This is a genomic window from Streptodolium elevatio (assembly GCF_040649515.1).
In the GTDB taxonomy this organism is placed as follows: Bacteria; Actinomycetota; Actinomycetes; order Streptomycetales; family Streptomycetaceae; genus Yinghuangia; species Yinghuangia elevatio.
Window position 1 is genome coordinate 1 of sequence record NZ_JBEZFP010000086.1, and the last position, 40,385, is coordinate 40,385.

General features: G+C 71.1%; 39 protein-coding genes and 2 pseudogenes. 18 read left to right on the forward strand and 23 right to left on the reverse strand.

Going from position 1 to position 40,385, the window contains the following annotated elements; genetic code table 11:
* Positions 1-180: pseudogene (locus AB0C36_RS27965) on the forward strand (acyl-CoA synthetase); the annotation flags it as partial.
* A 30-nt stretch (positions 181-210) separates the two neighbouring features.
* Here the strand turns inward: AB0C36_RS27965 and AB0C36_RS27970 are convergent.
* The 3 genes from AB0C36_RS27970 to AB0C36_RS27980 all read right to left on the reverse strand — a co-directional run bounded on the left by AB0C36_RS27970 (position 211) and on the right by AB0C36_RS27980 (position 1,792).
* On the reverse strand, positions 211-651 hold the full coding sequence (locus tag AB0C36_RS27970; protein WP_358359091.1) for a VOC family protein: 441 nt from the start codon (positions 649-651) through the stop codon (positions 211-213).
* 317 nt (positions 652-968) lie between these two features.
* The gene (locus tag AB0C36_RS27975; RefSeq protein WP_358359094.1) at positions 969-1,277 is read right to left on the reverse strand and encodes a hypothetical protein; all 309 of its coding nucleotides are present in this window, start codon (positions 1,275-1,277) and stop codon (positions 969-971) included.
* Positions 1,274-1,792: a carboxymuconolactone decarboxylase family protein gene (locus tag AB0C36_RS27980; RefSeq protein ID WP_358359097.1), complete on the reverse strand. Its 519-nt coding sequence runs from the start codon at positions 1,790-1,792 to the stop codon at positions 1,274-1,276. Before AB0C36_RS27980 ends, AB0C36_RS27975 begins: the two co-directional genes overlap by 4 nt.
* Positions 1,793-1,889: 97 nt before the next feature.
* Here AB0C36_RS27980 and AB0C36_RS27985 point away from each other — a divergent pair, with 97 nt between their 5' ends.
* The 3 genes from AB0C36_RS27985 to AB0C36_RS27995 all read left to right on the forward strand — a co-directional run bounded on the left by AB0C36_RS27985 (position 1,890) and on the right by AB0C36_RS27995 (position 3,160).
* A complete protein-coding gene (locus AB0C36_RS27985) occupies positions 1,890-2,489 on the forward strand; it encodes a TetR/AcrR family transcriptional regulator (protein WP_358359099.1) in 600 nt (199 codons plus the stop codon).
* A gap of 125 nt (positions 2,490-2,614) precedes the next feature.
* Positions 2,615-2,959, forward strand: a complete 345-nt coding sequence (locus AB0C36_RS27990) for a hypothetical protein (RefSeq protein WP_358359101.1) — start codon at positions 2,615-2,617, stop codon at positions 2,957-2,959.
* 48 nt (positions 2,960-3,007) lie between these two features.
* On the forward strand, positions 3,008-3,160 hold the full coding sequence (locus tag AB0C36_RS27995) for a hypothetical protein (protein ID WP_358359104.1): 153 nt from the start codon (positions 3,008-3,010) through the stop codon (positions 3,158-3,160).
* 46 nt (positions 3,161-3,206) lie between these two features.
* On the opposite strand, the gene xdhC is transcribed toward AB0C36_RS27995, so the two are convergent.
* The 3 genes from xdhC to AB0C36_RS28010 are packed head-to-tail and all read right to left on the reverse strand — an operon-like array spanning position 3,207 to position 7,898.
* Positions 3,207-4,025 carry a xanthine dehydrogenase accessory protein XdhC gene (xdhC, locus tag AB0C36_RS28000; RefSeq protein WP_358359105.1) on the reverse strand — a complete coding sequence of 273 codons (819 nt, stop codon included), beginning with the start codon at positions 4,023-4,025 and terminating at the stop codon, positions 3,207-3,209.
* Positions 4,018-6,438: a xanthine dehydrogenase molybdopterin binding subunit gene (gene xdhB, locus AB0C36_RS28005; protein ID WP_358359107.1), complete on the reverse strand. Its 2,421-nt coding sequence runs from the start codon at positions 6,436-6,438 to the stop codon at positions 4,018-4,020. Before xdhB ends, xdhC begins: the two co-directional genes overlap by 8 nt.
* Entirely contained in the window at positions 6,435-7,898 is a 1,464-nt protein-coding gene (locus AB0C36_RS28010) for a xanthine dehydrogenase small subunit (RefSeq protein WP_358359110.1), read from the reverse strand. Before AB0C36_RS28010 ends, xdhB begins: the two co-directional genes overlap by 4 nt.
* Before the next feature lie 404 nt (positions 7,899-8,302).
* On the opposite strand from AB0C36_RS28010, the gene AB0C36_RS28015 reads away from it, so the two are divergent.
* Positions 8,303-8,809, forward strand: a complete 507-nt coding sequence (locus tag AB0C36_RS28015; protein ID WP_358359176.1) for a DMT family transporter — start codon at positions 8,303-8,305, stop codon at positions 8,807-8,809.
* 85 nt (positions 8,810-8,894) lie between these two features.
* Here AB0C36_RS28015 and AB0C36_RS28020 read toward each other — a convergent pair whose 3' ends face one another.
* The 3 genes from AB0C36_RS28020 to AB0C36_RS28030 form a co-directional block, all read right to left on the reverse strand.
* Positions 8,895-9,764: a geranyl diphosphate 2-C-methyltransferase gene (locus tag AB0C36_RS28020; protein WP_358359178.1), complete on the reverse strand. Its 870-nt coding sequence runs from the start codon at positions 9,762-9,764 to the stop codon at positions 8,895-8,897.
* Positions 9,765-9,841: 77 nt separating this feature from the next.
* On the reverse strand, positions 9,842-11,113 hold the full coding sequence (locus AB0C36_RS28025) for a family 2 encapsulin nanocompartment cargo protein terpene cyclase (protein WP_435839129.1): 1,272 nt from the start codon (positions 11,111-11,113) through the stop codon (positions 9,842-9,844).
* A 120-nt stretch (positions 11,114-11,233) separates the two neighbouring features.
* Complete coding sequence (locus AB0C36_RS28030) at positions 11,234-12,643, reverse strand: family 2B encapsulin nanocompartment shell protein (RefSeq protein ID WP_358359113.1); 1,410 nt, start codon at positions 12,641-12,643, stop codon at positions 11,234-11,236.
* A 496-nt stretch (positions 12,644-13,139) separates the two neighbouring features.
* On the opposite strand from AB0C36_RS28030, the gene AB0C36_RS28035 reads away from it, so the two are divergent.
* Together AB0C36_RS28035 and AB0C36_RS28040 are read left to right on the forward strand one after the other, a co-directional pair.
* On the forward strand, positions 13,140-14,147 hold the full coding sequence (locus AB0C36_RS28035; protein ID WP_358359116.1) for an RNA polymerase sigma-70 factor: 1,008 nt from the start codon (positions 13,140-13,142) through the stop codon (positions 14,145-14,147).
* A 79-nt stretch (positions 14,148-14,226) separates the two neighbouring features.
* Positions 14,227-14,922: an NAD(P)-dependent oxidoreductase gene (locus AB0C36_RS28040; protein ID WP_358359118.1), complete on the forward strand. Its 696-nt coding sequence runs from the start codon at positions 14,227-14,229 to the stop codon at positions 14,920-14,922.
* Between the two features lie 452 nt (positions 14,923-15,374).
* Here the strand turns inward: AB0C36_RS28040 and AB0C36_RS28045 are convergent, their stop codons facing one another.
* Positions 15,375-15,740 (reverse strand): hypothetical protein, encoded by a 366-nt coding sequence (locus AB0C36_RS28045; RefSeq protein ID WP_358359121.1) that lies wholly within the window; start codon positions 15,738-15,740, stop codon positions 15,375-15,377.
* Positions 15,741-16,517: 777 nt separating this feature from the next.
* Between AB0C36_RS28045 and AB0C36_RS28050 the strand changes: the two genes are divergently transcribed.
* From AB0C36_RS28050 to AB0C36_RS28065, 4 genes are all read left to right on the forward strand, one after another.
* Positions 16,518-16,967 carry an effector-associated constant component EACC1 gene (locus AB0C36_RS28050; protein WP_358359123.1) on the forward strand — a complete coding sequence of 150 codons (450 nt, stop codon included), beginning with the start codon at positions 16,518-16,520 and terminating at the stop codon, positions 16,965-16,967.
* Between the two features lie 2 nt (positions 16,968-16,969).
* Positions 16,970-18,886: a caspase, EACC1-associated type gene (locus AB0C36_RS28055; RefSeq protein ID WP_358359126.1), complete on the forward strand. Its 1,917-nt coding sequence runs from the start codon at positions 16,970-16,972 to the stop codon at positions 18,884-18,886.
* On the forward strand, positions 18,883-20,211 hold the full coding sequence (locus tag AB0C36_RS28060; RefSeq protein WP_358359128.1) for a serine/threonine-protein kinase: 1,329 nt from the start codon (positions 18,883-18,885) through the stop codon (positions 20,209-20,211). The genes AB0C36_RS28055 and AB0C36_RS28060 overlap by 4 nt, the downstream gene beginning before the upstream one ends.
* 247 nt (positions 20,212-20,458) lie before the next feature.
* Entirely contained in the window at positions 20,459-21,034 is a 576-nt protein-coding gene (locus tag AB0C36_RS28065) for a hemerythrin domain-containing protein (protein WP_358359131.1), read from the forward strand.
* Positions 21,035-21,100: 66 nt separating this feature from the next.
* On the opposite strand, the gene AB0C36_RS28070 is transcribed toward AB0C36_RS28065, so the two are convergent.
* From AB0C36_RS28070 to AB0C36_RS28080, 3 genes are all read right to left on the reverse strand, one after another.
* Complete coding sequence (locus AB0C36_RS28070) at positions 21,101-21,451, reverse strand: hypothetical protein (protein ID WP_358359134.1); 351 nt, start codon at positions 21,449-21,451, stop codon at positions 21,101-21,103.
* Positions 21,452-21,699: 248 nt separating this feature from the next.
* Positions 21,700-22,704, reverse strand: a complete 1,005-nt coding sequence (dmpG, locus tag AB0C36_RS28075) for a 4-hydroxy-2-oxovalerate aldolase (RefSeq protein ID WP_358359136.1) — start codon at positions 22,702-22,704, stop codon at positions 21,700-21,702.
* Positions 22,701-23,693 (reverse strand): acetaldehyde dehydrogenase (acetylating), encoded by a 993-nt coding sequence (locus AB0C36_RS28080; protein WP_358359138.1) that lies wholly within the window; start codon positions 23,691-23,693, stop codon positions 22,701-22,703. Before AB0C36_RS28080 ends, dmpG begins: the two co-directional genes overlap by 4 nt.
* A gap of 192 nt (positions 23,694-23,885) precedes the next feature.
* Between AB0C36_RS28080 and AB0C36_RS28085 the strand changes: the two genes are divergently transcribed.
* Positions 23,886-24,620, forward strand: coding sequence for an IclR family transcriptional regulator (locus AB0C36_RS28085; protein WP_435839130.1), 735 nt, complete (start codon positions 23,886-23,888; stop codon positions 24,618-24,620).
* A gap of 273 nt (positions 24,621-24,893) precedes the next feature.
* Positions 24,894-25,298: a hypothetical protein gene (locus AB0C36_RS28090; RefSeq protein WP_358359143.1), complete on the forward strand. Its 405-nt coding sequence runs from the start codon at positions 24,894-24,896 to the stop codon at positions 25,296-25,298.
* A gap of 67 nt (positions 25,299-25,365) precedes the next feature.
* Here the strand turns inward: AB0C36_RS28090 and AB0C36_RS28095 are convergent, their stop codons facing one another.
* A complete protein-coding gene (locus AB0C36_RS28095; RefSeq protein ID WP_358359145.1) occupies positions 25,366-26,838 on the reverse strand; it encodes an MDR family MFS transporter in 1,473 nt (490 codons plus the stop codon).
* Positions 26,839-27,159: 321 nt separating this feature from the next.
* On the opposite strand from AB0C36_RS28095, the gene AB0C36_RS28100 reads away from it, so the two are divergent.
* Positions 27,160-27,804 (forward strand): TetR/AcrR family transcriptional regulator, encoded by a 645-nt coding sequence (locus AB0C36_RS28100; protein WP_358359148.1) that lies wholly within the window; start codon positions 27,160-27,162, stop codon positions 27,802-27,804.
* A gap of 141 nt (positions 27,805-27,945) precedes the next feature.
* On the opposite strand, the gene AB0C36_RS28105 is transcribed toward AB0C36_RS28100, so the two are convergent.
* Positions 27,946-28,809, reverse strand: a complete 864-nt coding sequence (locus AB0C36_RS28105; RefSeq protein ID WP_358359151.1) for a lipase family protein — start codon at positions 28,807-28,809, stop codon at positions 27,946-27,948.
* 329 nt (positions 28,810-29,138) lie between these two features.
* Between AB0C36_RS28105 and AB0C36_RS28110 the strand changes: the two genes are divergently transcribed.
* Positions 29,139-29,939 carry an enoyl-CoA hydratase/isomerase family protein gene (locus AB0C36_RS28110; protein ID WP_358359153.1) on the forward strand — a complete coding sequence of 267 codons (801 nt, stop codon included), beginning with the start codon at positions 29,139-29,141 and terminating at the stop codon, positions 29,937-29,939.
* A 24-nt stretch (positions 29,940-29,963) separates the two neighbouring features.
* Here AB0C36_RS28110 and AB0C36_RS28115 read toward each other — a convergent pair whose 3' ends face one another.
* The 5 genes from AB0C36_RS28115 to AB0C36_RS28135 all read right to left on the reverse strand — a co-directional run bounded on the left by AB0C36_RS28115 (position 29,964) and on the right by AB0C36_RS28135 (position 35,231).
* Entirely contained in the window at positions 29,964-30,731 is a 768-nt protein-coding gene (locus AB0C36_RS28115; protein ID WP_358359155.1) for a dienelactone hydrolase family protein, read from the reverse strand.
* 184 nt (positions 30,732-30,915) lie between these two features.
* The gene (locus AB0C36_RS28120) at positions 30,916-31,836 is read right to left on the reverse strand and encodes an SDR family NAD(P)-dependent oxidoreductase (RefSeq protein ID WP_358359157.1); all 921 of its coding nucleotides are present in this window, start codon (positions 31,834-31,836) and stop codon (positions 30,916-30,918) included.
* A gap of 179 nt (positions 31,837-32,015) precedes the next feature.
* Positions 32,016-33,341, reverse strand: coding sequence for a DUF2254 family protein (locus AB0C36_RS28125; protein WP_358359160.1), 1,326 nt, complete (start codon positions 33,339-33,341; stop codon positions 32,016-32,018).
* A 45-nt stretch (positions 33,342-33,386) separates the two neighbouring features.
* Positions 33,387-33,662 (reverse strand): hypothetical protein, encoded by a 276-nt coding sequence (locus AB0C36_RS28130; RefSeq protein ID WP_358359162.1) that lies wholly within the window; start codon positions 33,660-33,662, stop codon positions 33,387-33,389.
* A gap of 300 nt (positions 33,663-33,962) precedes the next feature.
* Positions 33,963-35,231 carry a competence protein CoiA family protein gene (locus AB0C36_RS28135; RefSeq protein WP_358359164.1) on the reverse strand — a complete coding sequence of 423 codons (1,269 nt, stop codon included), beginning with the start codon at positions 35,229-35,231 and terminating at the stop codon, positions 33,963-33,965.
* Positions 35,232-35,500: 269 nt separating this feature from the next.
* Here AB0C36_RS28135 and AB0C36_RS28140 point away from each other — a divergent pair, with 269 nt between their 5' ends.
* Positions 35,501-36,343, forward strand: a complete 843-nt coding sequence (locus AB0C36_RS28140) for a hypothetical protein (RefSeq protein ID WP_358359167.1) — start codon at positions 35,501-35,503, stop codon at positions 36,341-36,343.
* Positions 36,344-36,489: 146 nt separating this feature from the next.
* On the opposite strand, the gene AB0C36_RS28145 is transcribed toward AB0C36_RS28140, so the two are convergent.
* Both AB0C36_RS28145 and AB0C36_RS28150 read right to left on the reverse strand, forming a co-directional pair.
* Positions 36,490-37,347, reverse strand: a complete 858-nt coding sequence (locus AB0C36_RS28145; protein WP_358359168.1) for a DUF899 family protein — start codon at positions 37,345-37,347, stop codon at positions 36,490-36,492.
* 148 nt (positions 37,348-37,495) lie between these two features.
* Positions 37,496-39,010: an FAD-binding oxidoreductase gene (locus tag AB0C36_RS28150; RefSeq protein ID WP_358359170.1), complete on the reverse strand. Its 1,515-nt coding sequence runs from the start codon at positions 39,008-39,010 to the stop codon at positions 37,496-37,498.
* A gap of 110 nt (positions 39,011-39,120) precedes the next feature.
* On the opposite strand from AB0C36_RS28150, the pseudogene AB0C36_RS43380 reads away from it, so the two are divergent.
* Together AB0C36_RS43380 and AB0C36_RS28155 are read left to right on the forward strand one after the other, a co-directional pair.
* Positions 39,121-39,459 (forward strand): annotated as a pseudogene (locus AB0C36_RS43380) (GlnX family signal transduction membrane protein); the annotation flags it as partial.
* A 133-nt stretch (positions 39,460-39,592) separates the two neighbouring features.
* Positions 39,593-39,763, forward strand: a complete 171-nt coding sequence (locus tag AB0C36_RS28155; RefSeq protein ID WP_358359171.1) for a hypothetical protein — start codon at positions 39,593-39,595, stop codon at positions 39,761-39,763.
* 1 nt (position 39,764) lies between these two features.
* Here the strand turns inward: AB0C36_RS28155 and AB0C36_RS28160 are convergent, their stop codons facing one another.
* The gene (locus tag AB0C36_RS28160) at positions 39,765-40,193 is read right to left on the reverse strand and encodes an SgcJ/EcaC family oxidoreductase (RefSeq protein WP_358359174.1); all 429 of its coding nucleotides are present in this window, start codon (positions 40,191-40,193) and stop codon (positions 39,765-39,767) included.
* Positions 40,194-40,385 lie beyond the last annotated feature (192 nt).

A 40,385-nucleotide genomic window follows, 5' to 3' on the forward strand; every position in this document is an offset into this window, starting at 1 on the left:
GTCACCGCGACCAACAAGGTCAACAAAGTCGAACTCCGGCGCGCCGGCTTCCGCACCGACGAACCCGTGTGGTGGACCCCCGAACGCGGCACGGCATACCGCCCATTCACCACCGAAGACCGGACCACCCTCCTGAACGCCTACACGGCACACGGCCGCGAGAACGCGCTGGACCTGTAACCGGGCGCGACGACGAGGCAACGAGGCACCTCAGTTCAGTTGCTCGGCAAGGCCGACGATGACTCCCTCCGGGCCACGCAGGTAGCAGAGCAGATAGGTGTCCTCGAACCGGGCGATCTCGCCGACGAGTTCCGCGCCGTGCGGGCGCAGGCGGGCGACGGTGCCCTCAAGGTCGTCGACCGCGAACATGACGCGGTGCGTGCCGAGAATGTTGTGCGGGCGGTTGCGCGGCCCGTCGCTGATCGCCGCAGGGCGGCGGTACTTCGCCAGTTCGAGTCGGCTGTGACCGTCCGGGGTCCGGAGCATCGCGATGTCACAGTGGACGCCGTCGAGTCCGGTGCACTGGTCGGCGACGAGGCCCGAGATCTCCGCCCTGCCCTCCAGTTCCATGCCGAGTTCCACGAAGAACGCGATGGCGACCTCCAAGTCCTCGACCACGATGCCGACGTTGTCCATCCGCTGAATCGCCATGCCGGTTTCTCCTTCTCCTCGTGTGGCCGGTGGTGGCCGCTGATGCCCCTGGGACGGAGCCGGTGACACGTTCTCGACATCCTCGGACCACCGAACTCGGAAAACTTCGCCGGCCGGGCTCCAGCAACAAGCTTCGGCATGTCGCAGCCCCGCCGCACCTCGTACGTCCACCTCGGCGTGTCGTCGGCGAGGTGGGCGTACGGCAGCAGGCCGCGCCAAGCGATGGAGACCCCGATGGTGCTGCCCGATCACCGGGGCCGTGGGTGGACGCGTCGGGGCCCGCACACCGCCATGTGTGCGGGCCCCGACACCCAAACTCAGCTTCCGGCCCTTCCGGCCCTTCCGACCTCTCCGACGTGGCCGTCTTGACTGTCTCGGCCCTCTCGGCCCTCTCGGCCGTCTTGGCCGGCGCGGCCGGCGTTGCTGTCGTCCGCGTATGTGACGCGGCGTACCGCCGGGGCCGACACGACCTGGACCGTGCCGGTGCCGGGGACCCGGAGGTGGAGGAAGCCGCCGGCGATGGCAAACGCCGCCTCGACATCGGCGGTCGAGGCGCCGTCCGGCCCGAGGACCGAGTAGCCGGGCACCAGTTCGACGCGGGCCGTACGCCAGCCCTCGGGCGTCACGCGGGCACCTCCGGGAAGTCGAGCTCCGGCTCGGCCAGGTGGTTGAAGTAGTTGCTGAGTGTGTTGAGCGCGATGTGCGCGACCACCTCGGCCAGTTCGGCGTCGCTCACGCCGGCTTCGCGGGCCGCCGCGATCACGTCGTCACCGACACGGCCGCGAGTGCGCACGATCTCGCGGGCGATGCGGAGGACGGCGTCGACGTGCGGGTCCTCGTCGGCCGCGTCGCGCGTCTTGGCCAATTCCTCCTCGCTGAGCCCCATCTTCGCGCCGCGCAGGGTATGTGCGCTGACGCAGTAGGTGCAGGAGTTCTCCTGCGCGACGAGCAGGGCGAGTTGCTCGCGTACGCGGGCGCGCAGCACGCCCTTGGTGAGCGCCTCGCGCATGGCGAGGTAGCCGGCCAGGGCTTGTGGGCCGTTGGCGAGCGCCCCGTAGAGGTTCGGGACGCGGCCCAGTTGGCGCCGGGTCGCCTCAAGGAGGCCCTCGGGGTCGTCGGCGACGACCTGGATGCGTGGCATGGATGCGCTCCAAACGGTACTGATCGGTTCCGTTCCTGACGCCGAAGACGGTACCGATCGGTTCCGTTTGTGGTCAAGACCGACTACTCTTACGCGCATGCCGGTTCAAGCTCGCGAACGACTGCTCCGCACCGCCGAGGACCTCTTCTACGCCGATGGGATCCGGGCGGTCGGCGTCGAACGCATCCTCAGCGAGTCGGGGGTCGGACGCGCGTCCTTCTACCGCCACTTCCCCGCCAAGGACGACCTCGTGGTCGCGGTCCTCGAAGCCCGCGACGTGCGGTGGCGCTCGTGGCTCGTGGAACGGGTCGCCGCGCACGGCGGCGGGCCGCTCGCGGTGTTCGACGCGCTGGCGGAACGCTTCGCCACGGCCGACTTCCGCGGCTGCGCGTTCATCAACACGATGGTCGAGTCCGCGGACCCGCAGAGCGCGGCGCACGCCGTCGCCGCCCGGCACAAGGCGGCAGTCCGCGCGTACGTGCGCGAGTTGCTGACCGCCGACAACGTCGCCGAACCCGACGCACTGGCCGGGCGCTTCCTCCTGCTGATGGACGGCGCGATCGTCACCGCACTGCGCGAACGCACCTCCGACGCCGCCCACCAGGCGCGCGACGTCGCCGAGGCGCTGCTCGCCGCGGCGCGGCGCGAGCCCGCCCAGCCGAGTGACGCCAGGCCAAGCTCCCCGACCGAACCCTGAACGGCATCCGCTCGCCCGAGCACCGCATCCGTCGCCCCATCGCCGGGACCGCCCCCCGCTCCACCGCGACGCTCCCCGCGGGCGGAGCGCCGACTACCGTGGGCACGACACGATCGGGAGTGGCGATGACGGACGATCCGCACGAGACGCAGGCCGAGGCGGCCGTACGCAAGAGTGTCCGCCAGGAGTTGCGGCCGCTTGCGGACACGATGCGCGCTCTGGGCCTCGACGTCCGTACGTCCGCCCGGAAGGTTGCCGAGCAGACGCCGACTTTTCTGACCGAGGAGGACCGGGCCGCACTCGCCGACCGCGTGAACGCCGAGACGGTCCGCCACGTCCTGACCGCCGCCGAAGCGGTCAGCGAGGTGCTCGCCGCACACCAGCGGCGGACGTACCGCATCTTCGCGATCGCCTTCGCGGCTCTCTTGGCAACGGTCATGACACTGGCGGCACTTCTCGTAGCGCGGTAGGACAGCAAGCGGGGCGGGTGCCAGAAACCGCGCGCACGGGAGCGCACGATGCACACGTTGGACACCACCGCCCCGATCACCGCCGGCCCGGCCATCGCCGTGCAAGATCCGCGCGAGTCCTACGGCGACACGGCCGTGCTCGACGGCATCGACATCGCCGTCCCCGAAGGGACGGTCTTGATCGTGCTGCTCCTGAACTGATCCCCGACGGTTACTGGAGTGATCCCGGACCGGTCCCGAAGTGCCTTCAGTTCCCCGGGGCTTCGAAGGTGCGGAGCAGGTCCGCGGCGACGCTGACGGCGATGGTGGCGGGTTCCTTGCCGGTGATGTCGGCCAGCCCGATCGGGGTCTTGATCCGGCCGATGGCGCCCTCGTCGTGGCCGCCCTCCATGGCGAGGCGTTGCCGGAAGCGCGCCCACTTGGCCGACGACCCGATCAGCCCGATGGAACCGAGGTGGCTCGTACGCAGGGCCGCGTCGCACAGAGCGGCATCCTCGGCATGGTCGTGCGTCATGATCAGAATGTGGGTGCCGTGCGGCAGGCCCGCGAGCACCTCCTCGGGCAGCAGCGGCGTGTGGTGCACCTCGACTTGGGCCACCGCATCAGCCAACACGTCGAGCCGTTCCTCGGTGAGCATGTCGGCACGGCTGTCGATCAGATGGAGGTCGAGGTCCTGGCGCGCCAGGATGCGCGCCAGTTCCAGCCCGACGTGCCCGACGCCGAAGATCGCCACCGCCCGTGTCACGGGCAGTGGTTCGAGCAGCACGGCGACCGTGCCGCCGCAGCACTGCACGCCGTGCCGGTTGGTCACCTTGTCGTTCAGGGCGAAGTCCATCAGCTCCGGCTTCGACTCGGACGCGGCGAGCATCTCCCGGGCGCGGTCGATCGCAACGGCCTCGACGTTGCCCCCGCCGATCGAGCCCCACGTCCGCGTCCGCCCCACCACGAGTTTCGCGCCGGCGTCGCGCGGGGCATGGCCGCGCACGGCCGCGACGGTCACCAGAACGCCGGCCTCCCGGCGTTCCCGCAACCCCGCGACCGCGGCGATCCACGTGCTGTCAGACACCGCTCAACGCTCTTGCGTGGGTGGGGACTTGGCCGTTGGCGGCGGGCCCGTCGACGGCGGCCGAGCCGTTGGCGGCGATGCCGCCCCGGCGAGCCGCCTCGATCGCCCAGTACACCGCTTCCGGTGTCGCGGGCGCTGCGAGGTCGACACCGACCCCGCTCGGGCCGAACGCGGCGGCGGCCTGGCGCAGGGCCTCGCGTACACAGAACGCCAGCATCAGCGGGGGCTCACCCACCGCCTTGGACCCGTACACCGCGCCTTCTTCGGTGGCGTTCGCCATCAGCGTGACGTTGAACTCCTCGGGCATCTCGGAGAAGCTCGGCAGCTTGTACGTGCTCGCGGCCTGGGTCAGCAGCCGGCCGCGGTGCGGCCCCTCGCCGGCGTCCCAGCGCATGTCCTCGAGGGTCAGCCAGCCAGCGCCCTGCACGAATCCGCCTTCGACCTGCCCGATGTCGATCAGCGGGGACAGGCTGTCGCCGACGTCGTGCACGATGTCCACGCGCCGGATGCGGTACGCGCCGGTGAAGCCGTCCACCTCCACTTCGGCCGCGGCGGCGCCGTAGCTGAAGTACTTGAACGGCGAGCCCCGGAACGTCTTCGCGTCCCAGTGCAGGCCCTCGGTGCGGTAGAAGCCGGCCGCCGACAGCTGCACGCGCTGGAAGTACGCGGTGCGTACCAGGTCGTCCCAGGCAAGTTCCTTGTCGCTGCCCAGAGTACGGGCGACGCCCTCGACGATGCGGACGTCCGAGGCGCTCGAACCCAGCTGACTCGCCGCCACCTGGGCCAGCCGCGCGCGCAGTTGCTCGCACGCGTTCTTCACCGCCGCGCCGTTCAGGTCCGCGCCGGAACTGGCGGCGGTGGCCGAGGTGTTGGGTACCTTGTCGGTCCGCGTCGGAGCCAACCGCACCTTGTGCAGCGGGATGCCGAGCGTCGTCGCGGCCACCTGCAGCATCTTGGTGTGCAGGCCCTGGCCCATCTCGGTGCCGCCGTGGTTGATCAGGACGGAGCCGTCCTTGTAGATCAGCACCAGCGCGCCGGCCTGGTTGAACGCGGTAAGGTTGAAGGAGATCCCGAACTTGATGCCGGTCATCGCGAGCGCCCGCTTGGTGTTCGGGTGCGCGGCGTTGAAGGCGGCGATCTCGCGCTCGCGGTCGGCGACGGAGCCGACGTCCCGTACCTGCTGCCAGACCGCGGAGATCCGCTCCGGCTGGGTGACCAGTTGCCCGTACGGCGTCGACTGCCCCAGGCCCGGGCGGTAGAAGTTGCGTTCGCGCAGCTCCGCCGGATCCAGGCCGAGCAGCGGCGCGCACCGGCCCAAAATGTCCTCGATCACCAGCATGCCCTGCGGGCCGCCGAAGCCGCGGAAGGCGGTGTTGGAGACCTTGTTGGTCTTGGCGATGCGCCCGGCGACGCGCGCGTTGGGAATCCAGTACGTGTTGTCGATGTGGCACAGCGCCCGGGCCGTCACCGGCTCGGACAGGTCCAGGCTCCAGCCGCCGTCCGCGGTCAGGGTGGTGTCCAATGCCTGGATGCGGCCGTCGGCGTCGAAGCCGATCCGCCACTGGGCATGGAAGCCGTGCCGCTTGCCGGACATGGTCAGGTCCTGGGTCCGGTTGAGCCGTACCCGGACCGGTCGGCCGGTCAGCTTGGCGCCGAGCGCGGCAACGGCCGCGAAGCCGTGCGGCTGCATCTCCTTGCCCCCGAAGCCGCCGCCCATCCGCAGGCACTGCACGGTCACCTCGTGGCTGTGCAGACCGAGGACGTGCGCGACGATCTCCTGGGTCTCCGAGGGGTGTTGGGTGCTGCTCTGGACGAACACCTGCTCCGCCTCGTCGATGTACGCCAGCGCGGCGTGCGTCTCGAGGTAGAAGTGCTCCTGGTCGGAGAACTGGAACTCGCCGGTGAACACGTGTGCGGAGTCGGCGAAGCCGGCGTCGACGTCGCCGGTCGTCATCACGGGCCGGGCGCCGTGGAAGCTCTCGGCCGCGATCGCCTCGCGAAGCGTGATCAGGGAGGGCAGTTCGTCGAGTTCCACCTCGACGGCCTCCGCACCGAGCCGGGCCGCCTCCAAGGTCTCACCGAGCACCCAGGCGACCGCGTGGCCGTGGAACATGACCTCGTCGGGGAACAGCGGCTCGTCGTGCTTCATCCCGGCGTCGTTGACCCCGGGCACGTCGGCACCGGTCAACACGCGGACCACGCCGGGCACGGCGAGCGCGGGCCCGGTACGCAGCCCGGTGATCCTGCCGCGGGGCTTCATGACCTGCACCGGATAGGCGTGCAGCACGTCCTTGGTGCGGTGGACCAGGTCGTCGGTGTACAGCGCGTTGCCGGTGACGTGCAGGACGGCACTCTCGTGCGGCATCGGGACGCCGACGACCGGCTTCTCGGGACGCTCGGACAGATGGCTCATGCCGACACCGCCTCACTGGTCTGCGCGTACAACTTCAGCATGCTCTGGCCGAGCATCGCGGCGCGGTAGCCGGCACTGGCGCGGTGGTCGCTCATCGGCGTGCCCTCGGCCCGCAGCAGCGCGGCCGCGGCCGCGCAGGTCTCCGCCGACCATGCCCGGCCCTCGAGGGCCGCCTCCGCGGAGCGGGCACGGATCGGGGTGGCGGCCACGCCGCCCAGGCCGATGCGCGCCTTGCGGACGACGCCGTCCTCGATGTCGAGCGCGAACGCGACCGCCACGCTGGAGATGTCGTCGAAGCGCCGCTTGGCGATCTTGTGGAATGCCGTGACGCGCGACAGCGGCAGCGGGATGCGCACCGCGCGGATCAGCTCACCGGGACGGCGTACGCTCTGCCGGTAGCCGGTGAAGTACTCCGTCAGCGGGACTTCGCGCTCGCCGTCGGCGTGCGCGAGTACCACCGAGGCCTCCAGCGCGAGCAGCACCGGCGGGCTGTCCCCGATGGGCGAGCCGGTACCCAGGTTGCCGCCGAGGGTCGCGCCGTTGCGGATCAGCCGGGACGCGAACTGTGGGAACAGCTCCGCCAGCAGCGGGACCCCGCCGTCCAGCCGGCGTTCGATCTCGGTGAGCGTCAGCGCCGCGCCGATCTCGATGTGGTCCGACTCGACGCGCAGTTCCCGCAGTTCGGGCAGCCGGTCGAGGGCGACCACGCAATCCGCCCGGCGGGAGCGGATGTTCACCTCCACGCCCCAGTCGGTGGACCCGGCGACCGGTACCGCATCGGGTCGTTCGCTCAGCACCCGCAGCGTTTCGGCCAGCGTTTCCTTCCGCACGAACGTACGGCCGTCCTGGGTGTACTCGGTGGCGACCGGTGCGGGCGGTGCCTCCTCGCGACGCCGGGCGAGCGGGTCGTCGTCGGCGGGGGTTCCGACCGCGAACGCGGCGTCGCGGATCGGACGGTATCCCGTGCAGCGACACAGGTTCCCGCTCAGCGCGTGCAGGTCGAAGCCGTTCGGACCGTGCTCGGCGTCGGCGCCGTCGGACGGCTCCGCGTGCGCGCAGCGGCCGGGACGGTAGTACTCGGCGGCCATGCTGCAGACGAATCCCGGTGTGCAGTAACCGCATTGGGAACCGCCGCGGACCGCCATCTCCTGTTGCACCGGGTGCAGCGTGGACGGCGTGCCGGGCTCGCCGGCGGTGGCGAGGCCTTCGGAAGTGGTGATCTCCTGGCCGTCCAGCGCCGCGACCGGCACCAGGCAGGCGTTGACCGCCACCCAGTCGGTGGGCTTGTGCACGCCGGGACGCGCCACGAGGACCGAACAGGCGCCGCATTCACCCTCGGCGCAGCCTTCCTTGGTGCCGGTGAGACCACGGTCGCGCAGGAAATCCAACGTCGTGGTGTGGGGCGCGGCCGGTGAGATCGCCGTTTCTTTCCCGTTGACGGTAATGCGCGCCGCTACCATGACGGGTCCTCAATTCGGCACGTAGTCGATCGATTCATCATGTTCGCCAATTCAGGCAGCCTTCTGTGATCCGACGCGCCGCAGGACCGGAGTCGGGCGCAGATGCGGCACGACGCGACAGGGACGTGCCAGGAGGGGACGGCGGGCAAACCCGGGACCTGCCCGTGGACGGGCACGTCAGATCGGCGTTCTCAGCAGCCGTGTGCGATGCGACCGGAGACCCAGACCGTGCTGCGGGCGAGGCGACCGAGGTCGGAGCTGGTGTTCATCCGCGGGTCGCCTCCTTCCGGGTGGTCGTGGGTTGACGTTCCCCGGAAATTAGTGGGCTCGCGCCATCGGGGTCAAGGGATTGCCGCCGGTCTCTGGCGAACCGACAGGAGCCGAGGCCGTGCCGCCACCGCCGTCTGGCCGATCGCACAGTCCCCGGTTCCGCGGCACCGAAGGTATCCGGCGTCGCCCGACTCGGCTGGCTCGCCCTCGGCATCGTCGCCGGTGCGGTGCTGCCCGTCCAAGGCGCGATCAACGCCGAACTCAAGGCGGAACTCGACGCGCCGATCGCCGTCGCGGTGGTCAGCTTCGCCGTTGCCACGTTCGCCATCGCCGTGGTCCTCTTGGTGCTCTACGCCACGCACCGCACCCCCCGGCCCTGGGTCGTCACGCTCACCAAGATGCCCTGGTGGGGCTGGCTCGGCGGGGCCTGCGCAGCCGCGTACGTCACCGGGACCTTCCTGCTCATCCCGGAGATCGGCGCCGCGGTCACCATCGCCCTGACCGTCGCCGGCCAGCAGGTGACCTCCGCGCTGATCGACCACCGCGGCCTGTTCCGGTTGCCCCGGCGGAAGCTGACCGCGCCGCGGTTGGCGGGGCTCGCCCTGCTCGTCGCGGGCTCGCTCACCATCCAACTCGTCTGAGAGATCCCGGTTCCCGGTGCGCTGTCGGAGGGCCGACACCGTCTGGTGTGACGGGGTCGGCCCTCCGGGATGACGCGGGTGTGCGTCAGATGCGGTCGGCAGCGATCAGGACGTACTGGAACGATCCGTCCTCGTACGAGTTGACGAAGGCGTCCTCGATGCCGGTGACCAGGGATGTGGTGGCCCTGAGCTTCCAGTACGGGAGGGTCTGCGGAGTCAGGTCGACGACCGCCTGCGGGACGAGACGGTTGTCGATCATGGCGCGCAGGTACTCCCGCCGGGAGTGGATGTTGCATTCGAAGTGGGCGTTGATCTGCGAGACCCACTTCGAGGGCTGGCCGTAGCGCGGGTTCCAGCAGCCGGTGATGGTGACGTACCGGCCGCCCACGGCCAGGACGCGGGAGTGCTCGGCCATGAGGTCGTGCAGGTCGACGTACATGCTCGACTCGTTGTTCCAGGAGGCCGCGGCCTGCCCGGTCTCGAACGGTGTGTTGAGCATGTTGCAGACGCGGGCGCGGACGTAGCTCCCGATGCCGAGGTCGCGGGCACGCTGGTTGGCGAAGTCGGCCTGCTTGGCCGACAGCGTGACGCCTTCGACCTTGCAGCCGAAGCGCTGGTGCGCCATGACCATGGAGCCGCCGCGACCGCAGCCGGCGTCGACGAGGGTGTCGTCGCGGCCGATGGCGCCGAGGTGGTCCAGGAGGACGTCGGTCTGCGCCGACTCCAGGCGGTGGAGCTCGGCGATCACCCTGTCCTCGTAGGCGACGTCGCCGGTGTCGCCCAGCGCGGCATGGTCGACATCGCCGATGCCGTAGTGGTGGTGGTAGAGGCCGTCGACGTCGCCGAGGCGCAGGTTCACCGGCCTGGCCTCGTTGTTCCAGTACCGGGCGATGTCGCCCTGGTACGGCGTCGCCGGACGTGGGACGACCGCAGAGGAGCCGGTGCAGCCCGGCATGGCCGGCGTGCCGGAGGTGCCGGTGGTGGCGGAGTCGGCCGCGGTGAGGTCAGCGTTGCTCACAGATGAGTCCGTCCTTACCAGAAGTCGGGCAGGCTGTAGCGGTACGTGTTGGTCTGGTGCCAGTAGTGGTTGCCGTCCACCCACACCGCGACGCCGCGCAGGAAGCGCAGCACGCGGGGGTCGGGGCACGAGGCGGCCAGTTCGGCGGCGGCCGCCTCGAACTCGTGCATGAGGTCGTTGTGGACCTCGACCGCCTTGAGGTACCCCTCCTTCGGGGAGAGGTTCTCCTTCTCGGCGATCACCACCGGCAGGTTCAGGTGCAGGCCGGGGCTTTCGAGTTCCTTGGTGTACGAGTACAGGTCGTTGGCCACGGTGGTGGCGTTGCCGGCGAGCGCGATCACCCGCTGCATGGCGGGCAGGGCGTGCAGGTCCGCCGGGAGTTCGTAACCGCCGACCGTGTCGGTGATGGTCGGACAGGGCCGGAAGTTGTTGAACTGACGCATCGCCAGGTACTCGAACACCTCGGGGACGTACTCCGTCTCGGCCCAGGCGGCCTCGGCGAGGTAGCCCATGTGCAGCCGGGCCATGTCGTGCCGGAACCGGTCCGCCTGGGACGGGGTCGCGGCCCGGACGAAGTACTCCATGGCGGAGCGGTAGGAGCGCCGCGGGGCGTCCGACAGCAGCGACTCCCCCCAAGCCGGCTGGTACTCCTTGGTCGTGTGCACCGGGTCGAGGGCGGTGTGTGCCAGCAGGAGCCTTCCGCCCAGACCGACAGGCGAGCCGCCGTGGTCCTCGCAGTAGCAGTCGTCGACCACGTTCTCGGCGACCATCAGCCGCGTGGCGATCATCAGGTGGTCGACGGTGGGGGCGTCCGGGTGGCAGGCGACCATGTAGCGGCCGACCGAGAAGCCGTCGAACTGGTCCTCCCACTCCGGGGGGTACGCCTGGACCTCGTCCACCGCCCACCGCTTGATCCGGCGGCCGACTTCCGCCACGCGTACCGGGTCAGGTTCCGGCACGGGGTGGTGGTAGAGCCCGGGGATGGGGCTGCCCGGCGCCGGGCGCCCCGAGGTCTCCGGCGGGTCGGGCGCGGGCGCGGGCGCCGGAGGCGGCGTACGGGGGGTGAAGCGAAGCCCCGTGGTGCCCAGGCCGCTTGGGCCCTGGCGGAGCCGTGCCACGAAGGCGGACGCGTCCGGCGGCGCGGTGGTGGGCACCGACGCGGGGGGCGAGGACGTGGACGTGGGCGGTGGCGGTGGGGCAGGCCGGGGGCCGGCGCCCGGGGCCGAGAGGCGGCCCAGGACCTCGGCCAGACTCGGCGGCGGGCAGCAGGGACCGGGGTCGGGCATCGGTGGCTCCTTGGAGAAGTGGGTGGGTCGTTCCCGGGCCCCGGGCGTGCTCGACCGGCCGACGACGCTCCGGGCCGATGCGGCCGCCGTCGGCCGGTGCGGCAAGGGGCCCGCCGCCCGCTAGTCGGTCCTGCGGCCGATCTGGACGTTCTCCAACACGCCGAGCGCGTCGGGCACCAGGATCGCCGCGGAGTAGTAGGTCGTGACCAGGTAGGACATGATCGCCTGCGCGTTGATGCCCATGAACCGCACCGACAGGCCGGGCTCGTGCTCCTCCGGCAGGCCCGTCTGGTGCAGGCCGATGACCCCCTGCTTGTCCTCACCGGTACGCATGGCGAGGATCGAGGTGGTGTTGTCCTCGGTGATCGGGATCTTGCTGCAGGGCAGGACCGGGACTCCGCGCCAGGCCGGGACCGACTGCCCGCCGAAGTCCACGTGGTCCGGGTACAGCCCCCGTGCGTTGAGCTCGCGCCCGAACGCCGCGATGGCCCGGGGATGGGCGAAGAAGAACCTGGTGCCGCGCCGGCGGCAGAGCAGGTCGTCCATGTCGTCCGGCGTGGGCCGGCCGTCGTGGGACTGGATGCGCTGCTTGAAGGCGGCGTTGTGGAGCAGACCGAACTCCCGGTTGTTGACCAGCTCGTACTCCTGGCGCTCGCGCAGCGCCTCGATGGTCAGCCTGAGCTGTTCCTCGGTCTGGTCGTGCGGCCCGTTGTAGAGGTCCGCGACCCGGGTGTGAATCCGCAGAACGGTCTGGGCGACGGAGAGTTCGTACTCGCGCGGGTTCAGCTCGTAGTCCACGAACGTGCCGGGCAGCGCGGGCTCCCCCGTGTGGCCGGCCGACAGCGCGATCTCGGCCTCGCCGTGCTTGTTCTGGCTCTGCCGCGACAAGGACGCGAACTGCCGCAGGTGCTCCCGCAAATGCGGTGCCGTCGCGGTCACCGCGTCGAAGTCCGCGCGGGAAAGCGTGAGCAGGCTACCGGCGGTTTCGGCGGTGGCCGTGTAGTCCCAGCGCGCTTCGGCGTCCAGCAGGGTGTTCTCACCGAACCGGTCGCCGTCGGCGAGCACGGCCACGACGGCCTCGTCGCCGTACTTGCCCACCGAGGTCTTCCTGACGCGACCGTGCGCGATCAGGTGGATCGCCTCGGCCGCGTCCCCGTGCCCGACCAGCACCTCACCGGCCCGGAAGTCGCGCTGCACGCACCGGGCGGCGATCGCGTCCAGCACCGGTGGGTCCTCGAAGCCGCGCAGCAGCGCGAGTTCGCCCAGTTCGCGCGGAATCACCCGGACCCGGGCACCATCCTGCACGAACTCGATCTTTCCGTCGCCGACGGTGTACGTCAGTCGGCGGTTCACCCGGTAGGTGCCGCCCTTGGCCTCCACCCAGGGAAGCACGCGCAACAGCCAACGGGACGTGATCCCCTGCATCTGCGGGGCGGACTTGGTGGTGGAGGCAAGGTTGCGGGCGGCCGCCGTGGCCAAGCTGGACTGCTGCGGCGCCTCTTGCGCCTCGGTACCGGTGTCAACGGTCATCGGGTCAGACTCTCCTTCGCAAGAGCGGTGAACCGCGTATCCACGCGCGTCACCGGATGAAACAAAGAGGGACTGAATTTCCGGGCGATATGCCAACCGCGTAGTTCTCTCAAGCCATGAGAGACGTTAACGGCCTGCGGCCCCGCTCGTCCCGGGTGATTCCGCCAAATACCCCGATGGTGTGGCTCTGGTTTGCGCACGCGGAATTGCCGAATCGACCGGCCATGCCAAGCGCGGGCACCACGGCTGATCCTGGCCACCCTCACGGTCAGGTTGTAGTCGCCCTTGCCGTCCGTGAAGCGCCGTACGACGTCGTACGACTTCCCCGCGGAGGGCAACTGCTTCGCGACCAGAGCGCCGGGCGCCAGACGCCGGACGCCGGACGCCGGACGCCGGACGCCGGACGCCGACCATGTCACAACTCGGCGGGCTGTCTTGTCCTGGGTGACAAGGCGTGTGTTCGCGCCGGTGGCACGGCAGAGGGAAGGTGACGGCGATGAGGGCTTTCGCGGCGGGCGGCACCGGGATTCCGGGACGAACCGGCGTACCCCGACCGGGGAGGCCGGAGAAACCCGAGGAGGCGCTGGCCGGGGAGTTCGAGGAACTGCGGCCGCTGCTGTTCTCGATCGCTTACCGGATCCTCGGCAGCGTGGCCGAGGCGGAGGACGCGGTCCAGGAGACCTGGCTGCGCTGCGCGGAGTCCCCGACCCGCCCGGACTCGGCCAAGGCGTTCCTGTCCGCCGTGGTCACGCGCATCTCGATCAACGTGCTGCGCTCGGCGCGAGTGCGGCGCGAGGAGTACGTCGGGCCGTGGTTCCCCGAGCCGCTGCTGACCGATCCGTACCAGGACCCGGAGCGCTCGGCCGAGTTGGCCGACTCGGTGTCGATGGCGGCCCTGTTGCTGCTGGAGCGGCTGAGCCCGCTCGAACGGGCGGTCTTCGTGCTGCGGGAGGTGTTCGGGTTCGGCTTCCCGGAGATCGCCGCCGCGGTGGGCCGCTCCGAGGCGGCGTGCCGCCAGCTCGCGGTCCGGGCGCGCCGGCACATGGACGCCGGCAGGCCGCGTTTCGAGGCCGACCGCCGCGAACGCGACGAACTCGCGGGCCGGTTCTTCGACGCCCTCGCCCGCGGCGATGTCGACGCGTTGCGGGAATCGCTGGCCGCCGACGTGCAGTTGGTCGCCGACAGCGGCGGCAAGGCTCCGCAGTGGGCCACGGGCTTCTTCGGCGCCGAACGCGTGACACAGGTGATTGCCACTCTCGTCCCACCGTTCCTGCGGATCGGCGGGGTCGTGCAGCCGCACCAGGTCAACGGCCAGCCGGGCGCGATCTTCCGAGACCGCGCCGGCGGAGTCGTCAACACCTGGGGGCTCGACATCCTCGACGGCCACATCCAGGCGATCCGCACGGTCAGCAACCCCGACAAGCTCGACCACGTGGGTCCCGTGGCCGACGCCTTCGCGGTCCTGCGCGACACGCAACAGGCACACCGGCACGACGCGCACTGACCGCAATTGCCGACCGCCCGGCGGCCGTTCGCGTCGCCTGGCAACCGCTACCCGAGCACGTAACGACCAAGGACGAACCATGCGCATCGCAGTCTTCGGGGCCAACGGTCCCACCGGCCGTCTCCTCACCGGACAAGCACTCGCCGCCGGACATCACGTCACCGCGGTCACCCGCCACCCGGACTCCTTCCCCCTCCGGCACGACCGGCTCGACGTCGTCCGCGCCGACGTCACGGATCCGGCGGCCGTCGACGGCGCCGTGGCGGAGCGTGACGCGGTGCTGTCGACCCTCGGAGTGCCCCCGGCGAAGCAGCCGATCCACACGTACTCGCGCGGAGCCGCGAACATCGTCGCCGCGATGAGGCGGCACCGCGTACGCCGGCTCGCCGTGGTCAGCTCCAGCGGCGTCGACCCGCGCCCGTACAGCGATGGCGGGTTCCTGTTCAATCGCATGTTGCTGCCGTACGTCACCCGAGTGTTGGGCAAGACGCTGTACGACGACATGCGCCGCATGGAGGCGCTCGTCCGGGAGAGCGACCTCGACTGGACGATCGTCCGCCCGAGCGGTCTCTACCATCTGCCCGCAGCCACCGACTACACAGTGGTCGAAGGCCACGCCGACGCGAGGTTCACCGCTCGCGCGGACCTGGCCGCGAGCATGCTGGCGATGCTGGCCGACGACCGCCATGTCCGCAGCACCGTCAGCGTCGTCACCACCGCGGACAACCCCACACTGCTGCAGTGGGTACGACGGGAAGCGCTCGCGAAGCGATGAGTGGTCCTGGCCGAACCGCCCCGTCCCCCTGGCACGGCCTGCACTCTCACCGAGCGTGACCGCACCGTCAGCCGCGACCACAACTACGACGGGTGGCTACCGCGTCGGGCCCCGCACACCAGCTGGCATGCAGGGCCCGACAAAGAAGGTGGACGGTGAGCGGGCCGCCTCTCGGCGGAAGGCTCACCGAGGCTCCAGCCTGACGGTATTCCTCGGCGGCAATAGGTGAGGCCCGGGGGCACCGAACTCACCGACCATGCTGCACAACACCTTCACCACGGCGGCCATTCCCACATCGCAGGCCGGTTCGGGTCGGGCAGGCCGCGGCCGTAGGGATTCGCCTGGCTTCTGACTCCCGCGATCTCCTCGGCGGGCGGGAGCCGCCGGCGCGACCCCGAGCACGCTGCCGACCAGGGGCCCACGCCGTGGTGGTCGGTCAGCAGGCGCGGTGCTCAGTCGTCGGATACGGGCGTACGCGGTGACTGCGCGCCGAACGGGTTGCTGCCGACCTGCTCGGACGCGGTGGGCGGTGCCGACCCCGCGAAGGGGTTGTGCCCGAACGCACCCTGCGCCGCGCCGTCCGCCGTCCGCCCGGACCGGCGCCCGCGTGCGCGGCGCACCCGCAGCGCTACGAAGGCGACGACGAGCAAGACGAGGAACACAATCTGCGCCTCGTCGGCAATTGCGTCGGGCAGGAGGAAGAACGCCACATTGGCAACGATGTCGGCGACGAAACTCCCCACACCAGCTTCGGACACAACGGATCCCCTCAAGACGCCCGATGATTGACTGACGATCAGATGACGACGGGTCAGCATAGAGGCCACCTGCGGTCGCCCCGCGAGCGGATTTCGGCCTGATCGCCTACCGGTCGCCGCTCAGGCATGAACTCAGGTGCTGTGCGGGAGGAATGGCCGCTTCGATTCTCCGGAGCCGTAGCAGAGCCTCACGCCGGTAGGTCGAAGAGTGGGACATCCATCGGTGGGAGCAGCACGTTGCGGAGGTCTCGGATACCGGTGTGCCATGCTCGTGCGTCGGCTGCCGTAAGCCACGTCGCGGCAAGGCGGGTTTCGTCGGCGGCAACGCGTTCAAGCGCTTCGACGGCCAGTACTCGGGAAAGTCCCCGGCCCTGTCGTTGTCGAACGGACCGGTGCCCCAAGTACCCACATCTTCTCCTCGTACAGCTTCCGGCGGTGATCTTCGCAGGCACTCCGCTCGCGTTGATTCGCTGGTGCTTACGGCTCAGGTCGGATGCGTGCTGTTGAGGAACCGGACCGGGGTGTATCCGGGGCGATGTGGGGTCGTTGCGTGGGGATGAAGATCGTCCAGGGGGTGGTTCGCGACTGTGTCTTTTGCGGGAGTTGCCGCGCTCGTCCTGTCCGGGTCCGCGCACGCCGACCAGAGGTTCGAAGTCGGCGGGGCTCACGGAGCGGTGAGCACGATCGTGCCGGGTGGCTACCCGGCAGGGTGTGTGGGGGAGTTCGGGAATCGCACCGGCGAGCGCCGGAAATGGCACACTGAATGGGCACGCCACGCACACGGGGGGCTCCGTTCACGGGCCCGGAGGTACCAGGCGCTCGGCGAAAGGTGCTGCCATGGAATCGCGGCTCATGGTGGAGGGTTCGGAGGGACCGGAGTCCGTCGCGGACCTCCGGGACTGGCTCGGCGACGAGGATCTGCTGCACGGGCGCGTACGCGTCCCGGTGTACGCGCCGCGGCCCGGCGACATGGGCGCGTGGTCCGACACGCTGCTCGTGGCGGTCGGAACCGGCGGCGCGGTGACCGCTCTTGCCCGGTCGCTCGCGGTGTACCTGCGGCAGCCTAGGCGCAGGACCGTACGCGTCAAAGTGGTCGCCCCGGACGGCAGCCGTACGGAACTCACCGTGCAGCACGCCAGGAACGTCGCCGAGGTCGAGCAACTGCTGCGCACGGCACTGCATTCCGACGCCGCGGACGGCGCCGCGGATGACGGCGCCACGGACGACGGGGCCGCGGCCCTTCCCGACGGCCCCTCCACCGGTGGGGCACCCGACACCGGGCCGTAGCCGTGCTGCGCCCGCCCGATCCGGTCCGCTCGCGCGCCGTGCTCGTGGGGGTGGCCGAGTACCCGCAGGACTCCCGGCTGCCCGGCATTCCCGCCGCCCGTACCAACGTCCGCGACCTGCGCCGTCTGCTCACCGAGGGCAGGCCCGGCGCCTTCGCCGCGGAGCACGTGTACATGGTGGTGGACCCGGCCACTCCGCGCGACCTCGGCATGCCCCTGCTGGAGGCCGCGCGCCAAGCCGAGGACGTTTTCCTCGTCTACTACAGCGGGCACGGGCTGATCGGCCAGGAGCGGCGTGAGCTGTACCTCGCCCTGTCCGGTTCGGACGCCGAGGCCCCGTCGTTCACCGCGCTCCCGCTGCAAGGCGTCCGCGAGGCGTTCCTGGCCAGCCGGGCCCGGAACCGCGTGCTGATCCTGGACTGCTGCTTCTCCGGCCGCGCCATCAGCGGCGCGCTGTCCGGCGCGCACGAGCCGCTGGACGAGCAGATGGAGATCTCCGGTACGTACACGCTGACTTCGGCGTCCGCGACCGAGGTCGCCCGGTTCGAGGAGGGCCACCGGCACACCGCCTTCACCGGCGAGATGCTGCTCGCGCTGCGCGACGGCATACCCGGGGCGCCGGGGGCGGAGGTGACCTTGGGCGCCCTCTACCGGCACCTCAAGCGGGTGCTGCCGACCCAGGGGTTTCCGATGCCGCGGCACTGCGGCACCGACACCGCCGAGTTCCTGGTCCTGGCCCGGCCCACCCGGCGCCGCCGGGGCCGCGGTCGCGCCACCGGTCCCGGCACCGCGGACGTGGTCACCGGATCACGTGAGGACCTGCTGATCCGTACCGACCTCGGCCTGCGTACGGGCGAAGCCGGGCAGAGCGACGAGGCCGTGCGGCTGCTCGGCGAGGTCGTCGCGGACATGACCCGCGTCCTCGGCCCGGACGACCCGTCGACGCTGAGCGGGCGGATCAGCCTCGCCCACTGGACCGGCAACGTGGGCGACGTCGAGGAAGCACTGCGCCTGTCCATGGACACCGTCGTCGACATGATGCGGGTGCTGGGCCCCGAGCACCGCGCCACCCTGGTCGGCCGCAGCCAGGTCGCACACTGGACGGGCGAGTCGGGCCGTGCCGGCGAGGCCATGCGGCTGTCCACGTGGGCGGTTTCCGACCTCGTGCGCGTCCTCGGCTCCAACGACCGGGAAACCCTCGTGGGACGCTCCCGCCTGACCCGGTGGACCGGTGAGGCCGGCGACGCGGAGTCGGCAGCCCGGCTCGCCACCGCGCTCGTCCCCGACCTGTCCCGGGTCCTGGGCGACGAGGACCGCGAGACCTTCGTCGGCCGCATCGACCAGGCCCAGTGGATCGGCCGCGCCGGCGGCGGCCGACAGGCGGTACGGCTGCTGGCCGGGCTCGTCCCGGACCTGTCCTGGACGCTGGGTCCGGACGACCGCTATAGCCTGATCGGTCGCTCCCGCCTGGCCCAGTGGTCCGGCGCGGCGGGGCGACGCCGCCGCGCGCTGCGCCTGTTCGAGGGCGTGGTGCCGGACCTGGCCCGGGTGTTGGGTCCGGACGACCGCGAAACACTGGTCGCACGCGCGCAGTTCGCACACTGGCAGGGGGAGAACGGTCACCCGGCGGAGGCCGCACGCCTGTTCGCGCTGCTGGTGAAGGATCTCGCCTGGGTGCTGGGCCCGCAGGACCGGGCCACCCTGGTCAGCCAGGCCCGGCTGGCCCACTGGATGGGCGTCCAGGGCGATGTCGGTGAGGCCGTACGCCTGTTCAACGCCGTGCTGCCCGAACTGCGCAGCGCGCTCGGCGCCGACGACCCGGAGACCAGGCACAACCGTGAGCTCCTCGTCCGCTGGCGGCGCAAGGCGGACCGCCGCCTCAAGGGCCAACTCCTCTACGGACGCCGGGAGATCCGATGACTCCAGGTGACACGGCCTCCGCAGCCCTCTCGCCGCTCGCCCCCGCAGACCCCCGCCGGATCGGCCGCTACGAACTGCTCGGCAAGCTCGGCGCCGGCGGCATGGGACGCGTGTACCTGGGCCGTTCGCTGTACGGCCACCTCGTGGCGATCAAGGTGATCCGCGACGACCTCGCCGACGAGCAGCCGTTCCGCGCCCGCTTCCGGCGCGAACTGCAGGTGGCGTCCAGCGTCATCGGCCCGTTCACCGCCCGCATCATGGACGCCGACGTCGACGACGGGCAGCGGCTCTGGATTGCCACCGAGTACGTGCCGGGCCCGTCCCTGCGCGAGGCCGTCGCCTCGTTCGGACCGCTGCCGCCGGATTCCCTGCTGTCCCTGTGGCTCGCGCTGCTCGGGGCGCTGGAGACCTTCCACTCCGCCGGCGTGGTCCACCGCGACCTCAAGCCGTCCAACGTGCTGCTCGCCACGCACGGCCCCCGGGTGATCGACTTCGGCATCTCGACGTCCGACGAGGCGAGCAACCTCACGCACACCGGGGTCATCGTGGGCACCCCCGCGTACATGGCCCCCGAGCAGGCGCTCGGTTCGCCGATGGGCCCGCCGGCCGACATCTTCGCCTTGGGCTGCGTGCTGGTGTACGCGGCCACCGGGCACAGCCCCTTCGCCCGCTCGGGCGGCCCCGCGGCGACGCTGTACGGCGTCGTCCACACGCCCCCCGACCTCGCCGGCCTTTCCGGCCGGGTGGCCGACCTGGTGCGGCGCTGCCTGGAGAAGTCGCCCGAGTACCGCCCCACCATCGCCCAGCTGCTGGAGGACCTCACGCAGGAAGAGAGGCAACGCGCTGCGGACCTCCTGGCTCGCGGTGCCTGGCTGCCCGACACCGTCCAACGCCGCGCGCTGGCGCAGGCCCGAGCCGTCGACAAGTGGCGCGGCGGCGAGGTACCGGCCGCCGCGCCGCCGGCGGGCGATCCCAGCACGCCGAGTCCGACGTACCTGCCCCCGCCTGGTCTTCCGCCGCTGGGCGTGACCTCGCTGGGCGTGCCCTCGCACGCCGCCGCCTCCGGGCCGCAGGGGGGCGACACCACCCACACCTTCGTTCTGCACTCCCCTACGGCCTCGGCCCCGGACGACGCACGGCTGCCCGCGGCGGCGGGCCAGGACAGCGTGCCTCCGCCGCTCACACCCCCGCCGGGCCTCGCGGCCGACTGGGGTGGACCCCCCGACGACGACCATCCCCTGAGAACCACCACCAGCCCGCTGGACGCCGACCCGCCCCCGCTCCCCCGGATCCGCCGCGCGCCGTGGTGGCGCCGGTTCCGGTGACCAAGGTGCTCGGCGGGCAATCGCCGTTCTCCTTGCCGACACAACCGCTTCTGACCTGACCTGCACAAACACCGACCACAACCACAGAGTGAGCAGCCGTGTCCCGCCGGCCCCGCGTATCGCCGTTTGCGATCGACTTCATTGCCTTCCACAGAAAGCCCGCGCCTCGCACCCCCGCGTCGACAGGCCGGGTAGGGGTCGTGGAGATCCTTTCCGGATCCGCGGCCGAGGAAGCTGGTGCAGGGTCATGGCAGGACCAAACGACGTCGACCGGGACGTGACCCGGGAACTGACGGCCGACCACCGCGAGGTCGACCACCTCTTCGACTCTCTGGACGCGGCCCCCGCGGGCGACCCTGAGCGCAAGCGGCTCGTGGACACGCTCACGGTGGAACTGACGCGCCTCGCGGCGGCGGAGGAGGAAGCTCTCCACCCCGCCGTACGCCGGCACCTCTCCGGCGGCAAGGCGCTCGTCGCCCATGAGGTGCACGACCTCGGGGCCATCGAACGTACGCTCAAGGACCTCGAAGGCCGCGACGCGGACGACCCCGCGTTCGACCCCTTGGTCGCCACCCTCCACGAGCAGGTCAGTCGGCACGAACACGAAGACGAGGAAGGCCTGTTCGTCGAGCTGCGGCGCAACCTCTCCAAGGAGGAGCTGGACACGCTGGGCGCCGACGTACGCCGGGCGATGGCCTACACCGAAGCGCACCCCCACCTCCGCACCGCGGACACCCCGCCCGAGTACGAGCCGCTGTCCATGGCCGCGATCGAATTCGTCGACCGCCTCCGCGCGCTCTTCCACGGCCACATCCGCACCTGACCCGCGCGGCCGACCACCAGACCGGGGCGCCCTCCGCCGGCACTGCTGTCCGCCCGTCGCTGCCCGTCACCGGAGCGTTTCGAGGACGATTTCGCAGAACGGAGCGTCCCGCACATCGTCGGGGACGAGCCGGTCCGCCTCGGTCAGCAGTTCGGCCGCGTCGCGGCTGACGTCGACGTGGTCCGAAAGCTCCTTCAGCGTCATGCCCTGCCAAATGAGCTCCAGGCCCCGGGCGGCGGACCTGTCGAAGTCGCGGGCCATCCACCACAGTCCATCCAGGCGGTACACCGCGGAGATTGCGAGGCATGCCTCCAGACGCCAGGAGCGGGCGACCAGCCCGCAGACGGTGTCCCAGAAGGGCGGCACGGCTAAGTCCCCCATGCCCTGGCCGACTTCGACGGCAAGCCGGGCAACCAAGCCGTCGACAACCTCCTGCGACGACGACGCCCCCGCCGCAAGTTCCCCGAGAGCCGGCCAGTCGCAGCCAAGGCGTATCAAGGACAGCGCGATGTCACGCCACCCGTCACCGTCGACAAACCCGTCGACCGGGCAGGAGGCCAGAGACCGAGTCACCTGTGCAAGGCCGAACCGAGCCATAAGCCCGAGCGTACGCACCCCCCAACAAGGCCACGCACGGTCACGTGAGTTCGAGGTATTCGAGTCGGTCAGCGGGTCAGGGTCAGGGCGATGTCGACGATCATGTCCTCCTGGCCGCCGACGAGGCGGCGGCGGCCGCATTCCATGAGCAGGTCGCGTACGTCGACGCCGTAGCGTTCCGAGGCGGCTTCGGCGTGGCGGAGGAAGGAGGAGTAGACGCCGGCGTAGCCGAGGGTGAGGGTCTCGCGGTCGACGCGGACCGGCCGGTCCTGGAGGGGGCGGACCAGGTCGTCGGCGGCGTCCTGCAACGCGAACAAGTCGCAGCGGTGCTCGAATTCGGACAGGTCCGCGACCGCGACGAACGCCTCCAGAGGGCAGTTGCCCGCCCCCGCGCCATGGCCCGCGAGCGACGCGTCCACGCGGAAGCAGCCGTTCTCCACCGCCACCACCGAATTCGCCACCGACAGCGAGAGGTTCTCGTGCGCGTGGATGCCGATCTCGGTCTCGGGCCGCAGCACGTCGCGGTACGCGCGGACCCGCGCGGCCACGTCGTTCATGGTGAGCCGGCCACCGGAGTCGGTGACGTAGACGCAGTGCGCGCCGTACGACTCCATCAGCCGTGCCTGCTCCGCCAGTTCGGCCGGCGGTGCCATGTGCGAGAGCATCAGGAACCCGGAGACGTCCATGCCGAGTTCGCGGGCGGCCGCGATGTGCTGGGCCGAGATGTCGCCCTCGGTGCAGTGGGTGGCCACGCGGACCGAGCGCACCCCGAGGTCGTACGCCTGCCGCAGCTCGCGGATGGTGCCGACGCCCGGCAGCAGCAGGGTGGTCAGCCGGGCCCGCTCCAGCACGGAGGCGGCCGCCTCGATCCAGGCCCAGTCGCTGTGCGAGCCGGGGCCGTAGTTGAGTGAGCTCCCGGCGAGTCCGTCGCCGTGCGCCACTTCGACGGCGTCCACGCCGGCCCGGTCGAGCGCCGCGACGATCCGCTTGACGTCCTCGGTGGAGATCCGGTGCCGGACCGCGTGCATGCCGTCGCGCAGGGTGACGTCTTGGACGAAGATCGGGGTGCTCACGGGGTGGCCTCCTGGGGGTGCCGGTCGGTGGCGCGGAGGGCGGCGCGTGCGGCGGCGCGGCGGGCCGCGATCCGGTCGCCGACCCGGAGTGCGGCCGAGGTCATGATGTCGAGGTTTCCGGCGTACGCGGGCAGGTAATGCGCGGCGCCCTCCACTTCCAGGAACACCGAGACCTGGTGGGTCGGCCGGTCGGCGCCCGGCGCCACCAGGGTCTCCAGCGGCTGGTCGTCGGGCACCGCGGTGACCTGGACCTCCTGCTTGAGCCGGTAGCCGGGCACGTACTCGGCGACGGACGCCACCATCGACGCGACCGCGCGGCGGATGTCCTCGGCCGCGTTCGGTTCGGGTGCGCGTACCAGGGCGAAGACGGTGTCGCGCATGATCAGCGGCGGCTCGGCCGGGTTGAGGACGATGATCGCCTTGCCGCGCCGCGCGCCGCCGACCTCGACGATCGCGGCCGAGGTCGTCTCGGTGAACTCGTCGATGTTCGCGCGGGTGCCGGGCCCGGCGGACTTCGAGGCGATGGACGCCACGATCTCGGCGTACTCGACCGGGGCGACGCCGCCGATCGCCGCGACGACCGGGATGGTCGCCTGGCCGCCGCAGGTCACCATGTTCACGTTGGTCGCGTCGAGGTGCTGCTCCAGGTTGACCGCGGGGACGACGTAAGGCCCGAGGGCGGCGGGCGTGAGGTCGACGAGCAGCTTGCCGAACGGCCGGAGCCGGGCCGCGTTGTGCTCGTGCGCCTTCGCCGAGGTGGCATCGAAGACGATGTCGATGTCGTCGAAGCCGGGCAGCGCGATGAGCCCGTCGACCCCCTCGTGGGTGGTCGGTACGCCGAGCCGACGCGCGCGGGCCAGGCCGTCCGAGTCCGGGTCGATGCCCACCATCGCACCCATCTCCAGGTGCTCGCCGGTACGCATCACCTTGATCATCAGGTCGGTGCCGATGTTGCCTGACCCGATGACCGCGACTTTGGTCCTGCTCACGAGTCCCCCTCGTCGGCATCGGTGAAAGTGCTGGTCATGGCCCATATCGTCGGCATCAGCCGAAGGGGGCCGCAAGCAATTCGTCTCGCTGAGCAATACGCTGGGCCGGTGTCCGCCACCCCCGACCGCGCGCCCGCCGGCCCCGCCCCTGCCCGCGACCCCACCCCCAACCGGGACCCCGATCGCAACAGCGTGCTGAGCAAGGCGGCCGCGATCCTGGAGGCCTTCGCCGCCGACGACCGTGCGGTCCCGCTCGCCGAGTTGGTCCGGCGTACCGGCCTGCACAAGGCCACCGTGCACCGGCTCGCCGCGGAGTTGGTGGCCCTGCGGCTGCTGGACCGGCTGCCGGACGGATACCGGCTCAGCGGCACGCTGTTCGAGCTCGGCATGCGCGCTTCGGTGGAACGCGGCCTGCTCGAACTGGCGATGCCGTTCCTCCAGGACCTGTACGAACGCACCCACGAGATCGTGCACCTCGGCGTTCGCGAGGGAACCGAGGTCGTGTACATCGCCAAGATCGGCGGGCACCGGCAGGCACGCAGCCCGTCCCGGCTCGGCGGCCGCATGCCGATGCACTGCACGGCCATCGGCAAGGCGTTGCTCGCGTACGCCGGCGACGGTCTGCGCCGCGAGGTGCTCGCCGGCCCGCTGCCGCGCCGCACGCCGCACACCGTGGTCGCGCCGGGGAAGCTCCGCCGCCAGTTGGACGCGGTGTTGGAGGCGGGCGTGGCCTTCGAGCACGAGGAGTCCGCCGTCGGCCTGGCGTGTGTGGCCGCGCCCGTCCTCGGCCCGGACGACGAGCCCGTGGCGGCGATCAGCGTGGCCGGGCCGTCACCGCGCTTCCGCCCCGAGGCGCACGTCGCGGCGGTACGCGCCGCGGCGACCGCCCTGGGCACGGTCCTGGCCCGGCGCGACGCGCTGTCCTGAGCGCGCGCAGACCCTCGCCGACAGGCAGCGCGCAGCTCGCCGCCTGCGCAACCCGGGCAGCGGACGCCTCGCCGACCCGCCGCCGGGAGGTGGTGCGCCAACACCCAATGCCGGGCGGAAAACGGTGCATCGGGGCCGTATCGCGGGCAGCCGGGTTGGTCCTATCGTTCCCGTCACGATCGCGCGGTCGGGATCATGAGGCCCTTTGCCTCACGGTCCATCCTCCCTGTAGCACGCCGCCTCCGGCGGCCATCCCACACGAGGTGGGCTTCCATGAAGCTGCGCAGCAAAATCCTGAGCGTCCTCAGCACCACGGCGGTGCTGGCGGGCGGCGCGACGGTCCTCGCCTCCCCGGCGAGCGCCGAATGCACCACCTGCGAACCCCTGGTCCGCGCGACCGTCTTCACCAACGGCACCCCGGCCGGCGAAGTCCGGTTCAAGTCCTACGGCGAGCACCTCTACGTACGCGACTTCAAGCAGGACGGCATGGCCGTCGTCGCCGAGTACTACATCGGGAACTCCGACCCGCTGTACCGCGCACGCAACACGGTCGGGGTCGGCTACACCCTCGACGTGGACCTGAACGTCCCGGAACGGTGGATGGTGCAGTTCCGGGCCTGCGTCTACAAGGGCAACACCCGCGGGTCCTGCAGCGGATGGATCACCGACTACGCCTGACGGACCGGCTTTGCCCGTCCGGGTTCCCGCGGCGCCGCCGCGGGAACCCGGACGACGACGGCGCGCGTCAGTGGACGGGAGCGGCTTCCATCTTGGACGAGCCGTTCGTCCCGCGGACGAGGAAGGAGACGGCCACCGCCAGGATGCCGAGGCCCGCGCCCCACAGGAAGGCGTCCTGAATGCCCGTGGCCTGGGCCTCGACCGAGGTGGCCCCCGAATCGGCACTGCTGTTGGCGCTCTTGGTCATGACCGTGACGAAGAGCGCGGTGCCCGCGGCGCCGGAGAACTGCTGGAGCGTGTTGAGGATGGCGCTGCCGTGCGAGTACAGGTGGGCGTCCAGCGACCCCAGCGCCGAGGTCATCAGCGGGGTCATGGCGAAGCCGATACCGATGCAGGTGAGGACGTGGGTCGTGATGACGTAGGCGATGTGCGTGTGGAGGTCGATGGCGCCCATCATCCCGAGGCCGGCGGCCATGATCATGGTGCCGGGGATGACGAGGGGCCGGGGGCCGAAGCGGTCGGCGAGGCGGCCGACCACCGGGCCGCACAGGCCCATGGCCAGGCCGCCGGGCAGCAGGGTCAGGCCGGTCTTGAGGGTGCTCAGGTCGCGCACGTTCTGGAGGTAGAGCGGCAGCAGGATGAGCGCACCGAACAGCGCCGCCATCGCGAACAGCAGCACGATGATGCCGACGACGAACGAGCGGGTCCGGAACGTCCGCAGGTCCAGCAGGGCGGCGTCGTCCCGCTGGAGGCGCATCTGCCGGAGGACGAACAGGGCGAGCGCGACCGCGCCGACGACGAGCGGTACGGCGGGCGGGACCGGCGTGTGGCCGGCGGCCGACTCGCCGATCGCGCTCAGGCCGTAGATCAGCCCGCCGAAGGCGACCGCCGACAGGAGGACGGAAAGCGGGTCGAACCGTACGGGCTTCGGCTCTCCGGCGTTGCGGACCATGACGGCGCCGACGACGAGCGCCAGCACCGCGATCGGCAGCACGGACAGGAACAGCCAGCGCCAGCTGAGGGACTTCAGGATGAGTCCGGAGAACGTCGGGCCGACGGCCGGGGCGACGGCGATCACGATCGTCACGAGGCCCATGGTCCGGCCGCGCCGGGCGGCCGGCACGAGCGTCATGATCGTCGTCATCAGCAGCGGCAGTATCAGGGCGGTCCCGGATGCCTGGATGACGCGCGCGACGAGCAGCACCCCGAAGGCGGGCGCGATGCCGGCGAGCAGGGTGCCTGCGGCGAACAGCGACGTCGCGCTCAGGAAGACGGCCCGTGTGGTGAACCGCTGGAGGATCAGCCCGCTCGTCGGGATGACCACGGCCATCGTGAGGAGGTAGCCGGTCGTCAGCCACTGGGCGGACGAGGCGTTGACGGAGAACTCGTCCATGAGCTTCGGCAGCGCGACGCTCATGACAGTCTCGTTGAGGATCATCACGAAGGCGGCCATGATCGGCAGGCCGATCGCGATCTTGACGTGGCGGGGCATCGCCTCGTCCGCCGGGGCGCCCCCTTCGGTCGCCTCTGCCAGACCCACACTGTGTTCCACGGGAGTGCTCGCCTTTCTTTCGTACGTCGAGGCGGCGGAACCGCGCCGAGGCGGATCGAGACCCCAAGCAAGGCAGTTTATGTCCTTGGTGTCAGCGACTGCCAAAAGGGTCCGGGTCCGGCCCGGTCCAGCTCGGTCCAGCTCGGTCCACGCGACCGCGCTCCCCGCACGGGCGGCGGCCACCCGGAGCCCCCGAACCACCTGCCGAACCGACTGCCGAACCGACTGCCGAGCCGGGCGTCGAACCGGGCGCTCCGCCGCTAAACGCGACAGTCACTGCAAGTCGCGTCAGCTGCTAACGTTCAGTTCATGAGCAGTTTGCGCGAACTGTCCCGGCAAGCCGTGCGAGTCCGCATCGCGGAGGCCGCGGAGGACCTGTTCCTCGCAAAGGGGTTCAACGAGACGACGGTCGACGAGATCGCCGCTGCCGTCGGCATGTCGCAGCGCAGCTTCTTCCGGTACTTCGCGTCGAAGGAAGACGTCGTGCTGGAGAAGTTCGACCGGCAGGGCGAGGAGTTGTTCGCCCGCCTGAACTCGCGCCCCCTCGACGAACCCGAGTGGGACTCGCTCCGCTCCTGCTTCGACGTCTTCATCGCCCACCTCACCGACGACACCGGACGCGACCGGGCGCTCCAGGAGATCATCGAGAGCTGCCCCTCCCTGCTCGCCGCCCAGTTGGAGCGAGTGCACCGCATCCAGGAGCAACTGGCCCAGCGCCTCGCCGCCCGCGCCGTCGCCCGGGATCCGGGTGCCATTCCGGACACCCTGGTGCTCAGTGCGCTGGTAGGTGCGGCGTTCGCATGCATCCAAGCGGCGGTACGCCAGGCATTGTGCGGCGAGGGCACCTCCGCGCAGATGGGTGCCTTCCTCGACCACGCGATGGAGGCGCTCCGGCCCCTCGCGCCCGTCGGCGTCGGCGCCGGCCTCAGCACCGGCGTCACCGCCGAACGGTGACGCGCCCCCTCGTGCCCCCTCGCGTCCGCTCGCAGCCCCGTCGCCCTCAAGGCCGAAGGCTTGGCACGCGCGTACGACGTGCGGTCCGCGGCGGACCCGGCGGCGTGCGGCTGCGGGCGGGCCACACACCGCCGGCGTTGCCTACAGGCGCAGGGGTCCCAGGCGTTGGCCGCGGTCGCCGGTGGCCTGCGGAAGGTTCTTGGCGAACGCGGCCAGGTAGTTGCCGATGAAGTGGTCCCTGACGCCGTCCGAGGCCGGGGCGAACGGGTCGGCGGTGAGGCCGCGGGCGCGGTCGACCAGGCCGGAGACCACGGGCATGGAGTCGTGGAGCTTGCCGTCCGCGTCGAAGTAGCGCAGCGCGTCGACGTGCGTGAACACGGGCGCCGGGGGGACCTGGGGGACGATGTCGTTGTTGTTGACGAAGCGGTAGCTGCGGCGGTCGAACGCCTGCTTGTGGGCGCGGGCAAGTTGCTGTTCGCACGTGCGCGGCTGACCGAAGGTGTAGACGCCGTCGGGCAGTTGCCGGGGGTCTTCGAAGTACAGCCGGGCGCCGGCGAGCATCGCGAGCGCGCCGCCGAGGCTGTGCCCGGTGAACCAGACGGTCTGCCCGTCTCCGCGCAACTCGTGGATCGTGTCCCGGACTTCGGGGTAGACGGAGGCGAGAGCCTGGTTGAAGCCGCAGTGGACGAATCCCTTGCCGCCGGGCCCCGGCACGGGCGGGGTGGTGGCGTCGGAGAGCCAGTCGCGGATCTGGGCCGGCTCGGTACCGCGGAACGCGACGACGATCATGCGGTCGCCGGCCATGACGTACGCCTGGGTGTCCTCGATCGGGAACGGCATCGCGTGCGGCGAGCGGAAGTGCCGAACCTGGTCGAATCCCCAGTCCCGGGCGGTGTTTTCGACGGTGGCTTCGTCCTTGTAGGCGAGCGCCGCCGCCTGGCACAGCCCATAGGCGTGCGCGACGCTGTAGTCGGTGGCGGCATGGTCGAGAACCGGTGCGGACACTGCGTCCTCCAAGGTCAATCCAAATGGTTGGAAATCACCCTAGGTACGCGTCCCGCCGCGGTGAACCTGTCGCACGGCGGGTTCACCCCCATGGACCAAGCACGCCGCCGCGGCGCCCGAAGAGGCTCATGGGGGCCGGAACACCCCGGAACCGGCCGGAAGAGGGGCTGCCGGGCCGCCGCCTTTCCTTGAATCCGCACGTCGGTGCCTGTAGGGGTGATGCGTTGTGATCGATTCCGTGCCGACGCGCGCCTCCGGGCGTACGGCCGCGGCACTGGACCGGTCGCGTGCCCAGGACCCTGGGCGGTCGGCGAAAGCGGAGGACGAATATGTCGATGGTGCGTGTCGAGCGGCCCGAAGCCGGTATCGCGGTCGTCACACTGGACCGGCCGGAGCGGCTGAACGCCCTGTCCTTCGACCTCGTCGACGACCTGCACGCCGCCCTGGACGAGGTCGGCGCCGACAACTCGGTACGCGTGGCCGTGCTCACCGGCGCGGGCCGGGGCTTCTGCTCCGGACTCGACCTGCGCGGGATCGGCCCGTCGTCGGTGTCGGCCGGGCTGCGCCCACCCGCCGGGGGCATGCGCTCACAGGCGCACATCGCGGACCTGGGGCCGCATCTGCGCCGCATCCCGCAGCCGGTGATCGCGGCGATCAACGGTCCGGCCTTCGGCGGCGGGCTGGCCTTGGCGTGTGCCTGTGACCTGCGCATCGCGGTCCGCTCGGCGCGGCTCAGCGTGCAGGCGGTCAAGCTCGGGGTCAGCGGTTGCGAGATGGGCGTCAGCTACACCCTCCCTCGCCTGATCGGCGGCTCTCGGGCTCATGAACTCATGCTCACGGGGCGGGAGTTCGACGCCGTCGAGGCCGAGCGCATGGGACTGGTCGCGCGCGTCGTCGACGACGGACAGGCCCTCGACGCGGCCCTGGAGACCGCCCGTACGCTCCTGTCCTACAGCCCGTTCGGGCTGGCCATGACCAAGGAGGTCATGTGGGCCAACCTCGACGCGCCGAGCTTCGAACACGCCGTCCACCTGGAGAACCGCACCCAGATCCTCGAGGGCACGAGCGGCGACATCATCGAGGCGGCGAAGGCCTTCGCCGAAGGACGCCCGCCCATCTGGGGGTCGTGACCCTCCGCGCCTCACGGGCCCCACTCACGGGAAAGCGCGCAACGTACGCCCGAACAGATCGAGCAGGGCCTCCCAATGGCGCTCCGCCGCCCGCTCGTCGTAGGAGTCGGTGTCGACCTGCGTGTAGCCGTGCAGGGCCCCGGTGTAGACCTCGGCGCGATGGCGGACGCCCGCGGCGGTCAGCGCCGCGGCGAGGCGTTCGACCTGCTCGGGCGGCATGGAGGGGTCCTGGTCGCCGTGCCCGAAATACAGCTCGGCGGTGATCCGTTCGGCCGACAGGTGCGGGCTGTCGGGCGCCTCGGACGCCAGGTGCGAGCCGTGGAACCCGGCCGCGGCGGCCACCCGGTCCGGATAGGCCCCGGCCGTACGCAGCGCCAGCGCGGCACCCATGCAGTAACCGGTGACCCCGACCGACGCGCCGGCGGTCTCCGGGCGGGCGGCGAGCCAGGTGAGATAGCTGTCGGCGTCCCGCATCGCCGACTCCGGCGTCAGCCCCTGCACCATCGGGATGATCCGCGGGATCAACGCGGCGCGCTCCCCCGCACCGATGTGCGCCGGCAGCTCCAGCACCGGCGCCGGGCCCTTGCGGTAGAACGCGTTGGGCAGCAGCACCGCGTACCCGGCCGCGGCGAGCCGGTCGGCCATGCGCTTGAGCGCGGGACGGATGCCGAAGGCGTCCATCCAGAGCAGCACCCCGGGATACGCGGCGCCGTCGTCGGGATGCACCAGATAGGCATCCGCCGTCCCGTCACGGGTGGGCACCTCGACGGCAAGTCCCCGGACAACGGTCATCGGCGGACCCTCTCACCAAGCCGGAACAAACACACGGCCGCGACGCTAAGGGCACAGCCCGCAAAGATCCAGCACCCCCGGTCGAAGCCGACAACCGAGGGCTTCCGATCACCCGGTCCCGCGGGTACGCATGCAAATGGCGGTGCCGCCGCACGGGATCGTTCGGGCCGTGGAGCAGTGGGCCTCAGGCGGGGTCGAAGCGCAGGCCCGCGCCGCGGGTCTCGAAGATGTCGGTCGCCATGCGGTCGCCGATTTCCGCCGCGTCCCAGCGGCGGCCACCCGCCGCGGTGGACTTGCGCTCGCGCCAGCCCTGCATCCAGATGATGCGGTCCTCGATGGACCGGATGACCTGACCGGTGACGTAGTGCGCCTCGTCGCTCGCGAGCCACGCGACCAGCGGCGAACTGTTGGACGGGTCCATCGGGTGCCACGCGTCGTCGGCGACGTCCTCGGGTTCGATCACCTCGCCGGCCCCGGGCATCGTCGCGGTGATCCTGGTCAGGCCCGAGGGGCCGACGGCGTTGACGGTCACGCCCGAGCGCCGCAGTTCGAGGGCCAGGGTGAGGGTCATGCCGACGATGGCGGCCTTTGCGGCGGCGTACCCGGTCTGGCCGAAGTTGCCACCGAGGCCGGCTCCGGAGGTGGTGTTGACGATGCGCCCCGTCGAGGCCGGGTTCTCCTTGGCGCGCCGGCGCCAGTACGCGGCCGCGTGGTGGCACGGTGACCAGGTGCCCGCGACGTGGACGCGCAGTACGGCGTCGAAGTCCTCGCGGGGCATGTTCCAGATCGCCGCGTCGCGGACGATCCCGGCGTTGTTGACCAGGATGTCCAGGGAGCCGTACGTGTCGACCGCGCACGCGACCATGTCACCGGCCTGGTCGTGGTCGGCGACATCCCCGTAGTGGACGCGCGCCGTGCCGCCCCGCTCCTCGATCAACTTCACCGTGGTGTCCGCGGCGTTCCCCGCGCCTTCGCCGCGCACGCTGCCGCCGAGGTCGTTGACCAGTACGCGGGCGCCCTGCCGGGCCAGTTCCAGCGCGTGCGCACGACCGATGCCCCGGCCCGCGCCGGTCACCACCGCCACCTTGCCGTCCAGAAGTCCCATGACGTTCCCCTCCAGCACTCGCCATCGGCGACCCACGGCATTGTGGATTGGCTATTGTATACATTCTATTGATGCCGAGATCAACGGGAACTCCCTTGCGGGGACGGTGATGCGCGGAAGACGGCCGACCACGAAACGATCCCGGTCGGCCACTTCATCAGGCGTGATTGCGGTCGACCTCAGGCCGGTCCCGGCGGCAGCACTCCCCCGCCCGTCGGACCGCCGAGTCCCTGGGGGTCGGCCACGCCGGCGAGGGCTTGGAAGTGCGGGTCCGGGGCGGCGCGTCGGGTCAGCCGGTCCAGGACCACGAGGCGTTCCAGCAGCGGCGGACGGCGGACCGCCGGGGCATGGGCGGCAGTCCGCTCGGCCAACGCCCTTACCCGACGCGCCACTTGGGGATTCGCGGCGCCGTAGAGGAGGATCTCGTCGAGCCCCAGGGCCACCAGGTCGCGCCAACTCGGCGCAGGGCAGCGGACGCGGATCGCGCCCGCGTCGTCGACCAGCCCGAACGTTCCCAGGGCGCGCCCGGAGAGCTTCAGGAGCGCGTCCTCGATCTGGTCCAGGGCCTGCACGGCGGTGGTGGGATCGTTGACCGCCGGAGACAGCGCGCGGATGGCGATGTCCGCGAGCAGGCGCACGCCGTACGCCGGATCCTGCTCGAAGGTGCGCGTCGGGCCGCACCGCACCGCGCCGGAGACCAGGGACGGCAAGTCCTGCGGTACGTCGCCGCCACGCGGTGCCAGGATGCGCGCGACGCGTGCCTCGGTGCCCACGAAATCGCCGACGGTGACGGTCATTTCGATCGTGCACCCGGCGTGGGCGGCCAGGCGCACAAGTTCCTCCTCGTCCAGCGAGCGCACAGTGCCCGGACGGCCGCGGAAGTGGACGTCGACCGGCGGCCGGTCGACGGCGCGCGAGTCGGACCGCGGAAGGGCGGCCGGTTCCCGAGGCGTGGGGTACACGGCTTCGACGACGTGGTGCAGGCGGTCGCCGACCGCGCGCGAGAGCCCGCCGCCGGTGACGACCGAGCGCAAGGAGGCGAGCATGCCGAGGACCACGATGGTGTCGAACAGCACCAGGGCCACCGCGAACGTGACGGCCAGGCGCGGGGTTTCGTCGGAGCCGACCTGGCTGAGGGCTACCAGCGCGTACAGGGCGGTGCCCACCAGCAGCGCGAAGACGGTGAGGAAGCGTCCGAAGTAGTGCAGTGCGCCGACCAGTCGGGGCGACATCGCCTGGATGGTCTGGATGACGAGGGTGACGGCGGTCAGCACGAAGCCGGCGAGGGTGATCATGGCGGCCGCGATGGCACCGAGCGCGGCTTGGGCCGTGGATACGTCGAACCCCAGTCCGGTCGACGGCAGATGGGCTTCGAGATTGGGCAGCACCCAGCCGAGCACCGCCCCTCCGAGGATGATCGCCAGGGAACCCGGGCGTCCGCCCTTTTCGAAGCGCGCCGACCCGCGGCTGCGCGCGCGAGGCGGCCGGACCCGCTCGACGTCCATCGGTGCTCCCGTCTTGTCGTCTGCCCAGGGGATCGTGGGTGTCGGTCACCCGCGGCGGGAGCGCGCCAGGGCGCCGGTCGAGGACAGGTCGATGGCGAAGCCGACCGCGACCAGCACCCACCCCACACCGCTCACGCCGGCGGAGGGCCGGTAGGCCAGGACGTACATCAGGGTCGCGAGCGGGAAGAAGACCAGGCCCAGCAGCGGCACGATGACCCCGGCCCACGCCCGGTCGACCAGGTTGGTGAACAGCCACACCAGGATCAGGGCAAGGCGTGGGGACAGCGCGGCGAGCAGGCCGAACAGGCAGCCGCATCCCATGCTTCCTCCCGGTTCACAGCCCGTGGCCGTACACCCATGGCGTGCCGCCTGCTGCTGCGCGACCGGCGTGTGGACCGGCTTGGGCGCCGAGGCCATGGCGATAGGTTTGCACTATTTGCCACATATCGCACTTAGGCGCACGCGTGTCCGCGCTCCTGATTCAGCACGCTTCCGAAGGCGCGGAGCTCCGCGCAGCTCAGCCGCTGAATACGGGTACGCGGATCCCGCCACCCGACACCGTGGTCACACCCACACGGCGTGACCAATCCCGGGTGACCGAGCCGGGGCGGCAAGCCCGGTTCACGCGGGATTGCGGATCCAGCGGCAGGTGGCGCAGTACATGCCCGCGTTGCGGCCGTAGCGGTGCATCGAGTCGCCGCAGCCGGCGCACGGCCCGACTTCCCAGCCCGGGCAGTCCAGGAGTACCGCCGCCGCTCGGCGCTCCGCGTCGCTGAGCCGGAATCGGTCGAGGTCGACGGTCCCCGGCCGAGGCGTCGAGTCGGTGGCTGCCCGGAACGGGGCGTGCGGATCGGCGAGGTCTCGCAGGGGCCTGGCGCCGTTGCGGTGGATCGGCGTCTCACCCCAGTGGCAGTCCAGGTCGATGTCCTCGTCCGGGTAGTCGATCTCCTCGGCCTCGTCCCCGCCGTCCTGCCCGAGCTCGGCGTCCTCGATGCCTTCGAGGCCGCGCCAGGCGTCCAGCTCCTTGGGCGCGACCCACATGTGGAAGCCCGACCGGCCCCGGCCGCGGCTGCGGATGAAATGGGGGACGTGCTCCCCGCACGCGGTCGAGACCACCAGTTCGTCGATCGTCGTGTTGTCCTTCGCGGGGCGGCACTGCGCGGGCGCCATCCAGGCGTGGTGCCACGCCCCGCAGGTGCCGCGGTGGTACGGGCAGGTCCAGTCGCTCCTGGGCGTGCACCGCCACATCTGGAGGTGCCGGACACCGCTGCGGACCATGAGCTCGCGCCCGTTGGCGATGTCCTGCCACGGCATGTCGTCGATGCGTGCCCACGGCGCCCGGTCGATGACTTCCGACCTGGCATCGTGCGTCACCCACGACGGGATGGCCCCGTTGCGCACGGTTGTCTCCGAGCGCCGCCGTACGCTGCCCGCGGAGACCGGCGCGTACTGGACCTCCCAGCCCACGCGTATGCCACCGGGCCCGGTCACCAGGGCGTCGAGCACCCCGTGCCCGTCGGAGGTCCGGGCCTCGACCTCGACATCCAACCCCCGCGCGGCGGCCGCCGCCGCGATGCGCTCCTTCGTCGCGCGGTGCCGGTTGCTCTCCTCGGGCGTGGCCCGGTGCGTCGCGGGCAAGTGCGCGGCCACCCAGCGGAGCCGGCCGCCGGCGCGCCCTCGGCGGATGAACATCCAGTGCGACTTGCCGACCCGTTCGGAGCCGCACACGCCGTACAGGTGATGGGACATGCACTCGAGCATGCGCGGATCCCGCTCCGCGACGCCCGCGGTGATCTCCTCGAGCAGGCCCTCGACTTCCGGATGTCCGAGATCACTGCGGGTCAGGTTGATGCTGATCTTGCGCTGCGCATGCCACACTCCGTTGGCCATGACAAGAGCATACGAACCGCACGCGAATCACCCAACACCCCATAATCACCCCCGACTTCCGATCTTTCGGATACGCACGGAACCAGGTGGTCAACCATGCCGCGTCGCCCCCGCCTTTGCGGCCTTGGGGCGATACAGGTGACGCCGGCGACAATTCGACCGCGCCGGGCTGATGGGTATCCGTCAATTTGGAGAACCGGCCTGGTCCCGTACGGCCCCGCTGTGTCACGCTCGCGAGCTTCGGAGGAAGCGGACGAGGACAGGACGGGATGACGAACAGGCGCTTACGCAGGTGGGTTTGGCTCGTTGTATGGCTGCTGGTGCCCGCACTCCTGGTGGGCTGCAACCGCCGGGGAGGCGGCACCCACCACAACGGGTCCTCCGGCAACTCGGACTCGTCGGGACGGTCCGGCGGTGCGGACGGGCCCGACCTGGGAGATCTACCCGTACCCGACCTCGGCTCCACGGACGGCGGCGCCGGCGGGAGCACCGACGACCAGGAACGCACCTCCGACGGCAGCGGGGAGACAGCACCAGCCGCCGAGCCCTCGCCGGAATCCGAGCCCGAGCCCGCATCTGAGCCCAGAGCCGACCCCGTGCCCACCGACCCAACTGAGGACGCCTTCCGGGCAGTTGCTCAGGGGACGTGCATTCCGACCTACCGGGACGGCAAGGACTGGGTGGTCCCCGCACCACCGCCCGCCGTGTCCTGCCAGACCCAACGCGGCGAACTCTTCTTCGTGACGCGTGTCGCCGACAGCAGTTCGGCGTGCCCGTCGGGCCCCGGACGGGACGCGTGGACCTACTCCTCGTCCGTGACCGGAAACACCACCGCCGTGTGCCTCAATCGGGTCTGGGTGAAGAACTACTGCGTGCTCGCGGAGCAGTACGGCGACAACACTTCCATCGGGACCACCACCTCGGTGCGATGCGACGCCACCCGGGTGCCCGCGCCGTACAACCAAGTCCTCGTCATCGCCGGCGCCTACCAGGTCCCCTCCACCGGCGCCGACACCTCGAACTGCCCTACCGGCCCCGGGGACAACCGCCGTTTCTGGTCCGTGTACGCCGACGACGGACGCACCCTCGTGTGCTTCACCGTCCGCGGCTGACGGCCGACCCGCCCCGCGACCGAACCGACTCCGCCGTACCGCAACCGCGGCAATACCGCTCGGAACGGGAGCCGTGCGGGCAGTCCCGTTGCGCAGGGGTTCCAACGGCTGTCGGACGGCGCGCCGTCGGCATGCGGGCGGTCGGGTCAGTGGCAGTGACCGGGATCGGTCTTCGGGCGGTCGGTGGCGGCGGGGGCGTTGGCGTTGGCGTCCAGGTTGTCAGGGCGGGCGGCGGCGACGCGCGGCCACTGGGCCGTGGGACGTCCCCCCGGCCACTCCAACAGCGGGGGCCAGTCGGGGGCGCCGCCGAGGGTCCGCGTGGCATGCCCGCGGCGCTCCCAGCCTGCCGGTGAGTCCTCCCAGTCCTCCTGACGCCCGTACACCGTGAGATCCATGAGTGCGTAGCTGTAGTCCACCGCCTCGGCCCCGCGACGTTTCGTCCAATACGTCTCGAAGACCCGGTCGCCGTCGCGCAGATAGCACACCAGGTGGAACAAGCCGAGCTCCCGGCCGACAAGAAGCGAGTCGAGCGAGGGCTGCGCGGAGTACCACGGCATCTCCCAGCCCATGAAGGCCCGGTACCGCAGACTCTCGTCGTACGACGCCTGCGCACCAGCGAAGCCGTAGGCGGTGTTTCGCCCCTGGGAGAACACGGCGAAGGTGATGTCCCGCGAGTGCAGATAGGCCAGCTCACCCACGTGGCTCATCACCCAGGTACAGCCTTCGCACTGCTCGGCGGCCGGCCGACCGGGCCACCACATGAAGTAGTAGGCGATCAACTGACGTCGCCCTTCGAACGCGTCCAGCAGTGTCGTGGGGCCGTTCGGGCCCAGCAGCGGGCTGTCCGCGGCCACCTCCACCATCGGAAGCCTGCGGCGTGCGGCCGCGATCGCGTCGCCTTCACGAGTGTGGGCCTTCTCCCGCGCCCGCAGTCCCTCCAACTGCCGCTCGAAGGCCGCACGGTCGACTGCCGGCGGCTGCGCCGCGCTCGGGTTCTCGGACATCTTCGGCTCCTGTGGGATCGCTTCGCTTCGACGACGGGTCACCAACGTTGTCACCGATCCACACCGTCATCATGCGCAACATGACCCGGCTCCACCCGTCTCCCGGGAAGCCGACGGCAGCGCCTGGTCCGCGACACGGGCGGCGCGGTCAGTGGCTCCCGATCGCCTGGTCGTAGCGGAACGCGCCGGCGGGGTCGTAGCGCCGCTTGACCTCGACCAGGCGGCCGTAGTTGCTCCCGTAGTAGGCGTGCCGCCAGTCCCGCAGGTCGGGGTCGGGGAAGTTCACGTACGCCGCCGAGGTCGCCAGATCGCGGCGCAGAATGCGGTGCATGGCGTGCGTCTGGGCCAGCAGGTCCTGGACCGTCTCCGGCTCGGTGCCGGGCGTCCAGTGCGTACCGATGTCGATGACGTACGTCGCGGCGCGGTGCGGGTAGGCGGTGTCACCCGGCGCGGGTTCGGCGCTGCTGCCGCCCATCGCGAACAGCGTGACGTAGCCCGGATTGCCGGCACCGCCCGGGCGCCACCCGCGGACCCACTCGACGATGTGCTCGACCGCCCGCGGGCCGAGCGGGCAGGTGGGCACCAGGGACCTGGACGCGCCGGCGCTGGGCTGCCCCGGCTGCTCCATGAGGTAGTCCTGCGCGGACCAGAACTGGCGCTGCTCGACGAACGCCTTCGACGGGCCCAGTTCCAGCAGCGGGGCAATCAGCTCGCGCAGCCGGTCCTCGGTGCCGAGCCGCTGCCCGAGCAGCACCACGGCCGGGTCGCGGCCGTCGCCGGGGTTCTTGAAGCCCACCCGTACGTCGAAGTCGTTGCCCCGGTCGCCGTCCAGGATCTCCTGCACGCGGTCGACCACCGTGACCGCGGAGCCGAGGTCAAAAGCCAGGTCGAACACGGTTGCCGTCTGCTCGCCGACCGGCGTGGCGTCGAAGACGAAACCGGTGTTGATGCCGAAGTTGCTGCCCGCACCGCCGCGCAGCGCCCAGAACAGGTCGGCGTTCTCGTTCTCGGCGGCGCGCACCAGCGACCCGTCGGCGAGCACCACCCGGGTCTCGCGCAGCCGGTCGCAGGTCAGCCCCCACTTGCGGTCGTTGAACCCGAGGCCGCCGCCCAGCGTCAGGCCCGCGACCCCCACCCCGGGGCAACGGCCGCCCGGAAAGTACAGGTTCGCCGAACGTGCCGCGTACACATCGGAGTTGGTGGCTCCGCCGCCGAGCGCCAGGCGACTGCCCTGGACCGCCACCGTGTTCATCCGGCGCAGGGTGATGAGCAGGCCACGGGTGGTCGAGTAGCCGGCGTAGTTGTGCCCGCCCGAGCGCGGCGTGAACGGCACACCGTGCGCCGTCGCCCAGCGGACGGCGGCCTGGACGTCGCTCTCGCTCGCGCAGGCCACGATGCCGGCCGGCAGCACGTCCGCATAACGCCGGTTGTCGGGCACCGCGAGCGCGCCGAATCCGTCGCTGCCGGGGAGGTAGAGCCCCGCGCCCGGGGTGAGTTCGGCCGCGAGCTGCCGCCAGGCCCCCGGGCCCGGAACGTCGCCGCGTCCATCGGCCGGCCTTCCGGCGGTCACGGCCGCGGCGCGCCCGCCCGCCCACGCGGTGGCCGCACCGACCGCTGCGGCCTGCGCACCCCGGCGCAGCACCTCCCGACGACTGATCGGCACCGACGGCCTCCTCCCGTGGACCGCGCAGCCGTTCGACCACCCGGTGCCGTCATCGTCGTCAAGACGACGCCCGGACGTCCCTGCGACCCGCGAGCCACCGGACGGGATTCATACGAACGGTCGCAACGAGGCAAACGCGCGCACGAGCCCACGCGCCGCCGACGTCGCCCCCGAGCCCGTCGCCGCGCACGCCGGATGAACGCCCTGTCCTCGCCGAGCCCAGGCGGAAGCGTCGCCTCCCGCGCGTGGCCGCGCCGAACGAGCTGTACGGCGCGCTCGCCGGGATGGACGCCGAATTCGCCGACATCCTGCTGGTCGGGGACGAGCCCAATCTCGACTTCGACGGCAAGGCCGTACTCGACACCTACGCCGCCGACCGCGACGTCACGGCCAAGGCGCTGCGGCAGGCGGCCGAAGGGGCGCACAGCGGCATCGCGCGGCAAGCGGTGGACGATCTCGTCGCCGGTTGGCCGCCCACGACAACATCGCACGACAAGATCGCCGGCCGACCGGTAGGCGAACGCCCGTACGATCGCCGAGACTTGGCCCGCGTAGCCGCAATTCCGCGAGGCCACCGACCTGATGCACCAGCGGCTGCTGCCCGCCGCCGACCGGTTGCTCGGCGGCGACGCGGCGGCGGTCGAACGGGCCTTCAGCGGTCGCGGCGCCGTTTACGCGGGCCTGCTCCTCGGCCTCGCGGCCATCGGCGTGCGCCCAGGCCGGCTGAGCCGCCGCCCGTCGCCCCGGACCTGATTCAGGCGTTGCCGCTCTCTCCGAGACGGGGGACGTTCACGACGTTGGTGTTGTGGACCGCGTGCACCCACCAATCGCCGTCCCGCTTGACCAGGACCCAGGTGCCCGCGTTGGCGAAGTCGCCTGCCGCGGTGGACGCATTCTGCCGCACGCACACGACCGCGGTGTCGGGTGCCGGGAACGTCACGCGTTCGAGGGCGATGCGCGTACGGAATCCCTCGACCGGGTTCGCGAGTTGGCGGCGGTGGTGGGAATTGACGGCTTCCCAGCCGTCGAACCGCTGCCCGGCCGGCGTCGTGAACGACGCGTTGGCGGTGAACCGCGCGCCGACTCGGTCGGCGTCGAACTCGCTTACCCCTGCCTGGATTTCCGCGAAGACCTCGTCGATTGCCCGCAGATCCTCGCCGGACGCGACCTGTTCAGGTACCACCGGACGATCCATTCGTACGCTCTCCCATGTTGCCCAGTCCCCCGACTGTGATCATCGCGCGGTTCCCCACCGAGTCGCCACCGCGCCTCATGTGAGACGTGGAACTTGCCGGACCGGTCAGGCGTACATCGCCACGTTGTAGAAGGTCGCAAGCGCGTCGTCGATGGGGTGGGGCTGCGGCCTACCGGAGGC

Excerpts from the sequence above, each read along its gene's own strand:
- AB0C36_RS27970 (WP_358359091.1), bottom strand. The coding sequence starts at position 651 with ATGGCGATTCAGCGGATGGACAACGTCGGCATCGTGGTCGAGGACTTG.
- AB0C36_RS27980 (WP_358359097.1), bottom strand. The coding sequence starts at position 1,792 with ATGCCACGCATCCAGGTCGTCGCCGACGACCCCGAGGGCCTCCTTGAG.
- AB0C36_RS27985 (WP_358359099.1), top strand. The coding sequence starts at position 1,890 with ATGCCGGTTCAAGCTCGCGAACGACTGCTCCGCACCGCCGAGGACCTC.
- AB0C36_RS27990 (WP_358359101.1), top strand. The coding sequence starts at position 2,615 with ATGACGGACGATCCGCACGAGACGCAGGCCGAGGCGGCCGTACGCAAG.
- AB0C36_RS27995 (WP_358359104.1), top strand. The coding sequence starts at position 3,008 with ATGCACACGTTGGACACCACCGCCCCGATCACCGCCGGCCCGGCCATC.
- xdhB (WP_358359107.1), bottom strand. The coding sequence starts at position 6,438 with ATGAGCCATCTGTCCGAGCGTCCCGAGAAGCCGGTCGTCGGCGTCCCG.
- AB0C36_RS28010 (WP_358359110.1), bottom strand. The coding sequence starts at position 7,898 with ATGGTAGCGGCGCGCATTACCGTCAACGGGAAAGAAACGGCGATCTCA.
- AB0C36_RS28020 (WP_358359178.1), bottom strand. The coding sequence starts at position 9,764 with ATGCCGGGCTGCACCGGCTCCTCTGCGGTCGTCCCACGTCCGGCGACG.
- AB0C36_RS28025 (WP_435839129.1), bottom strand. The coding sequence starts at position 11,113 with ATGCCCGACCCCGGTCCCTGCTGCCCGCCGCCGAGTCTGGCCGAGGTC.
- AB0C36_RS28030 (WP_358359113.1), bottom strand. The coding sequence starts at position 12,643 with ATGACCGTTGACACCGGTACCGAGGCGCAAGAGGCGCCGCAGCAGTCC.
- AB0C36_RS28035 (WP_358359116.1), top strand. The coding sequence starts at position 13,140 with ATGAGGGCTTTCGCGGCGGGCGGCACCGGGATTCCGGGACGAACCGGC.
- AB0C36_RS28040 (WP_358359118.1), top strand. The coding sequence starts at position 14,227 with ATGCGCATCGCAGTCTTCGGGGCCAACGGTCCCACCGGCCGTCTCCTC.
- AB0C36_RS28045 (WP_358359121.1), bottom strand. The coding sequence starts at position 15,740 with ATGCTGACCCGTCGTCATCTGATCGTCAGTCAATCATCGGGCGTCTTG.
- AB0C36_RS28050 (WP_358359123.1), top strand. The coding sequence starts at position 16,518 with ATGGAATCGCGGCTCATGGTGGAGGGTTCGGAGGGACCGGAGTCCGTC.
- AB0C36_RS28060 (WP_358359128.1), top strand. The coding sequence starts at position 18,883 with ATGACTCCAGGTGACACGGCCTCCGCAGCCCTCTCGCCGCTCGCCCCC.
- AB0C36_RS28065 (WP_358359131.1), top strand. The coding sequence starts at position 20,459 with ATGGCAGGACCAAACGACGTCGACCGGGACGTGACCCGGGAACTGACG.
- AB0C36_RS28090 (WP_358359143.1), top strand. The coding sequence starts at position 24,894 with ATGAAGCTGCGCAGCAAAATCCTGAGCGTCCTCAGCACCACGGCGGTG.
- AB0C36_RS28100 (WP_358359148.1), top strand. The coding sequence starts at position 27,160 with ATGAGCAGTTTGCGCGAACTGTCCCGGCAAGCCGTGCGAGTCCGCATC.
- AB0C36_RS28110 (WP_358359153.1), top strand. The coding sequence starts at position 29,139 with ATGTCGATGGTGCGTGTCGAGCGGCCCGAAGCCGGTATCGCGGTCGTC.
- AB0C36_RS28115 (WP_358359155.1), bottom strand. The coding sequence starts at position 30,731 with ATGACCGTTGTCCGGGGACTTGCCGTCGAGGTGCCCACCCGTGACGGG.
- AB0C36_RS28120 (WP_358359157.1), bottom strand. The coding sequence starts at position 31,836 with ATGGGACTTCTGGACGGCAAGGTGGCGGTGGTGACCGGCGCGGGCCGG.
- AB0C36_RS28125 (WP_358359160.1), bottom strand. The coding sequence starts at position 33,341 with ATGGACGTCGAGCGGGTCCGGCCGCCTCGCGCGCGCAGCCGCGGGTCG.
- AB0C36_RS28130 (WP_358359162.1), bottom strand. The coding sequence starts at position 33,662 with ATGGGATGCGGCTGCCTGTTCGGCCTGCTCGCCGCGCTGTCCCCACGC.
- AB0C36_RS28135 (WP_358359164.1), bottom strand. The coding sequence starts at position 35,231 with ATGGCCAACGGAGTGTGGCATGCGCAGCGCAAGATCAGCATCAACCTG.
- AB0C36_RS28140 (WP_358359167.1), top strand. The coding sequence starts at position 35,501 with ATGACGAACAGGCGCTTACGCAGGTGGGTTTGGCTCGTTGTATGGCTG.
- AB0C36_RS28145 (WP_358359168.1), bottom strand. The coding sequence starts at position 37,347 with ATGTCCGAGAACCCGAGCGCGGCGCAGCCGCCGGCAGTCGACCGTGCG.
- AB0C36_RS28155 (WP_358359171.1), top strand. The coding sequence starts at position 39,593 with ATGCACCAGCGGCTGCTGCCCGCCGCCGACCGGTTGCTCGGCGGCGAC.